At 63.5% G+C, this 54051-nt stretch carries 61 protein-coding genes (2 of these 61 only partly in view); 22 read left to right on the top strand and 39 right to left on the bottom strand.

Features of this window, described 5'->3' with window-relative positions:
* On the bottom strand, positions 1 to 272 hold the 5' portion of the coding sequence (locus tag ACODRZ_RS14305) for a MerR family transcriptional regulator (RefSeq protein ID WP_039330852.1). 151 nt of this gene lie to the left of the window's left edge; the window shows 272 of its 423 coding nt (coding positions 1-272); it begins with the start codon at positions 270 to 272; its stop codon lies beyond the left edge, outside the window.
* A 76-nt stretch (positions 273 to 348) separates the two neighbouring features.
* Here ACODRZ_RS14305 and ACODRZ_RS14300 point away from each other — a divergent pair, with 76 nt between their 5' ends.
* From ACODRZ_RS14300 to ACODRZ_RS14285, 4 genes are all read left to right on the top strand, one after another.
* Positions 349 to 744 carry a mercuric transporter MerT family protein gene (locus ACODRZ_RS14300; RefSeq protein ID WP_014072602.1) on the top strand — a complete coding sequence of 132 codons (396 nt, stop codon included), beginning with the start codon at positions 349 to 351 and terminating at the stop codon, positions 742 to 744.
* A gap of 12 nt (positions 745 to 756) precedes the next feature.
* Positions 757 to 1086 carry a heavy-metal-associated domain-containing protein gene (locus ACODRZ_RS14295; RefSeq protein ID WP_004213249.1) on the top strand — a complete coding sequence of 110 codons (330 nt, stop codon included), beginning with the start codon at positions 757 to 759 and terminating at the stop codon, positions 1084 to 1086.
* Positions 1087 to 1123: 37 nt separating this feature from the next.
* The gene (gene merA, locus ACODRZ_RS14290) at positions 1124 to 2542 is read left to right on the top strand and encodes a mercury(II) reductase (protein WP_488971383.1); all 1419 of its coding nucleotides are present in this window, start codon (positions 1124 to 1126) and stop codon (positions 2540 to 2542) included.
* A gap of 91 nt (positions 2543 to 2633) precedes the next feature.
* Positions 2634 to 5603 carry a Tn3 family transposase gene (locus tag ACODRZ_RS14285; RefSeq protein WP_014072601.1) on the top strand — a complete coding sequence of 990 codons (2970 nt, stop codon included), beginning with the start codon at positions 2634 to 2636 and terminating at the stop codon, positions 5601 to 5603.
* 12 nt (positions 5604 to 5615) lie between these two features.
* On the opposite strand, the gene ACODRZ_RS14280 is transcribed toward ACODRZ_RS14285, so the two are convergent.
* From ACODRZ_RS14280 to ACODRZ_RS14235, 10 genes are all read right to left on the bottom strand, one after another.
* Positions 5616 to 6020: a hypothetical protein gene (locus ACODRZ_RS14280; protein ID WP_488971384.1), complete on the bottom strand. Its 405-nt coding sequence runs from the start codon at positions 6018 to 6020 to the stop codon at positions 5616 to 5618.
* A 153-nt stretch (positions 6021 to 6173) separates the two neighbouring features.
* Entirely contained in the window at positions 6174 to 7238 is a 1065-nt protein-coding gene (locus ACODRZ_RS14275) for a maleylacetate reductase (protein ID WP_488971385.1), read from the bottom strand.
* Positions 7239 to 7240: 2 nt separating this feature from the next.
* A complete protein-coding gene (locus tag ACODRZ_RS14270) occupies positions 7241 to 7549 on the bottom strand; it encodes a Dabb family protein (protein WP_488971386.1) in 309 nt (102 codons plus the stop codon).
* A gap of 41 nt (positions 7550 to 7590) precedes the next feature.
* Positions 7591 to 8790 carry a multiple monosaccharide ABC transporter permease gene (gene mmsB / locus ACODRZ_RS14265; protein WP_488971387.1) on the bottom strand — a complete coding sequence of 400 codons (1200 nt, stop codon included), beginning with the start codon at positions 8788 to 8790 and terminating at the stop codon, positions 7591 to 7593.
* A 14-nt stretch (positions 8791 to 8804) separates the two neighbouring features.
* On the bottom strand, positions 8805 to 10394 hold the full coding sequence (locus ACODRZ_RS14260; RefSeq protein WP_488971388.1) for an ATP-binding cassette domain-containing protein: 1590 nt from the start codon (positions 10392 to 10394) through the stop codon (positions 8805 to 8807).
* 13 nt (positions 10395 to 10407) lie between these two features.
* The gene (locus ACODRZ_RS14255) at positions 10408 to 11496 is read right to left on the bottom strand and encodes a substrate-binding domain-containing protein (RefSeq protein WP_488971389.1); all 1089 of its coding nucleotides are present in this window, start codon (positions 11494 to 11496) and stop codon (positions 10408 to 10410) included.
* Between the two features lie 60 nt (positions 11497 to 11556).
* Entirely contained in the window at positions 11557 to 12648 is a 1092-nt protein-coding gene (locus ACODRZ_RS14250) for a Gfo/Idh/MocA family protein (RefSeq protein ID WP_488971390.1), read from the bottom strand.
* A 29-nt stretch (positions 12649 to 12677) separates the two neighbouring features.
* A complete protein-coding gene (gene iolG, locus ACODRZ_RS14245) occupies positions 12678 to 13673 on the bottom strand; it encodes an inositol 2-dehydrogenase (RefSeq protein ID WP_488971391.1) in 996 nt (331 codons plus the stop codon).
* Positions 13674 to 13731: 58 nt separating this feature from the next.
* A complete protein-coding gene (locus ACODRZ_RS14240) occupies positions 13732 to 14622 on the bottom strand; it encodes a sugar phosphate isomerase/epimerase family protein (protein ID WP_488971392.1) in 891 nt (296 codons plus the stop codon).
* 13 nt (positions 14623 to 14635) lie between these two features.
* Positions 14636 to 15574, bottom strand: a complete 939-nt coding sequence (locus ACODRZ_RS14235) for an intradiol ring-cleavage dioxygenase (RefSeq protein WP_488971393.1) — start codon at positions 15572 to 15574, stop codon at positions 14636 to 14638.
* A 56-nt stretch (positions 15575 to 15630) separates the two neighbouring features.
* Here ACODRZ_RS14235 and ACODRZ_RS14230 point away from each other — a divergent pair, with 56 nt between their 5' ends.
* Positions 15631 to 16608 (top strand): LysR family transcriptional regulator, encoded by a 978-nt coding sequence (locus ACODRZ_RS14230; protein WP_488971394.1) that lies wholly within the window; start codon positions 15631 to 15633, stop codon positions 16606 to 16608.
* 30 nt (positions 16609 to 16638) lie between these two features.
* Here ACODRZ_RS14230 and ACODRZ_RS14225 read toward each other — a convergent pair whose 3' ends face one another.
* On the bottom strand, positions 16639 to 17430 hold the full coding sequence (locus tag ACODRZ_RS14225) for an IclR family transcriptional regulator domain-containing protein (RefSeq protein WP_488971395.1): 792 nt from the start codon (positions 17428 to 17430) through the stop codon (positions 16639 to 16641).
* A gap of 108 nt (positions 17431 to 17538) precedes the next feature.
* Between ACODRZ_RS14225 and ACODRZ_RS14220 the strand changes: the two genes are divergently transcribed.
* From ACODRZ_RS14220 to pcaF, 3 genes are read left to right on the top strand one after another with little or no spacing between them, the layout of a single operon-like run.
* The gene (locus ACODRZ_RS14220) at positions 17539 to 18228 is read left to right on the top strand and encodes a 3-oxoacid CoA-transferase subunit A (protein ID WP_488971396.1); all 690 of its coding nucleotides are present in this window, start codon (positions 17539 to 17541) and stop codon (positions 18226 to 18228) included.
* A gap of 13 nt (positions 18229 to 18241) precedes the next feature.
* Positions 18242 to 18898, top strand: a complete 657-nt coding sequence (locus tag ACODRZ_RS14215; RefSeq protein WP_488971397.1) for a 3-oxoacid CoA-transferase subunit B — start codon at positions 18242 to 18244, stop codon at positions 18896 to 18898.
* A gap of 30 nt (positions 18899 to 18928) precedes the next feature.
* Positions 18929 to 20137 carry a 3-oxoadipyl-CoA thiolase gene (pcaF, locus tag ACODRZ_RS14210; protein ID WP_488971398.1) on the top strand — a complete coding sequence of 403 codons (1209 nt, stop codon included), beginning with the start codon at positions 18929 to 18931 and terminating at the stop codon, positions 20135 to 20137.
* Between the two features lie 114 nt (positions 20138 to 20251).
* On the opposite strand, the gene ACODRZ_RS14205 is transcribed toward pcaF, so the two are convergent.
* Both ACODRZ_RS14205 and ACODRZ_RS14200 read right to left on the bottom strand, forming a co-directional pair.
* Positions 20252 to 20758: a hypothetical protein gene (locus tag ACODRZ_RS14205; RefSeq protein ID WP_488971399.1), complete on the bottom strand. Its 507-nt coding sequence runs from the start codon at positions 20756 to 20758 to the stop codon at positions 20252 to 20254.
* Positions 20759 to 20891: 133 nt separating this feature from the next.
* Positions 20892 to 21371, bottom strand: a complete 480-nt coding sequence (locus ACODRZ_RS14200; RefSeq protein WP_488971400.1) for a nuclear transport factor 2 family protein — start codon at positions 21369 to 21371, stop codon at positions 20892 to 20894.
* Positions 21372 to 21654: 283 nt separating this feature from the next.
* On the opposite strand from ACODRZ_RS14200, the gene ACODRZ_RS14195 reads away from it, so the two are divergent.
* Entirely contained in the window at positions 21655 to 22548 is an 894-nt protein-coding gene (locus tag ACODRZ_RS14195) for a LysR family transcriptional regulator (RefSeq protein ID WP_488971401.1), read from the top strand.
* Between the two features lie 7 nt (positions 22549 to 22555).
* Here ACODRZ_RS14195 and ACODRZ_RS14190 read toward each other — a convergent pair whose 3' ends face one another.
* The 6 genes from ACODRZ_RS14190 to ACODRZ_RS14165 all read right to left on the bottom strand — a co-directional run bounded on the left by ACODRZ_RS14190 (position 22556) and on the right by ACODRZ_RS14165 (position 27417).
* The gene (locus ACODRZ_RS14190; RefSeq protein ID WP_159832066.1) at positions 22556 to 23362 is read right to left on the bottom strand and encodes an SDR family NAD(P)-dependent oxidoreductase; all 807 of its coding nucleotides are present in this window, start codon (positions 23360 to 23362) and stop codon (positions 22556 to 22558) included.
* A gap of 10 nt (positions 23363 to 23372) precedes the next feature.
* The gene (locus ACODRZ_RS14185) at positions 23373 to 24077 is read right to left on the bottom strand and encodes a glutathione S-transferase family protein (RefSeq protein WP_159832065.1); all 705 of its coding nucleotides are present in this window, start codon (positions 24075 to 24077) and stop codon (positions 23373 to 23375) included.
* 44 nt (positions 24078 to 24121) lie between these two features.
* Complete coding sequence (locus ACODRZ_RS14180) at positions 24122 to 24868, bottom strand: HvfC/BufC N-terminal domain-containing protein (RefSeq protein ID WP_159832064.1); 747 nt, start codon at positions 24866 to 24868, stop codon at positions 24122 to 24124.
* Complete coding sequence (bufB, locus tag ACODRZ_RS14175; RefSeq protein WP_159832063.1) at positions 24865 to 25704, bottom strand: MNIO family bufferin maturase; 840 nt, start codon at positions 25702 to 25704, stop codon at positions 24865 to 24867. The genes ACODRZ_RS14180 and bufB (ACODRZ_RS14175) overlap by 4 nt, the downstream gene beginning before the upstream one ends.
* A 117-nt stretch (positions 25705 to 25821) precedes the next feature.
* Positions 25822 to 26700 (bottom strand): class I SAM-dependent methyltransferase, encoded by an 879-nt coding sequence (locus tag ACODRZ_RS14170; RefSeq protein ID WP_159832062.1) that lies wholly within the window; start codon positions 26698 to 26700, stop codon positions 25822 to 25824.
* A gap of 69 nt (positions 26701 to 26769) precedes the next feature.
* Entirely contained in the window at positions 26770 to 27417 is a 648-nt protein-coding gene (locus ACODRZ_RS14165; RefSeq protein ID WP_488971402.1) for an NrsF family protein, read from the bottom strand.
* Between the two features lie 202 nt (positions 27418 to 27619).
* Between ACODRZ_RS14165 and ACODRZ_RS14160 the strand changes: the two genes are divergently transcribed.
* On the top strand, positions 27620 to 28585 hold the full coding sequence (locus ACODRZ_RS14160) for a carbon-nitrogen hydrolase family protein (protein ID WP_159832060.1): 966 nt from the start codon (positions 27620 to 27622) through the stop codon (positions 28583 to 28585).
* 34 nt (positions 28586 to 28619) lie between these two features.
* Here ACODRZ_RS14160 and ACODRZ_RS14155 read toward each other — a convergent pair whose 3' ends face one another.
* Positions 28620 to 29210 (bottom strand): chlorite dismutase family protein, encoded by a 591-nt coding sequence (locus tag ACODRZ_RS14155; protein WP_159832059.1) that lies wholly within the window; start codon positions 29208 to 29210, stop codon positions 28620 to 28622.
* A 186-nt stretch (positions 29211 to 29396) separates the two neighbouring features.
* On the opposite strand from ACODRZ_RS14155, the gene ACODRZ_RS14150 reads away from it, so the two are divergent.
* The 3 genes from ACODRZ_RS14150 to ACODRZ_RS14140 all read left to right on the top strand — a co-directional run bounded on the left by ACODRZ_RS14150 (position 29397) and on the right by ACODRZ_RS14140 (position 31095).
* Positions 29397 to 29534 (top strand): hypothetical protein, encoded by a 138-nt coding sequence (locus ACODRZ_RS14150; protein WP_159832058.1) that lies wholly within the window; start codon positions 29397 to 29399, stop codon positions 29532 to 29534.
* Positions 29535 to 29731: 197 nt separating this feature from the next.
* On the top strand, positions 29732 to 30118 hold the full coding sequence (locus ACODRZ_RS14145; protein ID WP_159832057.1) for a thioredoxin family protein: 387 nt from the start codon (positions 29732 to 29734) through the stop codon (positions 30116 to 30118).
* 2 nt (positions 30119 to 30120) lie between these two features.
* Positions 30121 to 31095 carry a gluzincin family metallopeptidase gene (locus ACODRZ_RS14140; protein WP_159832056.1) on the top strand — a complete coding sequence of 325 codons (975 nt, stop codon included), beginning with the start codon at positions 30121 to 30123 and terminating at the stop codon, positions 31093 to 31095.
* 56 nt (positions 31096 to 31151) lie between these two features.
* On the opposite strand, the gene ACODRZ_RS14135 is transcribed toward ACODRZ_RS14140, so the two are convergent.
* Together ACODRZ_RS14135 and ACODRZ_RS14130 are read right to left on the bottom strand one after the other, a co-directional pair.
* On the bottom strand, positions 31152 to 32579 hold the full coding sequence (locus tag ACODRZ_RS14135; RefSeq protein ID WP_159832055.1) for a peptide MFS transporter: 1428 nt from the start codon (positions 32577 to 32579) through the stop codon (positions 31152 to 31154).
* A gap of 40 nt (positions 32580 to 32619) precedes the next feature.
* Positions 32620 to 33576 carry a class I SAM-dependent methyltransferase gene (locus tag ACODRZ_RS14130; RefSeq protein WP_236549549.1) on the bottom strand — a complete coding sequence of 319 codons (957 nt, stop codon included), beginning with the start codon at positions 33574 to 33576 and terminating at the stop codon, positions 32620 to 32622.
* Positions 33577 to 33927: 351 nt separating this feature from the next.
* Here ACODRZ_RS14130 and ACODRZ_RS14125 point away from each other — a divergent pair, with 351 nt between their 5' ends.
* From ACODRZ_RS14125 to ACODRZ_RS14100, 6 genes are all read left to right on the top strand, one after another.
* Positions 33928 to 34569, top strand: a complete 642-nt coding sequence (locus ACODRZ_RS14125; RefSeq protein ID WP_488971403.1) for a TetR/AcrR family transcriptional regulator — start codon at positions 33928 to 33930, stop codon at positions 34567 to 34569.
* Between the two features lie 25 nt (positions 34570 to 34594).
* On the top strand, positions 34595 to 35332 hold the full coding sequence (locus ACODRZ_RS14120) for a cysteine hydrolase family protein (RefSeq protein ID WP_159832053.1): 738 nt from the start codon (positions 34595 to 34597) through the stop codon (positions 35330 to 35332).
* Positions 35278 to 35823 (top strand): cyanase, encoded by a 546-nt coding sequence (gene cynS, locus ACODRZ_RS14115; RefSeq protein WP_488986210.1) that lies wholly within the window; start codon positions 35278 to 35280, stop codon positions 35821 to 35823. The genes ACODRZ_RS14120 and cynS overlap by 55 nt, the downstream gene beginning before the upstream one ends.
* Complete coding sequence (locus ACODRZ_RS14110) at positions 35823 to 36074, top strand: hypothetical protein (protein ID WP_159832051.1); 252 nt, start codon at positions 35823 to 35825, stop codon at positions 36072 to 36074. The genes cynS and ACODRZ_RS14110 overlap by 1 nt, the downstream gene beginning before the upstream one ends.
* Before the next feature lie 158 nt (positions 36075 to 36232).
* Entirely contained in the window at positions 36233 to 37102 is an 870-nt protein-coding gene (locus ACODRZ_RS14105) for a class I SAM-dependent methyltransferase (RefSeq protein ID WP_159832050.1), read from the top strand.
* A 15-nt stretch (positions 37103 to 37117) separates the two neighbouring features.
* A complete protein-coding gene (locus ACODRZ_RS14100; protein ID WP_488971404.1) occupies positions 37118 to 38392 on the top strand; it encodes an MFS transporter in 1275 nt (424 codons plus the stop codon).
* A gap of 29 nt (positions 38393 to 38421) precedes the next feature.
* Here the strand turns inward: ACODRZ_RS14100 and ACODRZ_RS14095 are convergent, their stop codons facing one another.
* Complete coding sequence (locus tag ACODRZ_RS14095) at positions 38422 to 38922, bottom strand: TetR/AcrR family transcriptional regulator (protein WP_201282588.1); 501 nt, start codon at positions 38920 to 38922, stop codon at positions 38422 to 38424.
* A 121-nt stretch (positions 38923 to 39043) separates the two neighbouring features.
* Between ACODRZ_RS14095 and ACODRZ_RS14090 the strand changes: the two genes are divergently transcribed.
* The gene (locus tag ACODRZ_RS14090) at positions 39044 to 39820 is read left to right on the top strand and encodes an SDR family NAD(P)-dependent oxidoreductase (RefSeq protein ID WP_159832048.1); all 777 of its coding nucleotides are present in this window, start codon (positions 39044 to 39046) and stop codon (positions 39818 to 39820) included.
* 51 nt (positions 39821 to 39871) lie between these two features.
* Here ACODRZ_RS14090 and ACODRZ_RS14085 read toward each other — a convergent pair whose 3' ends face one another.
* From ACODRZ_RS14085 to yghU, 5 genes are all read right to left on the bottom strand, one after another.
* Positions 39872 to 41773 carry a M61 family metallopeptidase gene (locus ACODRZ_RS14085; protein WP_159832047.1) on the bottom strand — a complete coding sequence of 634 codons (1902 nt, stop codon included), beginning with the start codon at positions 41771 to 41773 and terminating at the stop codon, positions 39872 to 39874.
* Positions 41774 to 41829: 56 nt separating this feature from the next.
* Positions 41830 to 43212, bottom strand: a complete 1383-nt coding sequence (locus ACODRZ_RS14080) for a M56 family metallopeptidase (protein ID WP_159832046.1) — start codon at positions 43210 to 43212, stop codon at positions 41830 to 41832.
* Complete coding sequence (locus tag ACODRZ_RS14075) at positions 43209 to 43577, bottom strand: BlaI/MecI/CopY family transcriptional regulator (RefSeq protein WP_159832045.1); 369 nt, start codon at positions 43575 to 43577, stop codon at positions 43209 to 43211. Before ACODRZ_RS14075 ends, ACODRZ_RS14080 begins: the two co-directional genes overlap by 4 nt.
* A 107-nt stretch (positions 43578 to 43684) precedes the next feature.
* A complete protein-coding gene (locus ACODRZ_RS14070; RefSeq protein WP_159832044.1) occupies positions 43685 to 44638 on the bottom strand; it encodes an alpha/beta hydrolase in 954 nt (317 codons plus the stop codon).
* 235 nt (positions 44639 to 44873) lie between these two features.
* Positions 44874 to 45737, bottom strand: coding sequence for a glutathione-dependent disulfide-bond oxidoreductase (gene yghU / locus ACODRZ_RS14065; RefSeq protein WP_159832043.1), 864 nt, complete (start codon positions 45735 to 45737; stop codon positions 44874 to 44876).
* Between the two features lie 247 nt (positions 45738 to 45984).
* Here yghU and ACODRZ_RS14060 point away from each other — a divergent pair, with 247 nt between their 5' ends.
* On the top strand, positions 45985 to 47688 hold the full coding sequence (locus ACODRZ_RS14060) for a cytochrome c biogenesis protein DipZ (protein ID WP_159832042.1): 1704 nt from the start codon (positions 45985 to 45987) through the stop codon (positions 47686 to 47688).
* Between the two features lie 139 nt (positions 47689 to 47827).
* Here the strand turns inward: ACODRZ_RS14060 and ACODRZ_RS14055 are convergent, their stop codons facing one another.
* From ACODRZ_RS14055 to ACODRZ_RS14025, 7 genes are read right to left on the bottom strand one after another with little or no spacing between them, the layout of a single operon-like run.
* Positions 47828 to 48865, bottom strand: coding sequence for an LLM class flavin-dependent oxidoreductase (locus ACODRZ_RS14055; RefSeq protein WP_159832041.1), 1038 nt, complete (start codon positions 48863 to 48865; stop codon positions 47828 to 47830).
* Positions 48862 to 49779, bottom strand: a complete 918-nt coding sequence (locus tag ACODRZ_RS14050; RefSeq protein ID WP_159832067.1) for an ATP-grasp domain-containing protein — start codon at positions 49777 to 49779, stop codon at positions 48862 to 48864. The genes ACODRZ_RS14055 and ACODRZ_RS14050 overlap by 4 nt, the downstream gene beginning before the upstream one ends.
* Positions 49776 to 50174 (bottom strand): hypothetical protein, encoded by a 399-nt coding sequence (locus ACODRZ_RS14045; RefSeq protein ID WP_159832040.1) that lies wholly within the window; start codon positions 50172 to 50174, stop codon positions 49776 to 49778. The genes ACODRZ_RS14050 and ACODRZ_RS14045 overlap by 4 nt, the downstream gene beginning before the upstream one ends.
* Entirely contained in the window at positions 50164 to 50625 is a 462-nt protein-coding gene (locus ACODRZ_RS14040; protein ID WP_159832039.1) for a DoxX family protein, read from the bottom strand. Before ACODRZ_RS14040 ends, ACODRZ_RS14045 begins: the two co-directional genes overlap by 11 nt.
* Positions 50622 to 51356 (bottom strand): HvfC/BufC N-terminal domain-containing protein, encoded by a 735-nt coding sequence (locus tag ACODRZ_RS14035; protein ID WP_159832038.1) that lies wholly within the window; start codon positions 51354 to 51356, stop codon positions 50622 to 50624. Before ACODRZ_RS14035 ends, ACODRZ_RS14040 begins: the two co-directional genes overlap by 4 nt.
* Positions 51349 to 52182: an MNIO family bufferin maturase gene (gene bufB, locus ACODRZ_RS14030; RefSeq protein WP_159832037.1), complete on the bottom strand. Its 834-nt coding sequence runs from the start codon at positions 52180 to 52182 to the stop codon at positions 51349 to 51351. The genes ACODRZ_RS14035 and bufB (ACODRZ_RS14030) overlap by 8 nt, the downstream gene beginning before the upstream one ends.
* Before the next feature lie 11 nt (positions 52183 to 52193).
* The gene (locus ACODRZ_RS14025) at positions 52194 to 52475 is read right to left on the bottom strand and encodes a BufA1 family periplasmic bufferin-type metallophore (RefSeq protein ID WP_159832036.1); all 282 of its coding nucleotides are present in this window, start codon (positions 52473 to 52475) and stop codon (positions 52194 to 52196) included.
* A gap of 241 nt (positions 52476 to 52716) precedes the next feature.
* Between ACODRZ_RS14025 and bufA2 the strand changes: the two genes are divergently transcribed.
* Positions 52717 to 52992, top strand: a complete 276-nt coding sequence (gene bufA2, locus ACODRZ_RS14020) for a BufA2 family periplasmic bufferin-type metallophore (protein ID WP_159832035.1) — start codon at positions 52717 to 52719, stop codon at positions 52990 to 52992.
* 167 nt (positions 52993 to 53159) lie between these two features.
* On the opposite strand, the gene ACODRZ_RS14015 is transcribed toward bufA2, so the two are convergent.
* The 3 genes in view from ACODRZ_RS14015 to ACODRZ_RS14005 are tightly spaced (at most 30 nt apart) and all read right to left on the bottom strand, a layout consistent with a single transcriptional unit that may run on beyond the window.
* Positions 53160 to 53375, bottom strand: coding sequence for a hypothetical protein (locus ACODRZ_RS14015; RefSeq protein WP_201282587.1), 216 nt, complete (start codon positions 53373 to 53375; stop codon positions 53160 to 53162).
* 15 nt (positions 53376 to 53390) lie between these two features.
* The gene (locus ACODRZ_RS14010; protein ID WP_201282586.1) at positions 53391 to 53528 is read right to left on the bottom strand and encodes a hypothetical protein; all 138 of its coding nucleotides are present in this window, start codon (positions 53526 to 53528) and stop codon (positions 53391 to 53393) included.
* 30 nt (positions 53529 to 53558) lie between these two features.
* Positions 53559 to 54051 carry the 3' portion of an SDR family oxidoreductase gene (locus ACODRZ_RS14005; protein ID WP_159832034.1) on the bottom strand. The gene runs 386 nt beyond the window's last position, so 493 of the gene's 879 nt are visible here — the last part of the coding sequence; the start codon falls outside the window, past its right edge; its stop codon occupies positions 53559 to 53561.

Below are 54051 nucleotides of genomic sequence, written 5' to 3'. Positions count from 1 at the left end.
TCGGTTCTCGCCATAACCTCCGCGCAGGTTTGTGCACCGGTATCGGTGAGCGACAACAATGACCGTATGTCATCCATTGCATAGCCAAGGTCGCGCGCGCGCAGGATGAACTGCAACCTTTGCACCAGTTCCGGCGAATAGACGCGGTAGCCGTTGGAACTGCGAGGCGGCCCCGGCAGCAATCCCACCTTCTCGTAATAGCGGATGGTTTCGAGATTGCAGCCTGTTTTCCGGGCAAGCTGGGCACGCAAGATGCCGACCTGTTGCTCCATGAAAATACCTCTTGAGTCTGTAGTGGCTACAGAGCCTACACTGCGAATCACTCAGTTGGAACAAGGGATTCAAGCCATGGTCTCAACGCCGGAAGCGGGACAGCCAGCCCTCACCGAAAACCACGAGCCGAAGCAGGCAAACTGGGTTGCGGCGGGCGCATTGATCGGCGCGGGGCTCGCCTCGGCTTGCTGCGTCGTCCCGCTACTGTTGGTTATGCTCGGAATTTCCGGCGCGTGGATCGCCAACCTGACGGCGCTCGAACCTTACAAGCCCTATGTCGCAGGCGTAACGCTCGCGCTGCTCGGCTACGGCTTCTGGCATGTCTATTTCAAGCCGAAACCGCCCTGTGAAGACGGTTCCTACTGCGCTCGTCCACAATCGGCTTGGACCACCAAGGCGGTGCTGTGGCTGGGCCTTGCCGTCGCCATCCTGGCGCTCACCATCGACTGGTGGGCACCCTGGTTCTATTGAAAGGAAATACCCATGAAAAAGACAGTATGTATCGCTATGGCCGTGCTGGCTATGGCTGGCGGCGGGGTCGCCTATGCAGTTAGTGGCACGGCGCAAGATCGCCCCGCGGCTACCGCAACCGCTCAGAAGCAAACCACCTTTGCCATAGAGAACATGACCTGCGCCACCTGCCCGATCACCGTGAAGAAGGCGATGGAAGGCGTCGCCGGGGTAACGGCGGTCACGGTCGATTTCGCAGCCAAGACCGCGCGCGCAACCTATAACCCGCGCCGCACCAATGCTGCTGCGATTGCCGCTGCATCAACCAACGCGGGTTATCCGGCGCGCGCTATTCAAAACTGAGCGGGGCGCCGCCAGCGCCTCAAGAAAGCGATAAGCAATGAACGACTGTTGCAACCGCCCCGGGCAGGAAGGATTTGACGTTGCCGTCATCGGCGCGGGTTCTGCCGGGTTCTCCGCCGCGATCGCCGCTGCCGATCTGGGCGCGAAAGTGGCGCTCGTCGGTCACGGCACGATTGGCGGCACCTGTGTCAATGTTGGCTGCGTTCCTTCCAAGACGCTGATCCGCGCCGCCGAAGCGGTGCATGGTGGGCTTGCCGCCGCGCGCTTTCCCGGCCTTGGGGGCGCTGTCCAGATGGATGACTGGTCCGTATTGGCGGCGTCGAAGGACGATCTTGTCACGACGCTGCGCCAAAAAAAATATGTCGATCTGCTGCCCGCCTATGAAGGTGTGAGCTATATCGAGGGCAAGGCACGCTTTGCCGATGGTGCGCTGATTGTCGGCGATGCGCCCATGAAGGTCGGCAAGGTCATATTGGCGATGGGTGCGCACGCCGCCGTGCCGCCGATTCCGGGGATGGACAGCGTGCCCTACCTAACCAGCACATCGGCGCTGGCGCTGGATCGCTTGCCCAAATCGCTGCTGGTGATCGGTGGCGGGGTGATCGGGGTAGAACTGGGACAGATGTTTTCGCGTCTGGGCGTTGATGTCACCATCTGCTGCCGAAGCCGCCTGCTCCCCGAAATGGACCCGGAAGTGAGTGCCGCGCTGAAAAACTATTTGGAAGCCGAGGGCGTGCGGGTTTGCGCAGGTGTCGGCTATCAGCGTATCGCCCAAACACAGAGCGGGGTCGAATTGACCTGCGAGGGGCATTGTGACACCGTCGCGGCGGAACAGGTGCTCATCGCCACCGGACGCCGACCCAATAGCGACGGGCTTGGGCTGGAGGAGCGCGGCATAGTGCTTGCCCGTAATGGTGGAATCGTCGTCGATGACCACCTCGAAACGTCGGTTCCAGGCATTTACGCGGCGGGCGATGTAACGGGACGGGACCAGTTCGTCTACATGGCCGCCTATGGCGCAAAACTGGCCGCGCGCAACGCGGTGACGGGCAACCAATACCGCTACGACAATTCCTCCATGCCATCCGTCGTCTTCACCGACCCGCAAGTCGCCAGCGCCGGCCTCACTGAAACGACAGCACGGGCGCAAGGCCTGGACATCAAGGTTTCGCTGCTCCCGCTCGATGCTGTGCCAAGGGCACTGGCAGCACGCGATACGCGGGGTCTCATCAAAATGATTGCCGACAAGGCGAACGACCGTTTGCTGGGCGGCCAGATCATGGCACCCGAAGGCGCGGATTCGATCCAGACACTGGTGCTGGCGATCAAACACGGCATGACCACCCTGGAATTGGGTGCAACGATATTTCCTTACCTGACCACTGTGGAAGGCCTCAAACTGGCGGCCCAAACGTTTGATAAGGATGTCGCCAAACTGTCTTGCTGCGCCGGGTGATTGCTCGGGGATCAACCGGCAACGAATGGCCTCCCTCCAGTGCAAGCCGCTTTGGTGTCAATTTTGTAATTCGCCTCAGCGGGAGAGCAAAATGGCACGACGCCGACTTCTGACCGGAGACGAGCGCCGGCGCCTGTTCGATCCTCCTGTCCAAGAAACCGCGATCATTGGGCATTATACCCTTTCTGCGGAAGATGTTGAATTGGTTGGGCGCCGCTATGGTCCAGCAAATCGACTCGGTCTGGCTGCACAAATCGCTTTGATGCGACATCCCGGCTTTGGTCTGCAACCCGAGATCGGGCTTCCCGACGTCATTCTTCAGTACCTCGCGGCACAGTTATTCGTCGATCCTTCCTCCTTCTCTGCATATGGTCAGCGCGCGCAAACCCGTACCGATCATGCCGATCTCGTGGCGCGTTATCTTGGCATACGCCCGTTTCGACGCGGCGACCTGGCACTTGCCCTGAATCTTGCCGCGCAAGCCGCCGAGTATACAGACAGAGGTGAACCGATTGTTCGCGCCCTCATGGTTGGCCTGAAGGGTGAGCGGTTCATTCTTCCGTCAGGCGACACACTGGAACGCGCCGGTCTTGCTGGCCGGGCACGCGCACGCAAAGCTGCCGCAGCCGCAATCGTCGAAGGCCTCAGCTCTGCTGAACTGACACGGCTAGACGAACTCGTAATCAACAACCCGGATTTCGGCATGACACCGCTGGCGTGGTTGCGTAATTTCGAAGAAGCCCCGACTGCGGCCAATATCAATGGCTTGCTTGAGCGCCTGCGCTATGTTCGCGGCATAGGTATCCACCCGGTAGTTGGGGGCGCCATTCCGGAATTCCGCTTTGCCCAATTTGTCCGCGAGGGCGGCGTGGCACCGGCATTCCTGCTTTCGGATTACAGCGTCAATCGCAGGCGGGCGACGTTGACGGCCGCAGTGATCGACCTTGAGGCCAGACTTGCCGATGCCGCGATCCAAATGTTTGACCGACTTATCGGCGGCATGTTCACGCGCGCGCGGCGTGGGCGCGAGCGTCGCTACCAAGATAGTATTCAGTCGGTGGGGCAACTCATGCGGCTGTTTGGCGCCACGATTACAGCACTTGATGAGGCTGTCCAGAATGGCGGCGATCCGCTCGAATTGATTGACGAAGCGGTGGGCTGGCACCGGCTTGTTGCGGCAAAGGCCCAAGTAGATGCCCTTGCTGATCTTGCCGGCGAGGACGCACTGGTAACGGCAACCGAGCGTTACGCCACGCTACGGCGTTTCAGCCCGGCATTTCTGGACGCCTTCACCTTCAAGGCGTCTGGAACAGGGACGGCACTGATCAAAGCCATCGATGTCATTCGCGATGCGAACACACGAAAGTCGCGCGACCTTCCCGATGGCGTTCCACTGCCATTCCCCAATCGGCAGTGGAAGCGTCTCATCACCGAAAGCGGCCGTATCGACCGCCGACGTTATGAAATTGCGATCATGGCAACCTTGCGTGATCGTTTGCGCGCCGGTGATGTATGGATCGAGGGAACCCGCAACTATCAGCGCTTCGATGCCTATTTGCTGGGTCGGCGCGACGCCGCCAAAGTGGCGGATGTGCTTCCGTTCGATTCAAATGCTGCATCCTACCTCGCTGACCGGGCACGAAATCTTGACTGGCGGCTGCGCCGATTTGCCAAGCAGTTGAAAACAAACAAGCTTGAGGGAGTGTCGCTCGAACGAGACCGGCTCAAGCTTCAGCAAATGCCGCCTGTCACCCCACCGGAAGCTGAAGCCCTCGATCGCAAGCTCGATACCCTGCTTCCCCGCGTGCGCATCACCGAGCTGCTGCTTGAAGTCGCCGAACGCACTGGTTTTTTGAACGCATTCCGTGACCTGCGCTCAGGCAAGGAGCACGACAACCCCAGCACGGTACTCGCCGCAATTCTGGCTGATGGCACCAACCTCGGGCTGGAGCGGATGGCCAATGCCAGCGAAGGCGTCAGCTATGCCCAACTCGCATGGACCCACAACTGGTATCTTTCACCCGAGAACTATCAGGCCGCGCTGGCCATGATCATCTCAGCCCATCACGAATTACCCTTCGCGCGGCATTGGGGCGCTGGCACCAGTTCGTCGTCCGATGGCCAGTTCTTCCGGTCGGGGCGGAGCCGTTCAGGGGCGGCGGACGTCAATGCCAAATATGGCGCCGAACCTGGCGTGAAAATCTATTCTCACCTTTCCGATCACTTCGCATCATTCGGATCACGGATCATGTCCGCGACGGCAGGTGAAGCGCCTTACGTGCTCGACGGGCTTGTCCTGGGCGCCGGCAACCTTCCGTTGCATGAGCACTATACCGATACCGGCGGCGCCACCGATCATGTTTTCGCACTCTGCCACCTACTCGGGTTCCGCTTCGCGCCCCGGCTGCGCGATATTGGCGACCGCAAGCTGGGTTCGATCGCTGCGCCATCGACATACAAGGGCATCGAAAATCTGATGGGCCGCACCATCAAAACGGCAGCGATCGAGGCCGATTGGGATGACATCGTCAGGATTGTCGCCTCAATCAAGGATGGCACGGTGGCGCCGTCAGTAATCTTGCGAAAACTTGCCGCCTACAAACGCCAGAACAGGCTGGATTTTGCATTGGCTGAACTGGGCCGTATCGAGCGCACTTTGTTCACGCTCGATTGGCTTGAACAACCGGAACTGCGACGTGCCTGTCAGGCCGGTCTCAACAAAGGCGAGGCGAGGCACACGCTTGCCGCCGCCATCTATACCAACCGGCAGGGTCGGTTCACCGATCGCTCGCTGGAAAATCAGGAATTTCGCGCATCTGGGCTGAACCTGCTGATTGCGGCGATTTCCTACTGGAACACGGTCTATCTCGACCGGGCCGCCCAGCACCTCAACGCTGTCGGCACGACGTTCGATGCGGCACTGCTTGCGCACCTTTCTCCGATGGGCTGGGCGCACATCAGTCTGACCGGCGATTACCTCTGGGAGCAGGCCAGGCGACTTCCAGCAGGTGAATTCCACCCACTCAACGAGCCAATGGCGCGGTTGAAGCGTGTAGCGTAGCCCATGTTCCGCTTATGTCCGAGAAATCGTTGTCTGGCGAACAAACCTTGAGGTGACGCCATATTGCGAGGTCAGCGCGATCTGCCCGGCGTGGACCAGTCGGCCGTTGCTGCCTCCCGACACCGCCGCCAGATCCTCGGACCGGTACGCAAGCGTGAAGTCGATCCCCTTGTCCTTGAGATCCGATTTCCATTCCCACCATGCCGCGAAAGGGCCGATCGGCGCCGGCACCGGGTTATTCGTATCCCCAGCGGGATATTCCGCCCCCGGGGTCGGCGGTTCGGTGGGCGATATGGTCTGCGGCGGCGCGGCGGCGGCCTTTGTATCCTGCGCCAGCGCAGGCGGGGCGCTCGTGGCGGCCATGAGCAGCGCCGTGCCGAGCCAGAATGATGTCGTCGAAAGCGATTTCCGGGCCATTTGGCATCCCCCATTTATGGTTGTTGGCGGCGGGGATGCGGGGCAGTGCCTCGCTCTCCGGTCTCATATTTGGGGCATGCAGCTGCCCATTCCGCCGCGACATCTGTCCCGGCGGTTGTGTCTTTTGCGGCTTTGAACCGTGTCGAGGGCCGATCAGGCCTCCGGAGGTGCGCCCTCCCATGCGCGGTGGAAGAGCGCTTTCAGTGGGCCAGCCTCGAGCGGCCGCGGGTTCCAATAGGGATTGGCGAGCGCGATCTCGCAGGCGCGATCAATGTCGCTCTCCCGCATCCCGATATCCCTGAGCGCGGTCGGAGCGCCCAGCGACCGAGCCAGCTCGAAGAGCCCGGATGCCGCATCGTCGGTTCCGAGCGCTCTCGCTATCCGCGCCATCGCATCGGGCACGGCCGGAGCGTTGTAGGCGAGCGCGTGGGGTAGCACGATCGCGTGCGTTTCGGCATGCGGCAGGTTGAAGCTGCCGCCGAGCGTGTGGCAGAGCTTATGGTGCAACGCCATGCCGACATGACCGAGCACCGTACCGCACAGCCACGCACCATAAAGGCAATCCGATCGCGCCTCGTCGTCGGCATCGGCTGCGAGACGCTTGAGACCGTCGGCGAGCGCGCGGATGCCTTCTTCGGCGATCAGCCCCATCACCGGATTGCCGTCACGCGCATAAAGCCCTTCGGCGGCGTGCGCGATCGCGTTGATGCCGCTGACCACCGTCAGGCCGAGCGGCAAGGTCGCGGTCAGATCGGGATCGTAAATGACGGTGCGCGGCAGGACGCGCATGTCCTTGCCCGTCTTCTTGATGCCAGCTTCGGTGATGCCATAGATCGGCGTCATCTCCGAGCCGGCATAGGTCGTCGGGACGGCGATGATGGGCAGGCCCGATTCTAGCGCAATGGCCTTGCCCAGCCCGATCGTCGAGCCGCCGCCGACCGCGACCGCGCAATCGGCATTGACGCTTTCTGCATGCGCGCGCGCGGCCCGTGCGACCTCGATCGGCACGTGCATCACGGCCTGGTCATAGAGGCCCGCGCTGCGCTCGCCCAGCAGATCCGCGACGCGCTGCGCCTGCTCGCGCTGAGGCGGCGTGCACAGCACCAGCGCGCGCCGGCATCCCAGCGCCTCAACCTCGTCCGCGATAGTCGCCAAGCTACCCTTGGCGAAAACCACGCGCGCGGGCTGCGCGACATAGGTGAAGTCCAGGACGCCCACGCTCAGGCCGCGCTCGACACGTAGTCGACCTGGAAACGGCCGGTGCGTGCGCCGATCAGCTCATCGCGCACGCGCAGATGCTCGGGATGCGTCGCATAGGCGTCGAGCGCGTCCTGACTCTCGAATTCGGTGTAGAGCACCATATCGCAGGCATAGCCGATCCGGCTGTGGTCGAGCCCGACCTCGAGCTTTGCGAGCCCCGGGATCGAGGCTGCCATCACCTCGAAACGCGATTTGATGAGCTCCGCGGTTTCGTTCTTTTCCTCCGGCGTCTCGCCGCGCACGTTCCACATAACGATGTGCTTGATCACAGGAATACTCCCTATTCGACAAGGACGCAGTGTGGCCCCGCTCAGTCCTTGTTCTTCTGATAAATATCGATGAACACGGCCGCGAGCAGAACGAGGCCCTTGATCATTTGCTGATAGTCGACGCCGAGGCCGATGATCGACATGCCGTTGTTGAGCACGCCCATGATGAAGGCGCCGATCACCACACCGAGCACCTTGCCTGCGCCACCGGTCGCAGAGGCGCCGCCGATGAACACGGCCGCGATGACGTCGAGCTCGAAGCCGGTGCCGGCCCGCGGCGTCGCGCTGTTGAGCCGTGCCGCGAAGATCAGACCCGCGACCGCGGCGAGCACCCCCATATTGATGAATGTGATGAAGGTGATCCGCGAGGTGTTGACGCCTGACAGGCGTGCCGCCTTCAGATTGCCGCCGACCGCGTAGAGACGCCTGCCAAGGACGGTCCGATTCATCAGGAAGGTATAGGCGGCGATCAGCACTCCCATGATCGCGACGACCGTTGGAATGCCGCGATAGCTCGCCAGCACATAGCAGAAGGCCAGCAACAGCAGCGTGACCGCGCCGTTCTTGGCGGCGAATACCGGCAGCGAGGCGACCGCGGCCTGGCGCGATTGCGAGCGGGTGCGCGAGCGGATCTCGATCGCGAGGAAAGCGAGCGCGACCAGGACACCGATGATCAGTGACAGCAGATGGAGGCCGTCCATCGAGAAAGGATCGGGCAGGAAGCCCGAGGCGACCGCGCTGAACGACTCCGGGAAGGGGCCGACAGATGCGCCATCCGAGATCGCGATCGTGATGCCGCGGAAGACGAGCATCCCCGCCAGCGTCACGATGAAGGAAGGCATGCGCCAATAGGCGACCCAATAGCCTTGCGCCGCGCCCGCCACCGCGCCGCCAGCCAGGCAGGCGATCGTCGCCGGGAAGACGCCCCAGCCGCGTGACACCATCAGCGCGCCCGCCAGCGCACCGATGCAACCCGCGATCGAGCCGACCGACAGATCGATATGGCCGCAGACGATCACCATCAACATGCCGAGCGCCATGATCACGACATAGCTGTTCTGGAGCAGCAGATTGGTGATGTTGAGCGGCTGGAGCAGCACGCCGCCGGTCGCATATTGGAAGAAGGCGGTGATGACGACAAGCGACAGCAGCAGGCCGTAATCGCCGAAGCTGCGCCAGAGGGCGCCGAGCGTCGGTCCGCCTGGTTTGGGTTCGACCGGCGTGGAATAGGTGGTGGCCATGATATTTCCTCCCCTCAGGCGCCGAGCGGCTGGTTTTTCTGGATCGCGCGCATGATCGCTTCCTGCGACGCAGCCTCGGCGCTGAATTCGCCGACGAAGCGGCCCTCATTCATCACGTAGATCCGGTCGCACGTGCCCAGCAATTCGGGCATTTCGGAAGAGATCATGATCACGCATTTGCCGGAATCGGCGAAGTCGTTGATGATCTTGTAGATTTCATATTTGGCGCCGACATCTATGCCGCGCGTCGGCTCATCGAGGATCAGCACTTCGGGATCGGTGAAGAGCCATTTGCTCAGCACCACCTTCTGCTGGTTGCCGCCCGATAGCGTGCCGACCTTCTGCAGCACGTCGTGACAGCGCGTGCGCATTTTCTTGCAATAGTCGGACGCGGTATCGAACACCTTGTAGGCGTCGACCACGAAGCCCCACCGCGATACCCTTTCGAGATCGGCCAGCACCGTGTTGCGCGCGATGCTCTCGCCGAGCACGAGACCTGCGCCCTTGCGATCCTCGGTGACGTAGGCGAGCCCGCTGCCGATCGCGCGCGTGACGGTCGAGGTATCGATCGCCTGTCCGTCGAGCGTCGCCGTGCCGGCGACCTGCTTGCCGTGGAGCCGGCCGAACAGGCTGAGCGCGAATTCGGTGCGTCCTGCCCCCATCAGGCCGGAGATCCCGACGATCTCGCCGCGCCGCGCGGTGAGGCTGACATTGCGGACGACTTCGCGGCCATGATGCTGCGGATCGACGACACGCCAGCCACGCACCTCGAAACCGCCCCTGCCGATCTTGGCCGTCCGCTTGGGATAGCGATCCGACAGTTCGCGGCCGACCATCGCCGAGACTATGCGGTCTTCCTCGATCTCACCATCGCCACAATCGAGCACGTCGACGGTCGCCCCGTCGCGGATCACCGTCACCGTGTCGGCGACGCGGCGGATCTCGTTCAATTTGTGCGAGATAATGATTGAGGTGACGCCGCGCTCCTTGAGCCCCCCCATCAGCTGGAGCAGCCGGTCGCTGTCGGTCTCGTTGAGGCTGGCCGTCGGCTCGTCGAGGATGAGCAGGCGGACGTCCTTGGCGAGCGCCTTTGCGATCTCGACCAACTGCTGCTTCCCAATGCCGAGATCGCCGACCGGCGTTTGCGGCGCGTCGGTCAGGCCGACGCGGGCGAGCAGGCCGCGCGCCTCCTCGTGCGCAGCTTCCCAGTCGATGACGCCGCGGCTGGCGCGTTCGTTGCCCAGGAAGAGGTTTTCGGTGATCGACAGCAGCGGAACGAGCGCCAGTTCCTGATGGATGATGCTGATCCCGGCGCGCTCGCTGTCGCGCAGTCCGTGGAAATGCCGCTCCTCACCGCCGAAGCTGATCGTGCCGCTGTGGCCACCATGCGGGTAGACGCCGCTCAGGATGTTCATCAGCGTCGACTTGCCGGCGCCATTCTCGCCGCAGACCGCGTGGATCTCGCCGCGGCGGACGGTGAGGTCGACCTGGCGAAGCGCCTGGACGGGGCCAAAATTCTTGGCGATGCCGGTCATCTGGAGGATGACCTCGGCACCGGTCCGCTCCGCCTCGGCGGGGCGGCGAGCGATTACGGTCTGCGACATGATGCTCCGCTCCTCATCCCAGGATCTGCGCCGTGGTGTAGAATTTGTCCTGCTCGACCAGGATCCTCTGCCAGTTGCCACGATCGACCAGCACGGGCTGGAGCAGCTGGGTGGGCACGATCTTGACCCCGTTGTCGTAGGAATGCGTGTCGTTGACCGCGACCGGGCGGCCATTGAGCGCGGCATCGACCATTTCGGCCGCCGCCTGCGCCAGCGCGCGCGTATCCTTGAAGATCGACGAGGTCTGGTCGCCGCGCGCGATCGACTTGACGTTGGGCACCTCGGCGTCCTGTCCCGTCACGACGGGCATCGCATTGCCGGCCGCGCCGTAGCCGACGCTCTTGAGCGAAGAGATCACGCCGGTCGCGATCGAATCGTTCATCGCCAGCACCGCGTCGAGATGGTCGTGCGAGTAGAAGGCGCTGAGTAGATTATCCATCCGCGCCTGAGCCAGCGAGCCGTCCCAATTGGGCGTCGCTGTCTGGTTGAGCGTCGCTTGACCGCTGCGGATCTTGAGCTTGCCGCCGGCGATGTAGCTCTGCAGCTGCGACATCACGCCGCCATAGACGACATGCGCATTGTTATCGTCGAGCGAGCCTGCGAAGATCTCTAGATTGAACGGCCCCTTGCCGTTGGCGAGGCCGAGCTTGTCGACGATGTCCTTGCCCTGCAGCACGCCGGTCTGGCGATTGTCGAAGGTGACGTAATAATCGACGTTGCCGGTGTCCCGGATCAGGCGATCGTAGGAGATCACCTTGATGTTCTGCTCGCGCGCCGTCTTGAGCGCACTCGCCATCGTCGTGCCATCAATCGCCGCGATCACCAGCGCCCGCACGCCCTTCGCGGTCAGGTTCTCGACCTGCGAGAGCTGGATCGGCACGTCGTACTGCGCATATTGCAGATCGACATCGTACCCCATCCTAGTCAGCGCACGGACCATATTGTTGCCGTCGGAGACCCATCGCGCCTCGGTCTTGCTGGTCAGCGTGATGCCGATCGTGCCTTTGGGCGATTTCGGCCGCCGCGCGCAGCCCGCAGCGAAAGGGGCGAGCAGCGCAAGCGACGCCATACCGAGGCAGGATCGTCGGTCGAATGTCATCATGATCTTGGCCTCCCCTTCTTGTTTTCGTTCGGTTGGTGATCGGCGGTCGGCGCCGCGTGGTCAGGGCGTCAGGACGATCTCCGCGCCCTGTTTCGCCGAGGAGGCGAAGAAGGCTTCGAGGATCCGATTGATGTTGTGCGCCTGGCTCGCGGGCACGTTCGAGGGGCTGCCGGTCCGCAGCGCCTCGAGAAAGCGCGTCGCCTCTCGATCGAAATAGACCGGATTGCCGATCTCGGCGAGTTCGGGCGAATAGACCGTCTTGCGGACCGCCCAGACCTCAGGGAAGCTGGTCTCGTTCCACTCGGACCAGCCTTCGGCATGACCGTTCTTGCCGCTGTCGTAGATCTTGTACGAGGCGGGCAGCGGCCGCGAGTGCATCACACCTTCGGTGCCATAGGCGGTGAGATCCCAATTCTCGGTCCAGGGGAGTGGGTCCCACGACATGAAGTCGATCGTGACGATCTTGTCGTCGTAATTGAGGATCGCGCCGACCGCGTCCTCACGCGCGGTCTCGTCCATCGCACCCGGAAACTTCGTGATCCGCGCGTTGACGCTGTTGGGCATGCCGAAATGCAGCAGGATGCGGTCGATCGTGTGGCAGCCGATGACGTAGAAGGCGCCGCCGATGTCACCCGGCTGCTTCATATGGCTGGTGCCGGCCTCGTCATGCGAGCAGCCGGCATGCGCGCGGACCTGCAGCACCTTGCCGAGCCTGCCCGACTGGAGGACCTCCTGCATCTTGTCGACCGAAGGCGCGTAGCGCCAGCAATAGCCGACCTGGAACAGTCCGCCGGTCTTTTCGACCGCGTCGACAATGCGTGCGGTATCGTGCGAACCGCGCCCGGCGGGCTTCTCGCACAGCACCGCCTTGCCGGCTTCGAGCGCCTCGATCGCCCAATCCGCCATCAGATAGCTTTTGGGGTGGACCAGGACGGCATGGACGTCAGGATCGGCGAGGATATCCTCCTTGGTCCGCGCCCCGAGACCGAGCGCCTCGACGAAGGGTTCGAGCAGCGGACTGTCGTCATAGGCGCCCATCAAGCGGACGTTGACCGCACGCTGGAACGCCTTCACCCGACCCGATGTGTGCGGATGGGTGATACCCAGGCAGGCTATGCCGATCTGCTTCGTATCGCCGAGTGCGTAGGTCATGGTTTCGTATCCGTCTCTGGGTTTTGGGGTCAGAGCTTGACGGTGCGGCCGGTCTTCACGGACTCGAGCGCGGCCTCGGCAAGCTTGAGCGCGAGCAGGCCATCGTCGACACTGGTGGGCAGCGGCGTGCCGTCGACCAATGCGGTCAGGAACGCGTCGAGTTCGGCGGCATAGGCTTGCTCGTAACGCTGCAGGAAGAAGTTGAGCAGCGGCTCGCGCGCCTCGGTCACGTCGGCAGACCAGCGGCGCACCGTGGTGGGCCGCAAATTGTCCTGCAACAACATTCCTGTCGAGCCGAAAACTTCGACGCGCTGATCGTAGCCATAGACCGCCTCGCGGCAATTATTGATGTGGCATTGCTTGCCGCTGGCGGTCTTCATGTTGATCATGACGGTGTCATAGTCTTCATGCTTGCCGGTCAACTCGGCATCGACGATCCGGCTGGCAATCGCGCTCACCTCGACCGGCTCCTCGCCGAGCAGGAAGCGCGCCATGTCGAGATCGTGGATCGTCATGTCGCGGAAGATGCCGCCCGAGGCCGCAACGTAGGCCGGCGGGGGCATGCCGGGATCGCGGCTCGAGATAATGACCTGGCGGACGTCGCCTATCTCGCCGGCCTCGATCGCGCGCCGGATCTCGGCGAAGCTGGTCTCGAAGCGGCGGTTGAACGCCATCATCACCTTGGCGTCGTGCTTGGCGATCTTGTCGACGACCGCCTGGCTCTTGGCCAGCGTCGAATCGACGGGCTTCTCGCAGAGCACGGCTTTGCCGAGTTCGACCGCACGCAGCATCAGCGGGGCGTGCGTATCGGTCGGCGTGCCGATGACGATCGCCTGCACATCGGGATGCGCGATCGCGGCGAACGGATCCAATAGTGCCTCGGCGCCCAATTCCTTGGCGAGCGGATTGACCGCGTCGGCGATCGGGTCCGCGACGGCGATCAGCTTGGCTTTCGGGTGCGCCGTGACGTTGCGCGCATGAATCTTACCGATACGGCCAGCGCCGAGAACTGCAATTCCGAGCATGGAAACTCCTGACAAAGGGGGGCGGGTCACACGACCCCGATAGATACTCGGCCGGCGATCAGGCCGCCGCGGCGGTCTCGGGAAAGGTCACCTTGTCGAATTGCGCCATCGTGGTGTCGAACGCGCGCTGCGCAGCCTCCTCAAGCGGCAGCTTGCGATGCTCGGCCGAGATGACCTCGACGCCCCAATAGCTGTCATAGCCGATGTCGAGCAGCGCCTGGATCTGGGCGGCGATATCGATCGCGCCCTCGCCGCACAGACGGCGGTGATGCGTCGAATCGTTGAACAGGCTTTCGATCACATCGGGACCGGCATCGTCGAGCTCGACGGCCTTGAGCAGATGCGGCGGGATCGTGCGGATCTCGTCGGCCTGCATGCCGCCGCGCTGAACGTGCCACGTGTCGACGAGCACACCGACATTGTCGACGCCGAGATTCTCGGTCAACGCGACGCAGCGCGCGATCGAATTGATGCTCGCGAAGGGAAGGAATTCGACGGCGATATCGATGCCGAGCGGCGCGGCCCGCTTGCCGAGTTTGGCGATCGCTTCGCGCATCCGGGGAAGATCGGGTTCGTCCTCCTCGAACAGGCCGGCGCCAAGCTTGATCTTGCCGACGTCGAGCTTCGCGGCGATGTCGAGCATCCCGTTGAACATGGCGTCGGAGGCGACGCGCTGCGCGCCGTCGAGATGCCAGTCGACGAGGAATTCGAGTTCGACGTGGCGGATGCCGTTGTCCGCGAACAGGCTGCGCACCGTGTCGATGCCGAGCTGTTCGATGTTGGCGGCGATATCGTCATAGACGAACCCCATGCCGCGCCAGCCGACGCGGCCGGAGACCTCGACCCGATCACGCAAGGCGAACGGACTTACCTCGCTGCGGTCGCCGGGAAAGGTATTGCCCGCAACGGTCCAATAAGAGGCGCAGAGCTCGATATCCTTGCGTGTCATGATGCGCCTTTCGTCAGCGTGCAGCAGATTGGAGAACGGGGTCGGGCGAGTCGGACGTCGCGATCTTGGCGAGCACGAAATCCCATTCGACGACCAATGACGGCGACGGCATATCGTGGACCCGGGCCATTTCGGGATCTTCGAGGGGCTGAAAGCGCGCGACAAGATCAGCCTTGACACCGAACACCGTGTCTTCGCGCAGATAGGGACAATCGGGCGTGAAGATATGCGTGATCACCTGCTCGTAGCCGGGCGCGGTCACGATGAAATGGAGATGCGCGGCGCGGTTGGGGTGCCGGCCGATGTCGCGCAACAGCTTGCCGACCGGGCCATCGTCGGGGATCGGGTAGAAGCGCGGCTTGACCGTCTTGAACCAGTAGCGGCCATCCTCATCGGACTGGAACACGCCGCGATGATTGAAGGCGGGCTGCTCGTCGGGCTGCTGGACGTCGTAATAGCCGTCGTTGCTGGTCTGCCAGACGTCCAGACGCGCACCGGCAACCGGGTTGCCGTCGACGTCGGACACACGGCCGACGATCAGCGTCGGCTCACCCTTGCCGTCGAGATTTATATTGCCGCCATTGGGATATTCGGGCGCTCCCGCGACATAGAATGGGCCCAGGATCGTGTTGGGCGTCGCCCCCGACGGCCTGCGGTGATTGATCGCATCGACCAGCATCGTGACGCCGAGGATGTCGGAGAGTAGGATGAACTCCTGCCGCCAATCAGTGCACATATGCCCGGTATCGGTCAGGAACTGGATCGCTGCCAGCCACTCCTCATGGGTCGGCTCGATCTCGTTCACCGCGGCATGGAGATGCCGCACGATCGCGCCAATCACGACGCGCAGCCGCTCGTTTCCCGGGCCTGCCATGCGCGCGTTGACTACGTCGGCGGAGCGAGACTCGTCAAAATAGCCGAGATCGACGGTCGGGGAATTGGCCACGGACATCCTCAAAAGCTGTGTTTGTTCGATGATCGATCGCCGTCGTTGGGAGACAGGTAGGCTTGACCGCATCGAGAGAGAAGATCAGGAATGGAAAAGTCTTTTGCGTTCTGTGGGAAAATCACCTGAACCATTTTAGGCAGATCGAGCTGTTTGTCGCGGTTGCCGAATCTGGCAGCATCAGCAGGGCTGCCGAGCAGCTCGAACTATCGATCTCGGCGGCGAGCCGCTATCTGCAGGCGCTCGAAAGCCGCCTTGGTGCCCGGCTTGTCCAACGGACCACGCGCCGGCTTTCGCTGACCGAGGCTGGCAACGAATTCCTGCGGCGCGCGCGCGCGGGCCTGGCGGAAATTCGCGAGGCGGAGGCGGCGGTGCGCGACTTCGTCGTCGAGCCGACCGGCCTGTTGCGCGTGACGGCGTCGCTGTCTTTCTGCCTGCTGCACATCGAGCCATTGCTGACAGAGTTCACGCGCCGCTATCCTGAAATCACGGTCGATGTCGTGGTGGCAAATCGCTATTACGATATTGTCGACAACAGCGTCGATCTGGCGATCCGCACCCGCGAGTTCGAAGCCGACAGCAACCTGACGATCCGGAAGCTTGCCGAGACCCGTCGCGTGCTCGCCGCGTCGCCCGCCTATCTCTTGGCGAACGGCGTTCCGGAAACGCCCGAGGATCTGACCGATCACAAAATCCTCGTCTATAATTACGCGGTCCATCCCAATGAACTGGCCTTGTCCCGCGAGTTGGAGACAAAGATCATCACAATCAAGCCTTTCATCTCTGCGAATGACGGCCAAGTCGTCGTGCGCTCCGCCCTTCATGACATGGGCATCGTCGTGCAGCCCAAATATATCGTCTATGACGAACTGGAGGCCGGGCGGCTCGTCTCCATCCTCGATGATTGGGACCTTCCGCGCCTCACGATGAACATCGCCTTCCAGACGCGAACCTACATGCCCGCCAAGACACGCCTGTTCATCGACGCGCTGATCGATCGATTCCGGATCAACGACTTTAATCGGAAATGGACGTGCTGAGCGAATGCGTCCCGATCGTCTGGGCCGCCGCTAGACCCTCGGCGCTGCGAAGCCCATGGCGCTCAGTTCGCGTGCGACGCGCCGAAGCGGGGGAAGGAAGCGGGTGCGCAGCTCCGTGGGCGTCACGCGCGCCGCCTGAGTCCCGATGTTGATCGCGGCCACGACGCCGCGCGGCCCGGTTACCGGCACCGCGATCGATCGAAGTCCAACCTCCAGTTCCTGATCGACGATGGCATAGCCCTCGTCTGCAACATGATCGAAAAGTGCCAGCAGCGCCGCCGGATCGTCTTCGGTGTTCGCGGTGCGGGCGAGCAGCGTGGTGCGACGCAGATAGGCCGCCTGCGCAGCCTTGTCTTGCCCCGCCATCAGCACGCGTCCCATCGATGTACAGTAGAGGGGCAATCGGCTGCCGGCACGAAGCGAGATCGAGATGATCCGCGAGACCTCGGCGCGTGCGACATAATAGACCTCGTCCTCCTCGATCACGCCAAGCGAGCAGGATTCGTGCAGCTCGTCGCGCAGCTGGTCGAGCAGCGGCTGCGCGCGCATCGCCAATGTGCTCGACGAGAGATAGGCATAGCCCAGCGCCAGAACTTTGGGGCGGAGCGCATAGTCTGCGCCCTGTTGCGACGCATAGCCCAGCCGGACGAGCGTATGCAGGCACCGCTTGACCGCCGGGCGGCTCAGCCCGGTCAGCCGGCTTGCCTGAGCAATCGTCATCGGCCGCTCTTCATCGCCGAAACAGCGCAACACGGCGAGCCCGCGCGCTAGCGAGGTCATGAACTCCGGATCCCCGTCCGCCTGCAGCGATGCCTCCTGCACGTCATCCTCCAGTAATCGATTATCGGACGATAAGTCGTTTACCGATTGACGTAAAGTGTCGGCTGGGAGAGCAGCAGGGTCATAAAAATCTAGGTTGGAGAGCGGAGAATGATCGACAAGGTGGTAACCGACGTCGAAGCGGCCATAGCGGATATCTGCGACGGCGCGTCGGTGATGATCGGTGGCTTCGGCACCGCGGGCATGCCGGTCGAACTCATTGACGCGCTGATCGCCCGCGCCGCTGGCGACCTCACCATCATCAACAACAATGCAGGCAACGGCGAACAGGGCCTCGCCGCACTGATCCGCGAAGGTCGCGTCCGCAAGGTCATCTGCTCCTTCCCCCGCCAATCCGACTCGCATCATTTCGACGCCGCCTATCGAGCAGGCCAGATCGAACTCGAGCTGGTTCCGCAGGGCAATCTCGCCGCGCGCATCCAGGCGGCGGGCGCCGGCCTGGGTGCGATCTACACGCCCACCGGCTACGGCACGCTGCTCGCCGAGGGTAAGGAAACCCGTGAGATCAACGGCGAACAGCATGTGCTCGAATATCCGATCCATGCCGACTTCGCGCTGATCAAGGCGCACAAGGGCGATCGCTGGGGCAATCTCGTCTATCGAAAGACGGCCCGCAATTTCGGTCCGATCATGGCGATGGCGGCCAAGACGACGATCGTGCAGGTCGGCGAGATCGTGCCGCTGGGCGGGCTCGATCCCGAGAGCGTGGTGACGCCGGGCATCTTCGTCCAGCGTGTCGTCCGCGTCGCGGCCGCACTCTCCGTCGCCCACGCCGCCTGATCCGGACAGCCCAATGAACCGCATGACCCGTGACCAGATGGCCGCCCGTGTTGCCCGCGATATTCCGGAGGGTGCCTACGTCAACCTCGGCATCGGCCTGCCCACCAAGGTTGCCGATTATCTGCCGGCGGATCGGGAGATCTTTCTGCAGAGCGAGAATGGCCTGCTCGGCATGGGCCCCGCGCCCGCGCTCGGCGAAGAAGATTGGGAGCTGATCAATGCCGGCAAGCAGGCGGTGACGCTGCTGACCGGCGGCTGCTATTTCCACCATGCCGACAGCTTCGCGATGATGCGCGGCGGCCATCTCGATATTTGCGTGCTCGGCGCCTTCCAGGTGTCGGTGGCCGGCGATCTCGCCAATTGGCACACCGGCGAGCCCGGTGCGATTCCGGCGGTCGGCGGCGCGATGGACCTCGCCATCGGCGCCAAGCAGACCTTCGTGATGATGGACCTGCTTACCAAGCAGGGCGAGAGCAAGCTGGTCGAGACCTGCACCTATCCGTTGACCGGGCTCGGCTGCGTCTCGCGCGTCTATACCGACCTCGCGGTGTTCGATGTGGGGCCGGGCGGTGCCGGCGTCATCGAGATGGTCGAAGGGCTGGGCTTTGGGGAGTTGCAGCGGCTGGTCGGCGTGCCGCTCGCCCGCTCGACTCCCGCCGTCGCCGCATGAACAGCTGAACAGAAGAAACGGAACGACATCATGACCGAAGCCTTCATCTGCGACGCCGTCCGCACGCCGATCGGCCGCTATGGTGGTATCCTCGCGAAGGTCCGTGCCGACGATCTCGGCGCGCTGCCGATGGCGGCGCTGCTCGCGCGCAACAGCGGACTCGATCCGGCGGCGATCGAGGAGGTCTTCTATGGCTGCGCCAATCAGTCTGGCGAGGATAATCGCAACGTCGCGCGGATGAGCCTGCTGCTTGCCGGTTTGCCCAGCGCTGTGCCGGGCGTGACGCTCAACCGGCTGTGCGCCTCCGGGCTTGAGGCGGTCGGCCAGGCGGCGCGGGCGATCCGCAACGACGAGATGGCGCTGGCCATCGCCGGCGGCGTCGAGAGCATGACGCGCGCGCCGTTCGTGATGGGTAAGTCCGACACGGCGTTCGGCCGCGCGCAGAAGCTCGAGGATACGACGATGGGCTGGCGGTTCGTCAACCCGGCACTCGATGCGCTTTACGGCACCGAGACCATGCCCCGCACCGGCGAGAATGTCGCCACCGACCATGGTATCGCGCGCGTCGACCAGGATAGCTTCGCATGGCGCAGCCAGCAGCGTGCGGCGATCGCGCAGGCGAATGGATTCCATGCCGAGGAAATCGTCGCGGTCGCGGTGCCCGGCAGCAAGAAGGGCGAGAAGACCGAGGTCTCGATCGACGAGCATCCCCGCGCCGACACGACGATCGAGACGCTCGGCCGGCTCAAGCCGTTGTTCGGCACCGATGGGACCGTCACTGCGGGCAACGCATCGGGCATCAACGATGGTGCTGCGGCGATGATCATCGCCAGCGAGGCGACGGCGAAGACGCATGGGCTGACACCCCGCGCGCGCATCCTCGGCATGGCGTCCGCCGGTGTCGCGCCACGTGTCATGGGGATCGGCCCGGTGCCCGCGACACGCAAGCTGATGGCGCGCCTCGGTCTCTTGATCGGCGACTTCGACGCGATCGAACTCAACGAGGCTTTCGCCAGCCAAAGCCTCGCAGTCATGCGCACGCTCGGGCTTGCCGACGACGCGCCGCACGTCAACGCGAACGGCGGCGCGATCGCGCTCGGTCATCCGCTGGGCATGTCGGGCGCACGGCTTGCGATGACGCTCGTCCACCAACTTGAGAAAAGCGGCGGTAAATATGGCCTCGCCACGCTGTGCATCGGGGTCGGCATGGGCCTGGCGCTCGCGGTCGAGCGGGTCTGATCCAAAGGCCCGCGATTAGCACAGCGGCCGACCTTTTACCGCGGCGAGCTGCCCGATAGGGACGTTGCCTCCCGCCGCCTGTTGTGTTCCACATCGTCGCGATAGGATACCGCGTTATCGCAGGAGCAGTGTCGCCTCGGCTATTGCAGATAGCACCGCGGCAATCCGATCGGCGGATTGTGTCCGGTCGATCTTCGGCATACCTGCCCCGGTGGGATCGATGCTTGCCAACAGCTCACCGACGCCATCGAGCAGGACGTTCATCGGAGTTCTCGCGTTCGGCGCTTTGACCAGTGGATTGCCTGCTAGCGTCGGGATCTTTTGCGCACGCCTGGCCCGATTGATCTCCGCACGCTCGAGGTCGGAAATGGTCCACCCGGCCCGCTCCAGTATCTCGTGCACCGCGGACACTGGCGCGAGGCCGAAAAAGCCGAGCTCCACAGCGCCGACACCGTAGGCGACGAAACGGCCGAGGGATTCGACGCCAGAAGCTTCGGCGAAGCTGCGTTCTGCGTCGGTAATGGAAGCGAGATAGAGGGCATCGCCTAGGCCCAGGTCAGGAGCTGTGGTGCGCGGAGGGGCGTGTGCATTAAACCGATGGATTTCAAGATGATCGGACATTGGGACAAAATCGCGAAGCGGTCCGTCATTGATGACAGCAGCAAGGCGACAGAGCTTAAGCGACGGCCGCCAATCGACAGTCTGAAGGGTACCAGCCAAACGGGACTGCGAACGAGGAGCGCAAGGCCGCTGTCTATAGCCCGAGACCGCTAAGAGATGGATGGTCATCGGGCCGGCGACCGAGCGGCCAACGATATAGCCGGTCATTTTCGCTCGACAGCTGCAGATCGTTGATGCTGGCGAAACGGCGCTGCATCAGGCCATTATCGGCGAATTCCCAATTCTCATTGCCATAACTGCGATACCAGCGTCCTTCAGAATCACGCCATTCATAGGCAAACCGCACAGCGATCCGATTGCCCTCATAGGCCCAGAGCTCCTTAATGAGACGGTAGTCAAGTTCACGTTCCCACTTGGCGGCGAGGAAGGTCTGGATCTCTTCACGGCCGCGGGGGAACTGGTCTCGGTTCCGCCATATGCTGTCGGGCGAATAGGCCAACGCCACCCGCTGGGGGTCGCGGCTGTTCCAGGCGTCCTCTGCGGCTCGGACCTTGGTGATCGCAGTCTCGCGCGTGAAAGGCGGAAGCGGCGGGCGGCTTTCGGCATCGCTCATAGCATAGAGACTCCAGTTGGTGTTCCAGCACACTGTTCCAAGGAGTTGCCGATGATAATTGCCGTCATCCGCAGATCATTATTGCGCAGGATGCGGAAATCTGAGCGGCGTTCAAGCCGATGCCGCCTGCGGACGGCACAGAACCAATCGTCTGGTTTCGAGGGCCTCGGCAAGCGCCTGCCGAATACGTGTCGAGAGACGTTCCAGCGCAGATTGCGCGAGCAAGATTCTGTGATAGTCGAGGCCAAGAAGCCGTCATTTCTTGCGGCAGGAGAAAGAGTGGATGGACCGTCTCGACAGCTTGCGAACCTTCATCGCCGTCGCTGATAAGGGCAGCTTCACCGAGGCGGCGCGTTCGCTCAACGTGTCCGGCACGGCGGCAACGCGAGGAGTCGCCGCCCTCGAGGCGGCACTGGGCGTAACTCTCTTCATGCGAACGACCAGGTCGGTTCGCCTTACGGAGGATGGGGCGGCCTATCTCGAACGCTGCCGGGCTGCGCTTGCCGACCTCGATGATGCCGCGGAAATGCTGCGGCGAAGGACTAGCGAGCCGCGCGGGACATTGGTCGTCACGGCGCCCGTTGTGTTTGGCCGGTTGCACATCCTGCCTGTGGTCACGCAATTGCTCGGCCGTTTTCCCGCGCTCGACGTCCGCCTGATGCTGATCGATCGCGTTGTCCGCCTCGCGGAGGAAGGAATCGATGTCGCCGTGCGCATCGCGGATCTCTCGGATAGCGCGTTGCATGCGTTACGCGTGGCAGAGGTTCGCCGCGTTCTCACGGCAAGTCCGGACTATCTCGCACAGCATGGAGAGCCCAAGTCAGCAACCGAACTCCACGAGCATGTTCTGATCTCGTTCGACCAGCTCGCCGGCGCAAATAGCGAATGGCGCTTTGGCGCGACCGGTAAACCCACCATTCGCATCGCGCCGCGGCTCACGGTCAATAGCGCGGACGCAGCGATCGCGGCCGCTCGCGCCGGATTGGGTATCGTCCGGACGCTGTCCTACCAGGTCGCCGAGGACGTCGCGGCAGGCCGGCTGAGGCCCGTATTGGCCGAGCTTGAGCCGCCACCGGTGCCGGTGAACCTCGTGTTCCAGGCAAGCCGCCGAAGCTCGCCCAATGTGCGAACCTTCCTCGATACGGCTAAACTGCATTTCGCGAATGGGGTAGACTGACTTCCGGCTACAGCGCGGAGTGTGATTTCACACCCTCCTCGAACGCCGATTTGATCGACAGGAAGCGCGCATCGACGGCCAGCGGGTCTTTCCGGTTGAGATCGATCAGGGCCTGACGCTCCGGCCCTCCCCGGATCACCTCAATCGCGTCGGACGCGATGCCGGCGACGATGGCATCGGCCACATGCTCCGCCGGTTCCAAGGAGAAACCGACATCCGGACCGGCTCTGTTGGTGGCCATCATCGGCGTGTCGGTCCCGCTGGGATAGACGGTAAGAACGCGGACACCCTCGCCGTTGAGTTCGCGGCGAAGGGACTCGCTGAAGCTGGAAAGGCCAGCCTTCACGGCCGCGTAGGTCGCATAGAAGGGCATGGCTATCAACGCGATCGCGGAGGTGACGTTCACCACCATGCCACCAGCGCCATCCTTGAGGGCAGGCAAGGCCGCACGCGTGAGAAGGATCGGAGCGACGAGATCGACCTCGACCATCGTGCGGATCTCGTCCTCACGCATATCGGTGAGACGGCCGGCCCGCACGGCGCCGGCATTGTTGATCAAAATGTCGAGGCCGCCGAGCGAGCGGGTCGCGCCGAGGAGGGTCGCAGTGCGGCCCTCCTCGGTCGAAACGTCCGCGGATACGCCACTTGCTTCGGCGCCCGCCAGGCGCAGCGACGCCACCGCCTCGTCGACCGCATTCCGCCGGCGTCCAGTCACCACCAATCGGGCGCCGCGAGCGGCAAGCGCCCGTGCCGTGGCGAGACCGATGCCGCTTGTGCCGCCTGTAATCAGAACGCGCTTGCCTTCGATATCCATTGTCTCTTCCTCACGCTTCCTTCGGGTAGTTAGAAGGGAAGAGAGCCCTCTTGGTCTCCTCGTCGAACTCCCTCTTGAACGCGTGGTCGGTGCCCACCTTGCGGGCACGTTCCGCAGCTACCCGCGCATTGATGTCGGCGAACCACCGTTCGATGTTGGGATAGGCCGCCAGGGGATTTTCGGCGCCCGGCAGGACGAACTGCGCCCGGTCGATCCAACCCCATGCCGCCATGTCCACGATCGTGTAATATTCACCGACGATGAAGCGGCGGTCGGCGAGATGCACGTCCAGCACTTCGTAATGGCGGTCCGCCTCGCGCCGGTAGCGGTTGACGGCGTAATCGAGTCCCGAAGGCGCGGCGCGCTGGAAGTGAACGGCCTGCCCCGAGAAGGGCCCGAGACCCGAGGAGACGAAGAACAGCCAGGACAGCAACTCGGCCCGGTCCGCCGGGTCACCGAGGAAGTTGCCCACCTTTTCCGCCAGGTAAAGCAGGATCGCGTTCGAATCGAACACGCGGACTTCCCTGCCGCCTGGCCCATCGGTGTCGACGATCGCCGGAACCTTGCCGTTAGGGTTGATAGCGAGATAGGCTGGAAGGTGCTGCTCTCCCTTGCTCGTGTCCACGGGAACCAGCTCATATTCGAGCCCGGCTTCCTCGAGCAGCAGCGCGACCTTGGCGGGATTGGGGGTGGGGTGAAAATAGAAACGGATCATGTTGGCCTCCTTGGTCGGCGGTGTGGACAACCGGTTCGGGTGATTTATCGAATGTTGGCGATCAGCCCGTCCTGAAGCCAGGAGGCAAGATATCCCCCGGCAGCTTCTACCGCGCTTTCGAGGCCGTTCTCTTCGGCCAGGCGGTCACACAGGCGCGCGAAGCTCAGGCCAGACACGGCGAGCTGAATCGCCCCCATCTCGGTCTGTTCGATGGTCGCAAAATGCGGCTGCAAGTCTACGCGCCACACACGGATCCATGCCGGTTCGGGTAGCATCTCGGCGGGAGGAACGTCCTCGCCGGCCGCGATCGCGTTCCAGATGGCACCGCAATTCGTCTTGACGGGCAGGAGGTCGAGTGTCGGCACGAAATCGATGACGGCATCCTCCCAATCGACATCGGAAAGGCGCTGGGGGTCGAAGGCGACCGCGTTCGGACCGTCGAACGCCCGGCGCAAAGCCCAATCGAGCGCAGCTATCTCACCGACCTCGATGTCCCCAGGATAGAGCGCGTTGATCGTGTCGGAAAAACCCCCGCCATAATCACGCAGCGTCCAGCTATGGGGAGGATGCTGGGCGATGTGGTGGCGCGCGGCTTGCTCGAACCGTTCGTCGCCGAGCCACGCCCAGAGACGCTCGTAGCTGTCCTTGAGGCAATCGACGAGCTGCGCGCTATAGGCGTTGTGGTAAACAGCGAGACCCGGTCCCGCATCACCGTCGACCGCAACCGGAATCTCGCTCGGCTGGTCGAGCAGGAAGCCGATGAAGCCACGCTGCAGATCAAGCAGGCTCATGCCGCCTCCGCCACGCGCGTTGCGATTCCGCGCGCTATGTCGAGCTCGGCCAGCAGGTCCGCCAGCGGCGGGATCTTGTCGTCTCGCTCGATCATCGTCGCGACCGGCCCGAGGCGGGGATATATCCGTCCGAACAGCTCCCAGACGAGATCGGGAACTGGCTGGTCATGGGTATCGATCAAGCGATGGCGGCCCTGGCTGTGACCGGCGAGGTGAACTTGCCGGACGCGGTCCGCGGGGACACCCGCAAGATACTCATAGGGGTCGAACCCGTTGTTGGTGCCGCTGACATAGATGTTGTTCACGTCGAGCAGCAGGTAGCAGCCGGTCCGACGGGTCATTTCAGTGAGGAATGCCCACTCCGGCATCTGATCATCGGCGAAGGTCAGATAGGTCGACGGATTTTCGAGAACCAGGGGACGTTCCAGGACGTCCTGCACATGGTGGATGTTCGCGCAGACCGTGTCGAGCGCCTCCTCGGTGAATGGAAGCGGAAGCAGATCGTGGGAATTGACGTGCTCGATCCGCGACCAGCTCAGATGATCCGAGACCCATAGCGGGTCCACACGATCGGCGAGGGTCTTCAAACGCTCGAGATAGTCGGGGCGGACGCCATCCGCCGATCCGATCGACATCGATACGCCGTGCATCGCGACCGGCCAACGTTCGCGCACCTGGTCGAGCACATGGAGCGGGCGCCCGCCGGCAACCATGAAGTTTTCGGAGATGATCTCGACGAAATCGACCGGAACCGCCTCATTCAGAAAATTCTGGAAGTGCGGGATGCGCAAACCCAGTCCAAAACCCTGAAATGGCGCTATAGTCTCTTTCGACACGAATATACTCCTGAGCGGCGTACCGGGTCGGCCATTGGGGGGAGTGTCCGGCCCGGCACACTGGCAGGTTCGTTCTGCCTGGTGCTTGGGTTACATGCCCCCGGAAAATCTGCTGGCTCAGACCGGCTTGCGAAAACGCAACGTCATCCTGTCGCTTTCGCCGATCGCGTCATAGCGCGCGCGCTCCTTGTCGCTCAGAAACGGATGGCCCGGCCCCGCGCTCAACCGCGCCGGCGGCAATGTCCAGACGCCGAAGGGATAGTCCTTGCTGTCCTTGGGATTGGCGTTGATCTCAGAGGAACCATCGAGAATAAACCCGGCCTTCGTCGCGGCGTCGATGACGGTCTGTGTCGCGACATAGCCGGTGAACTGGCCCGGCCCGGTTAGTTCGGCCGTCTTCGGTTCGGCGCGATGCTCCTCGACAGCGAAAAATCCGCCTGGCTTCAGCGCGGTGAAGATGTCCCTCATCGCCTTGTCACTGAAGCCGAGATGGATCCAGTTGTGGATTTCTCGGGCCGAGATGATCACATCGACCGAATTCGGCGGTGCGAGCGGCCCCGAAATTGCGCCAAAAGCGGCGTAGCGGATATTGCCATAAATGGAGGCATCCGCATGCTTCGTCTCGAAGCGCCGGCGATCGACCTTGAGGCCGCCTGGAACCTTGGGGTCATCGAGATCGGCCACGCCGGCGATATAGGTGCCTCCGGCCTTCGCCAGATAGGGCGCAAGGATTTCCGTCCAATATCCACCCTCCGGTTGGAGATCTACGATCGTCAGCCCCGGTTTGACGCCCCAGAATTGCAGCGTTTCATACGGATGCCGAAAGCGATCTCGTGCGCGATCGCCGGCCGGGCGCAATTTGGCATCGATTGCACTCCGGAGGGCCGGGTCCGCAGCCGTCTGCCTCGCGGCGTCATTGGCATGCAACGCAGGCCCCGAGAGGACCGCAACCGCCATCAATCCTGCGAGCATCGAACGCGCGAAGACCTTCCCCATGTGTCACTCCCAAAGTTGATATGAATTCCACATCCGGCAGGAGGCCGCCCACATGGCGGCCCCCTTGCTTCACCACCGGAGCACTTTTCGACCGATCGCCGCGCCGATCAGTGACGCTACGCCGAGCCCCAACGAGTACCAGAGAAGGACGAAGCCGGGCGAACTCTCGGTGCAGTGCAGCGCATAAACCGTGGCGGCCGCGCCGCCCGCGACAAGCCCGGCGGCCGCGCCTGCCGCCCCAAGCTGGGTCGGAGCCAGTCGCGAAAGGCTCCAAAGCAGCCCGAAGAACACGGGCGCCGAAAGCCCGGCGACATAGAGCGGGCACTGCGCCCAACTCGACCCCATCCAGAATGCCTCGCCATTGTCGGCTGGCGCTGCGCCCAGCCGGAGCAGGGTGATGGCAGCGAGCATGACGAGCGGAACGGCGAACAGCCTCGCCCAATGCACCGGCCGTGAGTCCGGCCGGCTAAGACGATCAAGCGCCTGGAAACCCAGATACACCAGCGAGCCGCTATAGAGTAGCTTCACCCAGAAAATGCCAGTCGACATCGCCTCGCCAAGATCATGGCGAATCCCAAGAGACGGCCAGAGCACCACCGCGGCAGCGGCGATGGCGGCACCAGAGATCAGCCCCTTGCGCAGGTGGGCACGAGAACTGCCGGCCGGCACCGGGTGCAGGTCGCTGGCAAGCTCCGCAATCAACATTTCGGTATTCATGAATTGCTCCGTCGAACACTCGACCGACGGGCCTCCACGCCGCGAGTCAGTTACCTATTCGAAGCGACCCGCCATTCGGTTACGCAGGAGTTTGCTTCGTAACGATCCGGGCCATCCCATCGAACGTAGAAGCATTGCGAGTTCAGCGTGAGGGTCGCGGACGTGTTGCGATGCTGTACATAGCAGGGAGGGTGAGTGAGAAATGGCTGGTATCCCAATTGCGATCGTTCAGCAGGCGCCGGTTTTTCTCAATCTTGCGGCAAGTGTCGAAAAAGCTGAGCAACTCGTCCGCGCCGCCAAGGCAGACGGCGCCAGCTTGATCGTCTTCCCCGAGGCGTGGCTACCTGGCTATCCTGTCTGGTTGGACGAGGCCCCGGGCTCCGCTCTGTGGGGTCATCGTCCAGCCGAAATCCTCTTTCGGCTTCTCTATGCCAACTGTCCCACGCTCGACGGACCCGAGATCGGACGCCTAGCCGACCTTGCGGTTGAACTCTCGGTCGAGATCGTGATGGGTATCCAGGAACGTCGCGGCGCCAGCATCTTCAACACCGCCTTGCGTCTCACCCCGGAGGGTGGTCGGGATGTCCACCGAAAAATCATGCCCACTCACAATGAGCGCCTGGTCTGGGCGGCCGCGGACGGAAGCAATTTTCGTCCCTGGCCAAGTGACTTCGGCCCCTTTGGCGCGCTCATCTGCTGGGAGCATTGGATGCCGCTGGCTCGCGCTGCGCGGCACAACGAGGGTGAGGTTCTCCATTTCGCGTTGTGGCCGGCCGTCACCGAACTCCATTTGCTCGCCAGCCGTCACTATGCTTTCGAGGGGCAGTGCTTTGTCGCCGCGGCCGGGACGGTGCTTGCTCGCAATGAAGTACTGGACGGCTTCGATAGCCTCGGCGTGCGCGAGGAGGCTGCCCGAAGCCTGCTGGAATCGATCCCTTCCGACCACCAATTGCTCAAGTCCGGTGCCAGCGCTGTGATCGCGCCCGATACGTCGCTGATCGCAGCCGCCGAACCTGGCGATTCAAGGACGCTACATGCCGCGATCGACCTCGATAGGCTCGCGGAAGGCAGGCTCTATCTCGACACGGCGGGTCATTATTCCCGGCCCGATATCTTCGAACTGCGCGTCGATACGCGCGAGCGTCCGGGCGTCTTCATCGAACGCTAAACGGCGTCGATGGTGCACCTTACGATGCGTGCCATCACTCCCGGATCAGGCGAATATCGACTTCACGCTCGACGAACGTCCATTCCCTGGTACTGCGCAGCCGCTCCACCAGCATTTCGAAGCCGGTGACGTGCTCGGGCGCGTATTCGAACCAGGTCAGGAAGTCGAACGGCCCACCCAGGTCCCTGCAGTGGAAGAGGCGGCGAGCGATCGCGGGCAGGTACTCGATGCCGATGGCGATATGCGATGATTGCTCTTCGAATATCTGCCGGCGCTCGTCCTGTGCAAAGTCCCACCACGCCTTCGCCTTGAGGATCGGGATCAGCGCCGCCCGCGTAGCTCGATCGCGGCCGAGACCTTCCTGTCGGTCCAGCAGCCGCTGCTGCTCGGTTTGATGGACATAGCGTCCATTGCTGGTGGTGCCACGCAAGACCCAGCTCGCATCGTCCGTGATCGTGGTATCCGCCTCGCGGATGCTCAGGTGCGTGGCCTTCGGAAGACTGTCTCCGATCACGGGGGAAATGCTCTCGATCCGCCAGGGGCCGTCGCTTCCGGCGACAAAGCCGACAAGGAAAAGACCACGATCCGGCGCGTCGAGGGTATCAGCCGTCTTGATCTTGTTCATCAACGTCTCCGGTCCAGATCCAACGGCAATACGATCGTGTCGCCTTCCCGGTTACGAGCCATGTCGCGACTTTGCCTCGACCAGATTATTTGTTGCCGGCTTGGTCTCTTTTTGGGGGCATCTGTAACTGTACAGCCCTCGCGAGCGGATCTCTGGGTATCGACATTCAAGCACTGGAGACAGATTATGTACGCTCAATCCTACCGTCCCGTTCTTTCCGCGGCGCTGCCGTTTCTGGGCTCCGGCGTTGCGTTGGTCGCGATGCTGGTGATCGGCGCGGTGTCCGTCGCGGGAACCATGATGGGGTCCATGGCTGGCCTTTGACGGGCAAGCCCAGGCTCGCCCCATCGGCGTCCGACGTTGTCGGTCCGCGTGCCCCGGCCGACCTGACCTCGTCTTCCTTCGGGAGGGACGCGGCGGGCGGCGCTGGTAGCCGCTAACATCTTGTGAGGCCCGCGTAACCATGCGGCCATCGGAAACGAACCAGCGGTAACGGTTCCACGCAACAGGAAAGCAGATCCATGTCCCTCGTTCGATTCCTCCCCATTGCAGCGCTGGCTGTTATCGCGGCGCCTCTTCAGGCACAGCCGGTCCAGCCTTTCAGCCTCGGCGCGCTCAAGGCTGCGCAGGCGGCGGGCAAACCGGTGCTGGTCGATGCCTTCGCGCCCTGGTGCCCGACCTGTCGTGCGCAGGCTCCGACGATCGACAAGCTCTCGACCGATCCGGCCTACAAGAACCTCACTATCCTCCGGCTCGACTATGACAACCAGACGGCGGAGAAGAAGGTGCTCGGCATCACCAAGCAGAGCACCCTCATCGCTTACAAGGGCAACAAGGAGGTCGGCCGCATCGTCGGCATTACCGACGGCGCTCAGCTGCGCAGTTTCGCCGCCACGCCGCTGCGCTGACCGTGCTGCGTCTCGACCGGCGTGCCGCGGTCATGGGTCTCGGCGCTGCTGCGTTCGGGATCACTTCGCTCGCGGGCGCGATCGCGGCACCGAGCTATGACGATCCGGACGACATGTATGGCGCCCTGCGGCGCCAGCCGGGTCAGATCCTCCGTGTCGGAGCCGGCACGATCAACCTCGTGTTTGCCGATGGAGCACCCGGCCTCGATCGCGATCGCGTGGTCTCCTGGGTACGCACCGCGGTCGCTGCGGTAACCGCCTATTTCGGCCGTTATCCGGTCAAGGACTATGGGCTATTGGTGATTGCCGAGCCCGGCGATCACGTCGGCCATGCAACGACGTTCGGCTATGCCGGCACCGCGACCCGGATTCATGTCGGCGTAGCGGCCGATGCGACCGCCTTCCATCGCGATTGGGTGCTGGTCCATGAGATGGTCCACACAGCCCTCCCGAACCTTCCTCGCCGAGCGCTGTGGCTCCAGGAGGGCAATGCGACCTATGTCGAACCGATCGCCCGGGCGCTGGTCGGCGAACTGCCTGTCGAGGAGGTGTGGCGGGAGTCGATCCTCGGCATGCCCAAGGGCACGCCCAAGGCCGACGACCCGGGAATGGACGGAACCCGCGCCTGGGGCCGGCTCTACTGGGGCGGCGCAACCTTCTGGCTGCTCGCCGACATCGCAATCTACCAGGACAGCGGCGGGAGATATTCCCTGCGCAATGCCCTGCAGCGCATCAACCGTGAGAGCGGCGGAAACACGGTCGAGTGGTCGCCCGAGCAGCTGATGGCGGTCGGTGACATGGCGGCCGGAACGCGCTCCCTGCAGGATCTCTATGTCCGGTTTGCCGAGCAGCCTATCGATACGGACCTGAGCGATCTTTTCCGGCAACTCGGCGTCGGGATGGACGCGCAGGGCGGCACGCGCTTTGACGATCGGGCACCTTTGGCCGAACTTCGCCGGCGGATCACGAAACCGTAGGTCCACGGATGCTCCACCAGGCGGGGAGTGGGGTTCTTGGCTCCCGTCCAGAGGCTTCATTCTGCGATCGCCTCGAGCGAATCGCGAATGGTGGTGGCGCGATCGGTGAGTTTCTGCGGCCCGGCCGCAAATTGGCCGCCCAGTACCAGCCACACGCCGAGCAAAACAATTGCAGCTCCGGCGATCAGGCCCGAATGCAGTAGCCAGAAGGATACGGCCGAGCTCGGCTCATACATCGCACCCAGCCAACCAACGAGGAGGTTTGCGGCGAAGAGGTGGAGATAGCAGAGCGCGATCATGGTCCCGCAGGTGCCACGCGGCGCCATGCGCGAGTATAGCGCAAGCGCGACGGGCAGGCTGTGGGCGAAGCCGATATTGTTGAGGATGTGGAAGGCCAGAGCCCACCCCAGGGCTACCTGGTGCGGAGCCCCGGCGTTCTTTGTCGCGATCGCCAGCGCGAGCGGCGCGAGCGCCGAGAATGCTGCACCGATCGTGAGCTTGGCCAATTCGCTGGGCTCGGGCCGCCGGCGACCCCAAGCGCGCCAGAAGGCGACCGAGAGACCCATCACCACGGTGCTGATCACCGCCCCGAAGGACAAGAGCCAGGTGATTGGCAGCATGTGCCCGAACAGCATCAGGTCGTAATTGGCCTCGCCCCAGATCAGATAGGCGTTGAAGGTCTGCTGGTTGCCGATCTGGGTTATGGTAAGCACCGGCAGGAGAAGGATGAGGATGGCGATGTTGCGCACATCATGCTTCGTGAGCTGGACAGGCTGATTGCCGGCGCGCGCGGGCGAGTTCACCGGGATGGTCCCAAGGCCCGCCACGTAGATGATCAGACCGATCGTCATGCCGACGCCGGCGGCAGTGAATCCCCACCGCCACGCGACATCCTGGCCGAGGCTTCCGCAGACAAGCGGCGCCAGGATACCGGCGATCTGGACACCGAACATGTAGAGCTGAAAACCGTCCGAGCGGCGTTCGTCGCCGGCCCGATACAAGGCGCCGATCTGCCCGGCGTGATTGCTGCGGAACGCGCCGAGCCCCAGCAGCAGGAAGAGAAGCGCGAGCAGAAAGGTACGATCGAACGCCATCAGGATATGGCCGATCGTCATCATGACTGCCCCGGCGACCACGGCGCGGGTCTTGCCGACCCAGCGATCCGCGATCGCGCCGCCGATGATCGGCGTGAGATAAGCGAGCCCCGCGTAGAGCCCGAAGATGTAGGAGGCGAGCTTTTGCGGCGACTGGTGCATATCACCGTTGCCGAGCAAGCGCTCGAGAGCGGCAAGGCCCCAGACCTGCCCGACATGATCGGGCTGAAGCAGCCAGTGCGTCATGTAGAGCACAAGCAGCGACTGCATGCCATAATAAGCGAAGCGCTCGAACGAACCGGCGAACGAGAGGGGGCCGAGTCCGAGCGGATGGCCAAAGAAGGTCCGGCCGGCCGGCAACAACGCCGGGCCTTGATGGATCGTGTTCATCTAAAGTCTCCAGAGTTGAGTGCCAGCAAAGCGTGACGTGTCAGCCGCGGGTTGCGGGGGCAGGGGAAAGGGGCTTGCGAAAACGCAGCGTCATGCGGTCGCTCTCGCCAATCGCGTCGAAACGGACCCGGTCCGCCGCGCTCACGGTCGGCTGACCTGGAATTTCGCTGAGCTGGGTGGGCTTGAGTGTCCAGACACCCAGGGGGTAAGTCTTGATGTCCGTGGGATTGGCGTTGATCTCGGACGATGCGTCGAGCACGAAGCCGGCTTTCGTCGCAGCGGCGATCACGACCCTGGTCGGGACATAGCCAGTGAATGGATCTCCGGTCAGGACCGGATCGATCTGCGGCTCAGCGCGATGTTCCTCGATCGCGAGGATGCCTCCCGGCTTCAGCGCGCGATAGACGTCGCGGAAACCCTTGTCGGCATAACGCTCGTGCAGCCACTGATGCACTTCGCGGGAGGCGAGGACCAGGTCGACGCTTCCCGGTCTCGCCAGCAAGCCGGATCGCGGCCCAAAGGTCGCATAACGGATGGGCCCCAGGCGAGCAAAAGCGGCTCGGCTGGGTTCATCGCCGCCATTCCCTCCGACCAGCAGGTTCCGCCACCGGTCGTTTCCGAGATCCGGGACGCCCGCGATATAGATGCCGCGGGTCCTGGCGAGATAAGGCGCCAGGATACGGGTCCAGTAGCCGCCCTCGGGCTGCAGATCGACGACCGTCATCCCGGGGCGCAGACCCCAGAAGCGCAGCGTCTCGTAGGGGTGGCGATCATGGTCGCGCGCGCGATCGGCGGCGGTGCGCACGGTCGAGGAGAGCGCCGCGGCGAGGTGCGCGTCGCGCTGCCGATCGGACGCGCCGAGGGATCCTTGGTGCGTGCTCGGTGCCGCCCGGGCCCGCGCCGCCACGGTCGCGCCGGAGACCAGGAGAAGCGCAATGCAAGTCAGGGCAGACCATGTGGATGATCCGGTCGGCGATGATCCAGGGACATTCTTCATTTCGTCGGCTTCCAGCTTTGTGAGGTGGTTGCTGCGACGATAGTTGATGCCAATCCGATGATAATCGGGCTTATGGGAAAATCATTATCGCGGTTAGTGAAGAAATCCGGACGGCGGTGCGATGTAGCTCGCGGTGCCGGGCGACAGGGGGGCCGCCCGGCACCGTTTCACAGGCCGTCTGTCCTCGTGCCACGTCCAGGAGCAACCGGGCACGAGGGGACGGCATTGTCGCCGTGCGGGGATCAGGGGCGGCGACAATCATGGGTTCGCCGGGACGCCTCGCTGAGTTACGCCGCCAGAAGAATTTCCGGCGTCACAGGTGCGGCGCCCGACAAGCGCTCAGAATCCCGCTTGACGCTGATAAAGCGACTGGTTATCTATTATCTCATGGCAAGACCAGCGAATCCACAGACCCATGCCCGCCTGGTTGGAACCGGCGGAGATCTCGTCCGCCGCCAGGGCTTTCATGCGACCGGCGTGCAGGACGTTGCGACCGCAGCCGGCGTGCCCAAGGGATCCTTCTACAATTACTTCGCGACAAAAGAGGGGTTCGGACTCGCGATTCTGGACGCCTATTGGGAAGAGATCGAGCGCGACCATCTGGCCAGGCTCGACGACCGGCGCCTCAATCCGGCCGATAGGGTGAGAGCTTTTTTTCGTGGGCTCTCCCAGATGCACGCCGACACCGGGTTTGGTCCGGGGTGCCTGATCGGCAATCTTGCGCTCGAGCTCGGCAACACCAGCGACCCGGTGCGCGAGCGTGCCGCCCTGCTGCTTCGCCGTTGGGATGCAGCTCTTGCCGCGTGCCTTGAGGGTGCTCAGGCGGACGGGACGCTGCAATCCGGGCTGGAGCCGGCAGCGCTCGCCGCAGTGCTGGTGGAAGCCTTCGAGGGTGCCGTGATGCGGGCCAAGGTCGAGCGCGGCCCCACCGCTTTCGCCCGGTTCGAGGCGCTTCTCTCGGTCTTTCTCCCGAAACGCCCGAAGACCACTTGATCGAACAGCGAGACAGGAGGATTCCATGGCTCTGGATGACGTGAACATCGGCAATCCGCTCTATGCCGACCCGACTGACCCTGTGCTGCCCGCCACCGGGTTTGCGCTTGATCATACGAAGGTGGCCCTTGTCGTCGTCGACCCCCAGATCGACTTTCTGAGCCCGGAGGGGGTGAGCTGGCCCTATTTCGGCGAGAGCATCACCGAGAACGGCACTGTCGATCATCTGCGGCAGCTGTTCGAGGCCGCCAAGGCTGCAGGCATCACCGTCGCTGTCTCGCCTCATTATTACTATCCGACCGATCACGCCTGGAGGTTCGGTGGTCCGCTCGAGAAGGTAATGCACGGGATCGGGATGTTCGGGCGAAAGGGGCCACTATCGCTGGACGGCTTCGAGAATAGCGGCGCCGACTTCCTGCCTGCGTTCAAAGACCATATTCTCGATGGCGACACGATCATCGCGTCACCGCACAAGGTTTATGGCCCCGAGAGCAATGACCTTTCGCTCCAGCTGCGCAAGCGTGGCGTCTCCCAGGTCATCCTCGCCGGCATGGCAGCCAATCTCTGCGTGGAATCGCACCTGCGCGAGCTCGTTGAGCAGGGCTTCGAGGTGGTGGTGGTGCGTGACGCAACGGCCGGGCCACGCTTGCCGGAGGGCGACGGCTATCTTGCGGCCCTGATCAACTTCCGGTTCCTGGCTCACGCCATCTGGACCACGGCCGAGACCGTCGATCAGCTCGAGCAGACCCACGCCGCCGCCTGAGCGCGTCAAAGGAGACCAGCGATGATACCACGCATATCTCGCCCGAAGCGCGGGCAAACCTCGCGGAGGCCACCCTGGAGGCCAAGCGCGCCAAGGGTTTGAGTTGGGACGATATCGCCGAGGGAACCGGGATCAGCACCGAGTTCGTGACTGCCGCCCTGCTTGGCCAGCATCCGCTTCCCGAAGACGTGGCGACCCGCGTCGTCGAGAAGCTCGGATTGCCTGATCAAGCCGCGCTTGATCTCCAGGCGATTCCGATGCGCGGTAGTCTGTCGGTGCAGCCGCCGACCGACCCCACCATCTATCGCTTCCACGAGATCGTGCAGGTCTATGGAACGACGCTGAAGGCATTGATCCATGAACGCTTCGGCGACGGGATCATGAGCGCGATCAACTTCAAGATGACCGTCGGTCGGGAAGAGGACCGGGAAGGTGGAGAGCGCGTCGTCATCACGTTGAACGGCAAATTTCTTCCGACGCGCCCATTCTGATGCCGCCGGTGGCGGATGCCGGACCCGAACGCAAGGAACTGCGGCGTTGCGCAGTGAAGGGCGAGGACGGGTCGGCGTTCACCGCCATCGAGTATCGCTATCTGGCGACCATCGCCACCCGTCGTGGGGTACGCACCCAGATCGGCGCTCGCCACTGGATGTTGAAGTCAGGACAGGGGCTCCGTCTGATCGATGCTGCCTGTTTTCTCCACGAGCCAAGCGGCGAGCTATTCTGGCTGGAGCGTGACTAGCAGTTCGGCCGACGATCTCAGGCATTGCTCGTCAGCAGGCACCGCAACGAAGAATTGCCGATTTTCGACATTATCATCCCGCCGCGGCTGCTCGATGATCCGGGACAAGCGGCAGGGGGCGAGAGCCTTCGGCGCCGATGCTTCGAAAGGATTCGCATATGCGCCTCGTTCCCCTGCTCATACCGGTCGCCTGCGCCCTGGCTTTCCCTCCGGTCGCGACCGTGGCCGGTCAGTCGACGAGCCCAGATGCGATGCTGGTCGCAACCGTCGCCGCGCCCGACCGAAGCGCCAAGGATAAGGCGCGCGACCAGTATCGCCGACCGGTCGAGAGCCTGACCTTCTGGGGGCTGAAGCCGGGCCAGACCGTCCTCGATATCCAGCCCGAGGGTGGATATTATGCGGAGATCATCGCGCCCTATCTTGCCCAGACCGGCGGCACCTATATCGCTGGTGTAGCGGTACCTTCGAACCCCTGGGGTGCGGATCTTTCCGACCCCAATCTGCCGGGTGCGAAGCCGGGCGCCACACCGCCCAACGCGGCTCGATACGGTAAGGTGCGCTATGCGGAGTTCAGCGGGGGCGGATTGAAGCTTCCGCCCAACAGCGTCGATATCGTCTTCAGCACGCGCGAGATCCACAACTGGATCCATGATGGCTATGCCGACAAGGTCCTGCGCGACATCTACCGGGCGCTGAAACCGGGCGGCATTCTGGCCGTCGAGGAGCATCGCGCCGACCCTCAGATCAATCCCAGACTGACCGGCGAACCCTTCACCGGCTATGTGCCCACGTCCGTGGTGGTCGCGACCGTTCGCAAGGCGGGCTTCGAACTCGAGGCGACCTCGGAACTGAACGCGAACCCCGCTGATACCAAGGACTATCCCTTCGGCGTCTGGACCCTGCCCCCGGGGCGCCTGAGTGTCTTGCCCAATCGCCCGGCGCTGACGGCCGAGCAGCGCGCGCATTATGACGCGATCGGCGAGAGCGATCGGATGACGCTGCGCTTCCGCAAGCCGGCCAAGAAGTGAAGAGCGGGACGAGCGATGTCGATCCGGTCCAAGCCCACACGTCCGGTGACAGCCTCGCTGCTCCAGGCGGCGCCGATCCCCCAAACCTCGCCGCTTTCGGTTGCCGCTGACCGTGCGGGAATGGATATCGCATTCCCGATCGCGATGACCTGCATCGTCCTGGTCGCCATAGACCTGCGGCCAGGCATCGTTTCGACCGGGCCCATATTACCGTTGATCCGCGAGGAATTCGGGCTTTCCCACACGATCGCGTCCCTTCTCACAGCGATCCCCGACCTGCTGATGGGTGCGTTGGCGCTTCCAACTCCCTGGCTTGCGCGTCGCCTGGGACGCGACCGGGTCATCCTCGGGGCTCTGGCGCTGCTGTTCGCTGCGACGCTCGGGCGGGCCTTTGCGCCCTCGACCGCCTGGCTGCTCCTGGCGACAGCGGGCGTCGGCGCGGGGATCGCCGTCGCCGGGGCCCTCATCGCCGGATTCATCAAGGCAAGCTTTCCGGCCCGTGCCGCCTTCGCCATGGGGATCTATGCCACCGCTTTATCCCTGGGCAGCACCGTCTCCGCCGCCATAACGGGACCGATCGCCGCGACGACGGGCGGATGGAGGGTGGCATCCGGACTTTGGAGCGTACTCGGTATCGTCGCACTCTCGGCGTGGTTCTTCGTGGCACGGCACGATCGACCCGAGCGCTTGTCGCGGACGTCGTCGAAGCGATTTCCCCTGCCTGTCGGCAATCGGACGGCATGGCTCGTGGCGCTATTCTTCGCCTGCCAGAATTTCCTATTCTACGCCTGCATCACCTGGCTGGCTCCCCTGTTCCGGGAAGACGGGTTCGGTGCGACCAGCTCTGGTCTCGTGCTGGCGAGCTTCACCGTCGCCTTCACCCTGGCGAACCCGGTATTCGGCGCGCTCAGTCGTAACGAGGATCGCCGACTCCTTCTTGCACTGTCGGGGATTCTGGCGTTTGCCGGTTTCGTCCTCCTGGCGGCCGCACCCACCCGTTTCCCCTTCCTTGCCGTCCCGGTCCTCGCGATCGGTCTCGGCGGTGCCTTCACGCTGGGCATGACCCTTCCGCTCGACAACACTCACGAACCTGAGGAAGCCAATGCCTGGAACGCGTTCGTTCTGACGATCGGGTACCTGATCGCCGCGAGCGGACCGTTTTCGGTTGGGGTATTGCGCGATGCGACCGGAAGTTTCGCGCTACCCCTCTGCATGTTGGCCGGCGTCGCCGCGGTCATGCTGGCACTGACGCCCCTGTTGCAGCCGCATCGGCAGACGAGGGAAGTGTGATGGTGCGCGAGTGACCGGAAGAGGCGCGATCAGTCTTTGGCGCGCTCGGAGAGCCGTGCCACGAGATCCCGCAAGAGCGCCGGGTCCTCCAGCGTACGGCTCATCATCAATCCTCCCTCGAGCTGGGCTACGACCTCGCGCGCCGTGAGGCGCGTGCCGCTTTCCGTCAGCGCGGTATCGAGCCAGTCAATCAGCAGCGTGAAGAACGCGGAGACTCGCGGGCGCAGAACGGGCGGAAGACCACCGCTCTCCGCGCCCAGGAGCCCGCACAAACACATCAGGTCGTCGGTTTCATTGGCTTTGAGGAAAAGGGCGGCGACCCGCTCGACGGCCGCGTCGGCGCTCCCCTCAGCCTGGTCGCCAAGCCATTCCCGGGCGCGCTCTGTATAGCGTTCGGCGATCGCGTCGACGAGCAACTCCTTCCCCGGGAAGTGGTAGTGAACGCTCGAGCTCTTGATGCCGGCGTCGGCTGCGACATCGCGGAAACTGAAGCCATTATAGCCTGCCAGGCGGACGCGCCGTTCGGTCACGTCAAGTATAGTTTCTCGCATAACAGTTTTCCTCTATCTAACGTTAGATAGATAATTGACCGTCCATGAGCAAGATCGCATACGTCTATCTAACGTTAGATAGACGTATGGAGTTGAAATCATGGCTGCGAATAACGTTGTCCGGTTGGCCTATGTCGTAGGCGGCTCGAGCGGGATGGGACTGGCGACTGCCAAGCTCCTTGCGGCCCAAGGCCTGACCGTCGTGCTTGTGGCGCGCGATCCGGGGAAGCTCGAGGCTGCCCGCCACGAGATCGAGCTGGCCGGGGGTAAAACGGAGGTCTTCGCTGCGGACCTCCACAACCCTAAGGCGGTCGAGCGGCTGATCGCCCACATCGCGGTCGAGACCCGCGCGATCGTCAAACTCGTAAACGCCGCTGGCTACTTCCTCCCAAAGCCGTTTCTGGACCATGAGGCTGGTGACTATGATGTCTATGCCGGCATCAATCGGGCGATATTCTTCATCACCCAGGCGGTCGCCCGCAATATGGCCGCGAACGGCCGCGGCGCAATCGTCAACATCGGCTCGATGTGGGCACGCCAGGCGGTCAAAGCGACGCCGTCCTCGGCCTACTCCATGGCGAAGGCGGGGCTCCACGCCTTCACCCAGCACCTCGCGATGGAACTCTCGGACAAGAATATCCGCGTCAATGCCGTTGCCCCGGCCGTGGTGGTGACCCCGATCTATGCCGCGTTCATCGATCCCGCGCAGATCGAGGAAACCCTGACGGGCGCGTTCGACGCCTTCCACCCGATCGGCCGCGTCGGCCGTGCCGAAGACGTCGCCGAGCATGTCGCCTTCCTGCTCTCCGACAAAGCGAGCTGGACGACGGGCGCTATCCACGACGTCGATGGCGGCGTGATGGCTGGCCGCAACTGATCGGCGGACGGTGGGCAACCCGCCCACCGGCTGGTCGACCGGGGCGCGAAGTCAGCGGGGTAGGGGTGATAGCGTCCGGTCAAGCGGTGCTATCCCCTTCACCGCCTTTTCAAGCCACGGGTAACGCAGGCCGCCGGTCCACTCGATCGAGAAGTCGTGTTCGCCGTCTTCGTCCTTCGCTCCCAGGACAATCGGCTGCCTCGTCGACGCGGCGCTGCGGATCGCATCCTCCAGCACCTGTATGCTGTATGGCACTCCATTGACGGAAACCAACGTCGTTCGCGGTGACAAGCCTGCCTTGAAGGCTGGCCCGTCCCAAAGCACGGATGCGACCTTGTTGCCGGCGCCGAGCGTCAATCCGATCGAGTGGGTATAGTCGGTAATGCCATCGGCCTTGTCGACAGCCAGGTCATAGGAGTTCGGCCGATCGCGCCAGACGAGACGATATCCTCCCCGGTCGATCCAGTCGACGGGTGCAGTCCCATCGGTCTGCTCGAGATGCCGGCGAAGAAAGCTGCCCCAGTCATGGCGCGCGACCGCGTTGAGCGCGGCGACGACATCATCGAAATCATAGGTCACTTCGCCCCAATCGCCGTCTCTCGGACCGAAAAAGGCACGGGCAAAATCGTCGAGCGAGCGTTTCCCGGCGCTCTGCTCACGAATGAGTTGGTCCACGTCGAGCCAGAGTAGCGCCGCTTCCGTGTAGAAATCGAAATCCCGCTGCCAGCTGGGCGACGGGCTGGAGCCACGGAAGATGAGAGGCTCGGCCGTCGTGTCCTGGAGAGATCGCCAACGGCTGCCCGGTTGCGCTTCCATGTAGGTGGCTGCGAGAGACGCGAACCGACCGAGTATCATCTCTCGCGACAGAAGCCCCGAGCGCGCGGCCAGCACCGATTCCCAGAAGCTGGTCTGCCCCTCATAGACCCAGAGCAGGTCATCCTGCATCGGTGTGCGATAGTCCGGCGTCCAGAGATCCGCAGGCCTTCTGAACTTACCGTTCCAGCTATGCGCATATTCGTGTGGGAGGATCGTCTGCGCGTCGGGGTTTTCGTCCGGCGACGTGAAGAAAGCGTCATCCTCATAGTTCTCGGAGCTGCGATGATGCTCGACACCCGTGCCGCCGTTGCGCGCCGATATGCTGACGAGGAATGCATACCGATCGAAGTGGCGGGCGCCGAACAGTCGATCCGCCTGTTCGACCAGTGATCGAAGTCCCTCCAGCTGCTTCGGCGAAACGGTGAGCTGCTCTTCCTTCTCGCCGGCCGCAGCAAGCGACACGTTGGCGCCGAGATCCAGGCTCTTGATGTGTCGGCCGGTGAGGACGGGACTGTCGACCAGCGTGTCGAGCGGTACGGTATCGAAGGACGCCGTTGAACCGATCGGTCCGCTCGAAAGAGCGCTCGCGCCGGTCCAGCCGTCTGGCAAGCGCAGTGCCGCCTGCACGGCGATGTCCCGGACGAAATAGCCTGCCGGATAGAGGAGAAGGGAAGACCATCTGAGCATCTGCGGCGTGAACAGGCTCGACGGTGCCGAGAGGTACTGGAACTCGATGGTCAGCACGGTGACACCCGCCGGCACATCCACCCGGAACGCAGACGCATCGACGGTATCGCGACGCCAGCCGAGCTTCTTTCCGTTGGCGGTGATCTGGAGGCCCGCGAGCCGGTCGATGGACCCGGATGGGCGATGGTCGCCAGGAATCCATTTGGGGTAGAGGAGGTAGATCGGGCCGGGTCTCGTGACGGGCACGCGTTCCTGTACTTCGACGATCCCACGCGTGATAAGCGATGCATCGACGTCGAGCGTGATGACCCCTTCGAAATTTCTGTCGGCGGCCGCCGGGATTGGATCGACGATCGCCGTCAGTCGCGGAGCGCTGTTGCCGGGCGGGGTTTGGGCGTGGAGCGGGAGTGCCGTGCTCAGGGCGAGCAGCGGCATGATTGCAAAGCGCAATTCATATCCTTTCACGATGGAACGGTATCCAGACCCCGACGGGGGCCGGACGAAGGTCAGCCGGTTGCTTCGGGCAGGAAGTCCTGTTCTATCCGGGTAAAGCCGCTTTCGATCATCGCCAGAGTCCGCGTCTTCTCGGCGGCGCTCAGGTTCAGCGCGGTAATCCGGCTCACGGCATCATTCTTCAGCCGTTGCGATGTGGCCCGCATGGCGTCGGGGGCTTCGCAACGATAGGCGAGACCGGAACCTGGTCCGATGTCCACGCCGGGCGCGTCTATGTTTTCGATCCGGCTATGGATGCCGCACGCGGCACGCAAGGTTTCCCGTCCCGTGGCCAGGATTTTCCCTACTTCCCTGTCGACTTGTGGTGCGGCGGCGGCGTCGACGGACTGCATTCGTGCTGTTGCGCGGCCGACCAGCGGAGAAGGAGCCGGCTGACGGAGTTCTGGCGCCGGGACGCTTACAGCCGTCGGCGCGATAGCTGCCCGTGGGAAGAGGGCTGGTATCGCCGGGCTCGGTTCCGCGGCGAACGTCGAGGCGGTGAGCGCCACGCCGGCGACGGTCAGGGCAAGTGTCACGCCCAATCCCGTCATGCGCGCGGGGAGGGGCACCATCGGCCGGGCCATCTGCGACAGGCGCATTTTGACATGGTCCACCGATCCCAGCAGGCACGCGGCCGTGTGTGGAGCATTGGTCGCCGCCCGGACCAGTGCCAGCCCATAGGGATGCAACGCATCCTCGCTTTCGTGCGCCAGCACGGTCTCGTCGCAGGCCAGTTCCTGATCGGTGCGGAACGCCCGATAGGCCAGATGCGCAAGGGGATTGAACCAATGGACCGCGACGATCAGCAATGCGACGGTGTTAGCCCATATGTCGCGTCGCACATGATGCGCCGTTTCGTGCGCCAGCACGAGGCGGACCTGTTCGCGCGTAAACGATACCGTCAGATCGGCAGGCAGGAAAATACGCCGCCGGAGCAGGCCGGTCGAACAGGCGCCAGGTACCGTCGTGCTCAACAACACCGAGATGCCTCTTGCACGCGTGAACTCCCGGGCGCCGCCTTGGGCCACACCGAGAAAGCGATGATAGCAGGCCAGCTGCCGGAGCAGGAACAGCACGGCACCGGTAGCCCAGCAGAGCAGCAGCAAACTCGCCAAACCGGGTGAATGACTGGCCATCGCGGGGTTTGCCGGAGCCGCTGGTCCGAACCCGGCAACATCGAGCGCGGATCCGGTCCAGAGCGGCAACGCATCGATTGTCGGCCGGGCTGGCATCGCCGCTCCGGGCAGAGGGGGCGTCAGCATCCGGGCCAGCGGAAGCACCCACAAGAAGTAGGCGGCCCGCGCACCGAAACGGCTCCGCACGACATTCCGCAGCATCAGGACCACGAGCATCAGAACGCTGGACGCCGCAAGCGACGTTGCCAACCACGCGCTCATCGCTTGAGCGCCTGCAGCAGATGCTCGATATCTTCGGCATCCTTCGCGCTGAGTTCGGCCCGCCTGACGAGATGCGCGACGAGCGGAGCGGCCTTCCCGTCGAAAAGGCGATCGAGGAGATGCTGTGCTTCGGTTTCAACCAACGCCGCACGATCGATCAGCGGTCGATAGAGGAAGCGCCGTCCGTCCGCTTCCGCCTCGATCGCGCCTTTGTGGATCAGCCGCGCGAGGATTGTCTTCACCGTCTGCCCGTTCCACTGACGCTTGGGATAGACGCGCTCCGTAATCTGCGCGGCCGTTGCCGGCGCGCTATCCCACAGAGCCTCCAATACGACCTGCTCGGCCTCCGTGATCCTTTCGGACATGCTCGAATCTCCGTCTACACGCATAGATGTAACGTCTACACGCATAGACGTCAACGCGCATGTTCCTGACGGTTCGCTGCCGAAGGCCATTACAAAGCTGGGGGACGCTACCCGATGCGCCGGCGTGCCAGCAGATTTGCCAGAGCATCGAGAGCGACCTCAAGGTCTGCCTGCGATGACGGTATCGCGCGCCGGAACGACGTGAAGCCGTGGATATTGCCCTGTGCTTCGTGGAAGGCGACCGGCACGCCCGCTTCGACGAGCGCGCTGGCATAGGCCCGTCCCTGGTCGCGCACTGGATCGAGGCTCGCCGTCGTCACGACCGCGGCCGGCATCCCCGCAAACGCGGCCACGATGGGCGAGGCACGCCAATTCTGGGGATCGGGGCGGTAGCAGGCGCTGAACCAGGCGAGCATGCCCGAGGTCAAGAAATAGCCCTGTCCGAATTGATCCGCCGACGCATAAGGCGTGACGAGATCGGTCACCGGACAGATCGCCCAATGCGCCACGACGGGAACCGCCGCCGGACGATCGCGCAATGCGATCGTCGTGATGATCGCCAGGTTGCCGCCTGCGCTCTCGCCTGCAAGGACAAGCCCGGTCGCTTCGAAGCCGAGTTCCGAGGAGGCAGAGGCCAGCCAGCGCGCCGCGGCTTCGGCATCGTCGGCCGCTGCCGGCCAAGGGTGCTCGGGCGCAAGCCTGTATTCGACCGATACGACCGGCACCATGAGCGCCCGTGCGACTTCCGCGCACAGCGGCGCATAGGCATCCAGACCGCCGACGACCCAGCCTCCGCCATGAAAAAAGACCAGCACGGGTGATGGGACCCGCTCTGTACGTGCATCAAAGAGCCGCGCCCGCAACAGATGACCGCCCGGGGTATCGATCTCCAGATCGGACAGGGTCTGCACCGTTCCGATTTCGACCTCGACCTGGCTGTAGACGGACTGAGCGAGGACTCTGGCCTCGCCGGGGGAGAGTTCGTTGAGCTTCGGACCCGGGAGTCCCTCCAGGAAGGACAGGAACCCCCGAACATCGTCACGCACCAACGGATCGATCATCTTATACTCCCGAAAGCAGGCGATCAGGCGAGCGCACGTGGTACCGGCACTGCGCTTGGTCATAGCCTTCAGTTCGGGTGAGGCTCGGCGCTGGTTACATTGCCATCTTCAAGCCCGCTTTGGTGGAGAGCCGAAATGCTTCCGTGACATCCGGCCAGCGACTATCGGACGCCGGGCGAGCTGCGGGGAATCGACAGGGGGGACGACCGCTCGATCGCTGATCCGCCGAGGAACATCAGGCGGCGAAATCACCTGCTTTGTGGCGCTCAGGCAGCTGCGCTTCAGGAGGGCCGAAGGTGGTGTTCACCCGCCGCCCTCTCTTGACCGCTGGTCGACTGGCGATTTGCTCGACCCAGCGTGCGAGATGCTCGTACTCTGCGACATTCAGAAATTCCTGGGCGCTGTAGGCGCTGGTCATGATCGCGCCGTACCACGGCCAGATCGCGATATCCGCGATCGTATATTCGTCGCCGATGACAAACTCACGGGTCGCCAGATGGGTGTCGAGCACGTGAAGCTGCCGCTTCGTCTCCATCGCGTAGCGATCGATCGCATATTCGATCTTGAGAGGTGCGTAGGCATAGAAATGGCCGAAGCCGCCGCCAACGAACGGTGCCGACCCCATCTGCCACATCAGCCAGTTCATCGTCTCGGCCCGCTTGTAGTGCTCGGTGGGCAAGAAGGCGCCGAACTTTTCGGCGAGGTAGAAGAGAATCGACCCGCTCTCGAACAACCGGGTCGGCGGGTTCGTGGAATGGTCCATCAATGCCGGGATTTTGGAGTTCGGGTTGATGTCGACGAACCCACTGCCGAACTGGTCGCCGTCGCCGATCTTGATGAGCCACGCATCATATTCAGCACCGGCATGACCCATCGCGAGCAGCTCCTCGAGCATGATCGTGACCTTCTGTCCGTTTGGCGTGCCGAGTGAGTAGAGCTGCAAAGGGTGTTCGCCCACGGGCAGGGCCTGTTCGTGGGTTGACCCCGAAACGGGGCGGTTGATGCTGGCGAACTGGCCGCCGTTCGCCTTGTCCCATGTCCAGATCTTCGGTGGCACATATCCGCAAGGCAGGTTGTCGGCGCCGTCGCTCATTGTCATCTCCCGTAATATCCATCGCGAGCCGAGGCATGGCGCTGATCATCGGGACGGGCAGGGGCTAATTCAACCACCGCTTCACCCATAACCTGCGCACCCGCCAAGAAGTCTCGTTCGGGTTCGCTCGACGGCTCCTGGCCGTTACAATCCTGGTGGCGACGGCTTGGCCGTTCGCGACAGCCTGTAACCGCTCTCCATCCGCGAACGGATATCGTACAGTTCCTCTCCTCCAATAGGTCGGCTCCTCGGCATGTTTCTTGTTCTCCTCGCCTATCTCGGCGGCGCGCTGACGATCATCAGTCCCTGCATCCTGCCCGTCCTGCCTTTCGTATTTGCCCGTGCCGGACGACCGTTTCTCACCAACGGCCTGCCGATGCTGGTCGGGATGGCGCTCATGTTCGCGATCGTCGCCTCGCTCGCAGCGCTCGGTGGCGGCTGGATCGTCACCGCAAACCAATATGGCCGCGGTGTCGCACTCCTGCTTCTCGCGGGCTTTGGCGTGACGCTGCTGTTTCCCGCGTTGGCCGACCGGCTGACGCGGCCGATCGTCCAAATAGGGAACCGGCTGTCCCAGGGCGCCGGGGATGCGACCGGGATTATTCCGTCGGTACTTCTCGGGATAGCGACCGGCCTGCTCTGGGCGCCATGCGCCGGTCCGATCCTTGGTCTCGTCCTCACCGGTGCGGCACTGCAGGGACCGAGCGCGACCACGACCCTGCTGTTGCTCGCTTATGCCGCCGGCGCCGCCACGTCGCTCGGGCTGGCGCTGCTGGTGGGCGGCGGTCTGTTCAAGGCCATGAAGCGTTCGCTCGGGGTCGGCGAATGGATCCGCCGCGCCGCCGGCGGTGTGGTCCTGTTGGCGGTCGTTGCGATCGCGCTGGGCGCGGACACCGGCTTTCTGTCGCGCGTCTCGCTTGCCGGTACCAACTCGGTCGAGCAACGCCTCCTCGATCGCTTTGGGATGAGCCGCCCGGCGGAGCAGAACGACGAGACCCTCGCGGTGGAGGGAACGTTGCCCCCACTTTCGGGGGCCGTGACCTGGCTGAATTCGCAGCCGCTCGATGCAAAGGCGCTCAAGGGCAAGGTCGTTCTGGTCGACTTCTGGACCTATTCCTGCATCAACTGCCTGCGCTCCCTACCCTATGTCCGGGCATGGGCGGAGAAATATCGTGACCAGGGCCTCGTGGTGATTGGCGTTCACACGCCGGAATTCGCTTTCGAGCGCGACACCGCAAACGTCAGGAAGGCTCTGGGTGATCTCGGCATCACCTATCCGGTCGCCGTCGACAACAATTATGCGATCTGGCGAGCCTTCGACAATCATTACTGGCCAGCGCATTACTTCATCGACGCGCAAGGGCGCATCCGGCACCATCATTTCGGCGAAGGCGACTATGCCGGTTCCGAACGCATCATCCAACGACTATTGGCCGAGGCACATCCGGGCTTCACCGCGAGCGGCACGGTCAAGGTGGAAGGCGCCGGCGTCGAAGCCGCGGCTGCTGCCCAGGATGTGCGCTCGCCCGAGACCTACATTGGCTACGCGCGAGGCGAGCGGTTCGCGTCGGGCAACGTCAGCGAGGATAAGCTGAAGAGCTATTCCTTCGGCACGCTCGCGCTCAACGACTGGGGCCTGTCAGGCAACTGGACCGTGGGGCCGCAGAGCGCCGCACTGGCGAATGCGGGCGGTCGCATCGCCTATCGTTTCCATGCCCGCGACCTGCATCTCGTGCTCGGGACCACAAATGGTCGTCCGGTGCGATATCGCGTCACGATCGACGGCAAGCAGCCCGCGGACAATCACGGCTCGGACGTCAATGCGGCGGGTGAGGGGATTGTCACCGACGTGCGACTGTACCAACTCGTGCGGCAGGGTGGGCCCGTCGCCGACCATGTATTCGAGATCGAGTTCCTCGACCCGGGCGTGCAGGCGTTCAGCTTCACCTTCGGCTAGGTGGGTGCGAGGCTCGGGCATATCAGTGATGCCGGTCGTTCGGCCGGCCCCGCGCCTCATTCCTGTCGTCGTTAGACGCGAAGCCTATACCATGGTCACGATCAGGCGAGCTCGTTTCACGGAATGTGGCGATAGAACGTCAGGCGGGTGCAAGCTCTTGGACGCGGGCCCGGATTACCTGCGACGCGAAGCGTTCCATCTCTTCCCTCTGCGGGCTCATCTGCAAAAGCAGAAGATCAAGACCCGCCGCTTCATATTCCGCGATTCGCTCCCGCAATTGCTCGGGTGTGCCGACGAGATTGGGGCGCAAACCGCGGTTCGAAACCGAATATTCCCGGATCTTCATCTCCCGCTCGAGCTGAGTCCCCGATAGCCATTGATCGAAGTTCGAATATCCGGCAGGCATATCCTTAACGTCGAGAATCCTGTCCAATTCCCGCCTTGCCTCGGCCTCGCTGTCGCGGACGATCGCATAGGCCGCCATACCAAAGGTCATTGGCGAACCGCCTGCGGCCTCGCGCCGCGCCCGTATGTCCGCGATTTTCGGCCGGACGACCTCGACAGGATCGCCGTGCATGACATAGGCGTCGCATTGTTGAGTGATCATCGTCTTCGCGGCCTCGCTTTCGCCGCCCGCATAGAGGATCGGTACGCGGACAGGCTTGGGTGAGCAGATCGCGCCGTCGGTCTGGTAGAACCGGCCGCTGAAGTCGAAACGCTCCTCGGCCCATAACCCCTTGACCACTTCCAGCCATTCGGACGTGCGCGCGTAGCGGTCGTCGTGCTGGTCGAATTGCAGACCATATTGCTTCGCTTCGTCCGCCCACCAGGACGAGACCACATTGAGCGACAACCGCCCGCCGGCAATGCGATCGATGTTGGCGGCGGCCTTGGCGAACAAGGCAGGCTGGTGGAAGTTTGGCCGAACCGCGACCATGATCTCCTGGGTGCGTGTTACCGCTGCAATCGCAGCCGCCGTTGACCAGGCATCCAGGGTCGGTGCCTCGGCACCCTTGATATCGTTGAGATTCAGTTCGGCGATCAGGGTCAGGTCGTAGCCGATCCGTTCGGCCCTGACAGCGAGATCGCGAGAATATTCCCAGCTCGCATCCATGCCCTCATCGGGGACATTGCGCAGCCAGCCGCCGAACACCGGCATCCAATAGCCATATCTCATGCGGGCACCTTTTCGATCAGGGTTTCGAGCCAATCGACCAGTCTCTCGTGCGGATCCCAACCGAGCACGTCGACCGGATTGGCGACGAAGTTCGAGAAGCCGTTGATGTCGTAGAAGCGAGACGTTCCGTCGCGATCGTCGATCATCACCTCGATGCCGCCGATATCAAGTTCAGCCGCCGCCGAGATCCGCTCGGCCGCGTTGATCAGCGCCTGGCTCGGCTTTGCCTCCGTAACGGAAATCGCCGCCTTCCCCGGCGCGGCGACGCACGCGTCGGCCGGGCAGAGATCAAACCCTCCGCCGCCATCGACGTCGATCGCGTAGAGGAACCGGCCAGCCATCGTTTCCAGCCGGGTGATCCGCCCGCCGCGGACTGGTACATATTCCTGAACCAGCCAGACGCGGTCGATGCTATCGGGCACCATGCCTTCGGTCGCCATCTCGGCCAGCTGGTCCAGGGTCTCGTACCGCATGATGCCGGCGCCCGACCCACCGATGTTGGCCTTCACCACGACCGGAAACCGAAGTGTCGCAGCCGCAGCGGCGAGGTCAGCCCTGCGATGCACGATCCGTGTCTCCGGTACCAAAAGGCCGAGATGCGTCATCAGCGAGAGTTGTCGCGCCTTGGAGGCGTCGATCCCCATGATGGCACCGCCGTTGAGCACGCGCGCGCCAGCGTTGCGCCAGTGCGCCATTGCCGCCTGGGCATAGAAGATCGGATGGTCCGGCTCGCGCAGGAAGCTCGACATCGCGATCCGATTGAAAATCAGCGGCGCGGGCACGGAACGATCGGCAGGGTCGAAGATATGACCATCCGCGCCAAGAGCTTCGAAAGAGATGCCTCGCCGATCGAGTTCGGCGAACAGCGGCATGAGCCACTGTGGATGTTCATAGAGCAGCGCGAGAGATGTCATCGGGGTGAAGTTCTCCGGGCAAGCGTCGTGAGGAAGGCGCCGGCGAGGAAAATCGCTGGCGGCACAAACCCGCGGATCGGATCGACATAACCCGGCAATACCACCACCGCGACCCATATCGAATCCGCCCAGCCGGCAACCACCAGATTCAGCCAATAGCCGAGCCGATCGTTGCGCCAGTTTCGCCACAAGCCGACAACCAGCACAAAGAGTGCGATCGTCAGCATGTAGGCGGCCAGCTGATAGAGACGGCCTTGAGCCAGATCCCGCTGGGCCGCGCCCAACCGCCAGATGTCGAGCGCGACCTTGCAATGAAATACGCCCCACGCCGCGTAGCACAGCGCGCCGAACCGGGCGGTCAGAGGTGCGCGATTGTCGCCGTCGTTAAGCGGCATAGTCCTTCACCTGCTCGCCGCGCGGCGGGTCGATACCCAGCAGATAGTCGAGCGAGAACTTGCCGCCGCCACGGAAGATGATGGGGAGCAACAGGCCAGCCCAGCTCAGGTGCGTCGGCCACGCGTCCGGATAGACGAAGACCTCGATCACGGTGGTCATGCCGAGGAGACCGAGAGCCGCTACACGGTTGAAGAGCCCGAGGACCAGCAGGATCGGGAAGAGATGCTCCTGATAGGTCGCCAGATGCGCGGCGTAATACGGCGGGATCAGCGGAATCTTATAGTCGGTTTCGAACAGCGAGTAGGTGCTGTCGGTAATGTGCAGGATGCCATCGACCTTGGTCCGCCCCGACATGAAGAAGACGCCGGCGACGCCGAGACGGGCGACGAGCAGAAGGACCGAGCCGGAAAACCGATCGAGCGTTGCCCCGGCGCGAGCATAGATGTTCATTGCAATTCTCCCTGTTGGTCTTGGGCGGCGAAGGCTCCCGCCCCGAGCAAAGAAGCAAAAATCTGAGCGACGTCGCCGTCTTCGCCGGCGGCACGCGCCGCGGCGTCGGCGAGCGTCGCCCCAGCGAGGAATGCGCGGGTGGGGACGTCGATTGCCCTGACCTCGATTGCGTCCTCGGGACGCGTGATCAGGATGAGCTCCGGTTCCCATATGATGGTTTCGAGGGCGTCCTCGCTCGCTTCCGGCTGATGCGCCAGCCACAGACTGGCCGCTGGAACCAGCGTCTTTGCGGTCCGTGTGGCGGGGTGCCAGCGCAGCGGCGCCTCAGGGTTCATCCCGCTCGCGAGCGCACTCGGATCGAGTACGTGGGCGTCGGCCGCGAACAGCGCTTCGACGACCAGCCTCTCGACCGACGCCACGTCGCCGAGATAGGGTGCCTCGGCAAAAGCGGCCCATGCGTCTACGAAGCGCGGAAAGCGATCTCCATAAAGGCAGAGTCGGGCTTCGGCGGGCGGCACGGCGTCGACATAGGAAGACGCGCACGCCGCAAAGGCGTCCTCTCCGACAAGGGCTGCCACAACCGGGAAGTTGGCGAACAAGGCATCACGCGCCGCCTTGCTCGCGGTGTTGCGATGGATGGTGAGCGCGCGACGGATAGCAGAATCCGCGACCGTGTCCGGAGCAGCCAGCATAGCGCCGAACGCTTGCTGGAAATCGGCAGCGTCAAGCATCGACAGGCATCCGCTCGACGAGGAGGCGATGGGCACGATCGCGCTCACTCATCAACTCGGGAAAAGGAGGGATGTCGTCGTCGCGCTCGATGAGCGTCGGCCGGGCGCCTATACGTGCGATCAGCCGTTCATAGAGTCTCCAGACCGGGTCGGCGATCGGCGCGTCGTGGCTGTCGATCAGCAGCCCGCTCTCTCGATCGGGGTCGGGCCGATGTCCGGCAAGATGGATCTCGCCCACGATCTCCGCCGGTATCGCATCGATCCGTGCCTCGGCGGAAAAGCGAAGATTCGACGCGCTGACGTAGATGTTGTTCACATCGACCAGCAAACCGCACCCGGTGCGCCGGGCGAGTTCGGCCAGGAACGCCGCTTCGTCCATCTCATGACCGGACAGGTCGACATAGAGCGAGGGATTCTCGACCATGATCGCGCGCCCGAGGGCATCCTGAACCCGCGAAACATTGCCCGACGTAATGTCGAGCGCTTGCCGCGTGCGCGGGAAGGGGAGGAAGTCGGAATGGTGCGCGCCCTCCCACTTCTGCCAGGCCAGATGATCTGACACGGCGGCCGGACGAATGAGATCCGCGAGGGCGCGAAGGCGGCTCAGATGTTCCACCGATGGCGGCTCGATAGAAGCCAGCGACAGCCCGACGCCGTGAAGGGAGATCTGAAAACGCTCGGCAAGAGCGACGAGCGCGCGGAGCCGCGGCCCGCCGTCCACCATATAGTTCTCAGCGTGCACCTCGAACCACAGGCCCGGGTTTCGCGCCGTCAGCGCTTCATCGAGATGCTCGAGCTTGAAGCCCAGGCCTGCAGTCATGGTCATCACGGCGATCCTCAGGCCTTGGGCGTCAGCGAGCCCAGGCCCTTGGGCGTCTTGATCTTGGCGCAGGTGCCGGCCGGTACGAGCTTCCAGGCATCCTTCTGATAGTCGATCTTCGAGGTGCCCGCACAGGTCGTGCCAGCGCCGGCCTTGCAGTCGTTCTTGCCGGCCTTGGCGACGCCGTAGCACTTCTCCATCGGCTTGCTGGCCTGGGCGTGCGCGGCGGTCGTGACACCGGCGGTGAGGGAAGCCAGCAGCAGGGCGCTGACGGCGGCGGTAGCGGAACGGGTTTTCATCGTGACAGTCTCCTTCGATCAGCCTCGCGTGCGGCGACCCGTCCGGTATGGGCGGGCGCCGCACGGTGGTCCGGGAGGCTGATGAAAGCGGACCACGCAACCGGGTCCGTTCCAACTGCGCAGTCGGTTACAGCAGGCGGCACAAGAAGATTTTGTCGGCCGCTGTAACCGTCCGCCGATCGCGGTCGAAATGCCGGGTGCCAGTCGGCAAAACCTCCACACTCTATTTCAGGAGTCACCAATGAAGACTTTCAAGACCGGCGCCGCCATCGCCTCCGCCGCCGCAATGCTCGCCCTGTCGGGCCTCGCCACCACGGCGCCCGCGCATGCCGCCGGCGCGAAGGCCGCCAAGGTGCAGCCCTGCTACGGTGTCAATTCGTGCAAGGGCCAGTCGGACTGCAAGTCGGGCAACCATGACTGCAAGGGCCAGAACGACTGCAAGGGCCAGGGCTTCAAGGATCTCACCACCAAGGCCTGCGCGGCGCAGGGCGGCAGCCTCACCCCGAAGGCCGGCTGAAGCCGATCATCGCTCGAACCCTGGTTCGAGCGAAATGTACCTCGCACCGCCCGTCAGGTCGAACCTGGCGGGCGGCGCATTTTTGACCTTTTAGCCCCCACTACGCTACTGGCACCCGACGATCGATGGACAAGGGCTGAGGGACGAGCCAGCCCGGCCGCTGGCCTTCAGCTCTGCACGAGTTGGCGCGCAGCCGCTTCGGCGGTGTTTTCGGGCCGCGTGTTGAAGGCGACTGCAGTGTGGACGAGGTTGACCACCATCTCGAACAAGCCGAGGCTCTTGGGCGGCAACCTCAAGCCGCCCCCAACAACCACACAATCGTAAGCCGCGCCGCGGAGCGTCGCCTCTAGCATGGCGTCACCCGCGGCGTCGGGCGTGATCATGCAGGTGTCGCCCTGTCATCCGCGCTCGCGGATCTTTGCGACCGCGACGGCGATGCCGGCGTTGATTTTGTCGGCGTCGAAGCCAGACGGCAACGCCGGGTCCGAGAAATCGACCGTTTCGGGCCTCTGGCCGACGGACAGGATACGGGCCATGGGAAGTCTCCTTGAAGGTTCGTTCTGGACTCAGGCTGCCGCCCACGCGGCGGCGGCAGCTTCGGCGAAATCGCGATACGAACGCGGCGCGTGACCGAGCAGGGTCGCGAGGCGCGCGATCTCGCCGTCCGTGGCGATCGCACCGTCCTGCTGATAGCGACGCATCATCAGCCGCATGTCATAGGCGAGCCACGACGGCCCAAAAGATTTCAGCCGCTGTTCCAGCGCATCCAGATCGTTGCCGGCATAGCCGATCGGCCGCCCGAGCACGTCGCTCCACAGGGCGGAGATCGTCGTGCCGGTGAGCACATCGGGGCCAACCAGTTCATAGGTCTCCTGGGGCAGCGGCGCATCCGCGCGCTCGCGGCGCAGCAGTTCCTTCGCGGCCGCCTCGCCGATGTCGCGGATATCGACCATCGAAATGCCCTTTCCGCCGATCGGCATCCCGTAGACTCCGCCGCCCAGGAGCGCGTCCTTCTGCCGCAGGTCGTTCTGGATGAAATAGGCCGGGCGCAGGATCGTG

It is taken from the genome of Novosphingobium sp. FG90, from assembly GCF_057808725.1.
The sequence above is the reverse complement of the archived record's forward strand: the minus strand, read 5'-3'. Positions and strand labels throughout refer to the sequence as shown.

Bases quoted from the DNA above. Each gene is read 5' to 3' on its own strand.
- ACODRZ_RS14300 (WP_014072602.1), top strand. From the start codon at position 349: ATGGTCTCAACGCCGGAAGCGGGACAGCCAGCCCTCACCGAAAACCAC.
- ACODRZ_RS14295 (WP_004213249.1), top strand. From the start codon at position 757: ATGAAAAAGACAGTATGTATCGCTATGGCCGTGCTGGCTATGGCTGGC.
- merA (WP_488971383.1), top strand. From the start codon at position 1,124: ATGAACGACTGTTGCAACCGCCCCGGGCAGGAAGGATTTGACGTTGCC.
- ACODRZ_RS14285 (WP_014072601.1), top strand. From the start codon at position 2,634: ATGGCACGACGCCGACTTCTGACCGGAGACGAGCGCCGGCGCCTGTTC.
- ACODRZ_RS14280 (WP_488971384.1), bottom strand. From the start codon at position 6,020: ATGGCCCGGAAATCGCTTTCGACGACATCATTCTGGCTCGGCACGGCG.
- mmsB (WP_488971387.1), bottom strand. From the start codon at position 8,790: ATGGCCACCACCTATTCCACGCCGGTCGAACCCAAACCAGGCGGACCG.
- ACODRZ_RS14260 (WP_488971388.1), bottom strand. From the start codon at position 10,394: ATGTCGCAGACCGTAATCGCTCGCCGCCCCGCCGAGGCGGAGCGGACC.
- ACODRZ_RS14255 (WP_488971389.1), bottom strand. From the start codon at position 11,496: ATGATGACATTCGACCGACGATCCTGCCTCGGTATGGCGTCGCTTGCG.
- ACODRZ_RS14250 (WP_488971390.1), bottom strand. From the start codon at position 12,648: ATGACCTACGCACTCGGCGATACGAAGCAGATCGGCATAGCCTGCCTG.
- iolG (WP_488971391.1), bottom strand. From the start codon at position 13,673: ATGCTCGGAATTGCAGTTCTCGGCGCTGGCCGTATCGGTAAGATTCAT.
- ACODRZ_RS14240 (WP_488971392.1), bottom strand. From the start codon at position 14,622: ATGACACGCAAGGATATCGAGCTCTGCGCCTCTTATTGGACCGTTGCG.
- ACODRZ_RS14235 (WP_488971393.1), bottom strand. From the start codon at position 15,574: ATGTCCGTGGCCAATTCCCCGACCGTCGATCTCGGCTATTTTGACGAG.
- ACODRZ_RS14220 (WP_488971396.1), top strand. From the start codon at position 17,539: ATGATCGACAAGGTGGTAACCGACGTCGAAGCGGCCATAGCGGATATC.
- ACODRZ_RS14215 (WP_488971397.1), top strand. From the start codon at position 18,242: ATGAACCGCATGACCCGTGACCAGATGGCCGCCCGTGTTGCCCGCGAT.
- pcaF (WP_488971398.1), top strand. From the start codon at position 18,929: ATGACCGAAGCCTTCATCTGCGACGCCGTCCGCACGCCGATCGGCCGC.
- ACODRZ_RS14205 (WP_488971399.1), bottom strand. From the start codon at position 20,758: ATGTCCGATCATCTTGAAATCCATCGGTTTAATGCACACGCCCCTCCG.
- ACODRZ_RS14200 (WP_488971400.1), bottom strand. From the start codon at position 21,371: ATGAGCGATGCCGAAAGCCGCCCGCCGCTTCCGCCTTTCACGCGCGAG.
- ACODRZ_RS14195 (WP_488971401.1), top strand. From the start codon at position 21,655: ATGGACCGTCTCGACAGCTTGCGAACCTTCATCGCCGTCGCTGATAAG.
- ACODRZ_RS14190 (WP_159832066.1), bottom strand. From the start codon at position 23,362: ATGGATATCGAAGGCAAGCGCGTTCTGATTACAGGCGGCACAAGCGGC.
- ACODRZ_RS14185 (WP_159832065.1), bottom strand. From the start codon at position 24,077: ATGATCCGTTTCTATTTTCACCCCACCCCCAATCCCGCCAAGGTCGCG.
- ACODRZ_RS14180 (WP_159832064.1), bottom strand. From the start codon at position 24,868: ATGAGCCTGCTTGATCTGCAGCGTGGCTTCATCGGCTTCCTGCTCGAC.
- ACODRZ_RS14170 (WP_159832062.1), bottom strand. From the start codon at position 26,700: ATGGGGAAGGTCTTCGCGCGTTCGATGCTCGCAGGATTGATGGCGGTT.
- ACODRZ_RS14165 (WP_488971402.1), bottom strand. From the start codon at position 27,417: ATGAATACCGAAATGTTGATTGCGGAGCTTGCCAGCGACCTGCACCCG.
- ACODRZ_RS14160 (WP_159832060.1), top strand. From the start codon at position 27,620: ATGGCTGGTATCCCAATTGCGATCGTTCAGCAGGCGCCGGTTTTTCTC.
- ACODRZ_RS14155 (WP_159832059.1), bottom strand. From the start codon at position 29,210: ATGAACAAGATCAAGACGGCTGATACCCTCGACGCGCCGGATCGTGGT.
- ACODRZ_RS14150 (WP_159832058.1), top strand. From the start codon at position 29,397: ATGTACGCTCAATCCTACCGTCCCGTTCTTTCCGCGGCGCTGCCGTTT.
- ACODRZ_RS14145 (WP_159832057.1), top strand. From the start codon at position 29,732: ATGTCCCTCGTTCGATTCCTCCCCATTGCAGCGCTGGCTGTTATCGCG.
- ACODRZ_RS14135 (WP_159832055.1), bottom strand. From the start codon at position 32,579: ATGAACACGATCCATCAAGGCCCGGCGTTGTTGCCGGCCGGCCGGACC.
- ACODRZ_RS14130 (WP_236549549.1), bottom strand. From the start codon at position 33,576: ATGAAGAATGTCCCTGGATCATCGCCGACCGGATCATCCACATGGTCT.
- ACODRZ_RS14120 (WP_159832053.1), top strand. From the start codon at position 34,595: ATGGCTCTGGATGACGTGAACATCGGCAATCCGCTCTATGCCGACCCG.
- ACODRZ_RS14110 (WP_159832051.1), top strand. From the start codon at position 35,823: ATGCCGCCGGTGGCGGATGCCGGACCCGAACGCAAGGAACTGCGGCGT.
- ACODRZ_RS14105 (WP_159832050.1), top strand. From the start codon at position 36,233: ATGCGCCTCGTTCCCCTGCTCATACCGGTCGCCTGCGCCCTGGCTTTC.
- ACODRZ_RS14100 (WP_488971404.1), top strand. From the start codon at position 37,118: ATGTCGATCCGGTCCAAGCCCACACGTCCGGTGACAGCCTCGCTGCTC.
- ACODRZ_RS14090 (WP_159832048.1), top strand. From the start codon at position 39,044: ATGGCTGCGAATAACGTTGTCCGGTTGGCCTATGTCGTAGGCGGCTCG.
- ACODRZ_RS14080 (WP_159832046.1), bottom strand. From the start codon at position 43,212: ATGAGCGCGTGGTTGGCAACGTCGCTTGCGGCGTCCAGCGTTCTGATG.
- ACODRZ_RS14075 (WP_159832045.1), bottom strand. From the start codon at position 43,577: ATGTCCGAAAGGATCACGGAGGCCGAGCAGGTCGTATTGGAGGCTCTG.
- ACODRZ_RS14070 (WP_159832044.1), bottom strand. From the start codon at position 44,638: ATGATCGATCCGTTGGTGCGTGACGATGTTCGGGGGTTCCTGTCCTTC.
- yghU (WP_159832043.1), bottom strand. From the start codon at position 45,737: ATGACAATGAGCGACGGCGCCGACAACCTGCCTTGCGGATATGTGCCA.
- ACODRZ_RS14060 (WP_159832042.1), top strand. From the start codon at position 45,985: ATGTTTCTTGTTCTCCTCGCCTATCTCGGCGGCGCGCTGACGATCATC.
- ACODRZ_RS14055 (WP_159832041.1), bottom strand. From the start codon at position 48,865: ATGAGATATGGCTATTGGATGCCGGTGTTCGGCGGCTGGCTGCGCAAT.
- ACODRZ_RS14050 (WP_159832067.1), bottom strand. From the start codon at position 49,779: ATGACATCTCTCGCGCTGCTCTATGAACATCCACAGTGGCTCATGCCG.
- ACODRZ_RS14045 (WP_159832040.1), bottom strand. From the start codon at position 50,174: ATGCCGCTTAACGACGGCGACAATCGCGCACCTCTGACCGCCCGGTTC.
- ACODRZ_RS14040 (WP_159832039.1), bottom strand. From the start codon at position 50,625: ATGAACATCTATGCTCGCGCCGGGGCAACGCTCGATCGGTTTTCCGGC.
- ACODRZ_RS14035 (WP_159832038.1), bottom strand. From the start codon at position 51,356: ATGCTTGACGCTGCCGATTTCCAGCAAGCGTTCGGCGCTATGCTGGCT.
- bufB (WP_159832037.1), bottom strand. From the start codon at position 52,182: ATGACCATGACTGCAGGCCTGGGCTTCAAGCTCGAGCATCTCGATGAA.
- ACODRZ_RS14025 (WP_159832036.1), bottom strand. From the start codon at position 52,475: ATGAAAACCCGTTCCGCTACCGCCGCCGTCAGCGCCCTGCTGCTGGCT.
- bufA2 (WP_159832035.1), top strand. From the start codon at position 52,717: ATGAAGACTTTCAAGACCGGCGCCGCCATCGCCTCCGCCGCCGCAATG.
- ACODRZ_RS14015 (WP_201282587.1), bottom strand. From the start codon at position 53,375: ATGATCACGCCCGACGCCGCGGGTGACGCCATGCTAGAGGCGACGCTC.
- ACODRZ_RS14010 (WP_201282586.1), bottom strand. From the start codon at position 53,528: ATGGCCCGTATCCTGTCCGTCGGCCAGAGGCCCGAAACGGTCGATTTC.